Consider the following 44,934-nt stretch of genomic DNA (forward strand, 5'->3'; position numbering starts at 1 on the left):
CACCACCCGGCCCCGCACACCCCGGCAGCCGGGCGGCAGCCGGGCGGCAGCCGGATGTCACCCCCCCGATTTTCGGCCCCCAACCGGCGTTAACCCCCTCGCACGCCTGAGCAACCTGACTTAAACATCCGCCCATGCACGCCCTGCCCGCCCCCATCGCAAAGTGGTTCGCCACCCGCGGCTGGTCGCCCCATCCGCATCAGGCCGACATGCTCGCACGCGCCGGCGACCCGGCCACGCTTCTCATTGCGCCCACCGGTGGCGGCAAGACTCTCGCTGGCTTCCTGCCCACGCTGGCGGAACTCGCCCAAGCACCGCACAAGGGCTTGCACACGCTCTATATTTCCCCGCTCAAGGCGCTCGCCGCCGACATCAAGCGTAACCTTCTGGGCCCGGTCGAGGAGATGCGCTTGGCCGTCCGCATCGACGATCGTTCCGGCGACACCACCCAGACCCGCAAGAAGGCCCAGCGCGCCGACCCGCCGCATATCCTTCTGACCACGCCCGAAAGCCTCGCATTGCTGCTCTCCTACCCCGATGCGCCACGAATTTTCCAAACTCTGCAACGGGTTATCGTCGACGAGATCCACGCGCTCGCCGAATCGAAACGCGGCGATCAGCTCTTCCTCGCCCTCTCGCGCCTGCAAGCCCTGGCCCCCGGCCTGCGCCGCGTCGGCCTCTCGGCCACGGTCGATGACCCGGCCGCGATCGCCACGCTGCTGGCCCGGCACCCCGATCCCTGCGCGATCCTGGCGGCCGATCCCGGCCCGGCGCCGCAGATCGAGATGCTCGAAACCACCGAAGCCCCGCCCTGGTCGGGCGGCGGCGCATCCTATGCCATCCCCGCCGTGCTGGACGAGGTGCGCCGCCATCGCACCACGCTCATCTTCCACAACACCCGCGCCCAGGCGGAGATTTTCTTTCACAATCTGTGGCTTGCCAATGACGAAGGGCTGCCCGTCGGCATCCATCACGGCTCGCTCGCGCGCGAAAGCCGCGAACGGGTCGAGGCGGCGATGGTGCGCGGCGATCTGCGCGCCATCGTCTGCACCGGAAGCCTTGATCTCGGGCTCGACTGGGGCGATGTCGACCTGGTGATCCAGGTGGGCGCGCCCAAGAACGTCAAGCGGCTGGTCCAGCGGATCGGGCGCGCCAACCATCGCTACAACGCGCCGTCCAAGGCGCTTCTGGTGCCTGCCAACCGTTTCGAGGTGGTCGAATGCCGCGCCGCACTCGGGGCCGCCCGCACGGGCGATCTCGACGGCGCGCCGCGTGGGCCCGGCCCGCTCGATGTGCTCTGCCAACATATCCTGATTCGTGCCTGCGCCGGTCCGTTTACCGCCGATTCACTTTTTTACGAGATCCTCACCGCCGGGCCATACGCGACTCTCTCTCGCGAAGATTTCGACGCCTGCCTCGATTTTGCCGCCACCGGCGGATACGCGCTGCGCGCCTATGACCGCTGGCAGCGATTGATGCTGCGCGACGGGCAATGGCAGCTGCGCGATCCCCGCGCCGCTTCGCGCATCCGCATGAATATCGGCACCATCCAGGACAGTGAATTGCTCAAGGTCCGACTCGGGGGCCGCGGCAAGCCGCTGGGCGAGGTCGAAGAGGGCTTCGCCGCATCGCTCAGCCCCGGCGATACCTTCCTGATCGGCGGGCGCGTCGTACGCTTTGACGGCTTGCGCGAACTCACCGTCGAGGTCTCGCCCCACACCGCCAAGTCCCCGAAGATCGCGGTGTTCTCGGGCACCAAGTTCGCCACCTCCACGCAGCTTTGCCAGCGTATCCTGGCCATGCTCGGACAGGAGGACTGGCCCGACCTGCCCGACCACACCCGTGACTGGCTGCACCTGCAACGCAAGGTCTCGCGCCTGCCCGAACCGGGCCGGCTGCTCGCTGAGAGCTTCCCGCATGACGGGCGCGAACATCTCTGCCTCTACGGCTTTTCCGGGCGCAACGCGCAGCAGACGCTGGGCCTTCTGCTGACCAAGCGGATGGAAGAGACGGGGCTTGCCCCCATGGGCTTCGTCTCTACCGATTACGCCACGCTGATCTGGGGGCTTGACCCGGTCCATGATGCCGCAGACCTTCTTGATATCAATGCCTTGCGTGACGGTCTCGACGGCTGGCTCGCGGGCAACGCGGTGATGAAACGCAGCTTTCGCGCCGTTGCCACCATCGCCGGGCTGATCGAACGCATGAGCCCCGGCGCCCGAAAATCCGGGCGGCAGGCCACGTTTTCCTCCGACATCCTCTATGACACGCTGCTGAAATACGACCCCGATCACCTGCTGATGCGCGTCACGCGGGCCGAGGCAATGCGCGGCCTCGTCGATTTCGCCCGCATCGAGGAACTCGCCGACCGCACCCGGGGCCGCATCGACACGCTGCGCCTGCCCCGCGTCACCCCGCTCGCGGCACCGCTCCTGCTCGAAGCCGGGCGCGTGCCCGTCAGCGGCAGCGCCGACGAGCGCCTGCTGGCCGAGGAAACCGCCCGCCTCATGAAACAGGCAGGTCTCGATCAGAACGGCAAAATCCCCTTGTAGATCCGTCGCGAAACCCGCACCAAAACCGTATGAACGCCCATGCCTTCACCCTTGCCGGCGCCGAGTTGCAGGCCCGCGGTTCCGGCGCGCTTTTCTGGCCCGCGCAGAATCTCTTGTGCGTCTCCGACCTGCACCTTGGCAAATCCGAACGCATGGCGCGCCGCGTCGGCGCCACCCTGCCCCCCTATGACACCGCCGAAACACTGGCCCGGCTCGATGCGGATCTTGCCGAAACCCGCGCCGAAACCGTCATCTGCCTTGGCGACAGCTTCGATGACCGAGACGCCGCCCACGCCCTGCCCAATGCCGAAAAGATATGGATTTCAAGGCTCCAGGCCGGGCGCCGCTGGGTCTGGATCGCGGGCAACCACGATCCCGGCCCGCTCGACCTCGGTGGTGCGCATCTCGCCGAACTGCCGCGCGGCCCGCTCACCTTTCGCCATGTCGCCCGGCCCGGCCAGGCGGGCGAGGTCTCGGGCCATTACCACCCCAAGGCCCGGATCACCCTGCGCGGGCGCACGATCTCGCGCCCCTGTTTCCTGATCGACGACGCCCGCGTGATCCTGCCCGCCTATGGCACCTACACCGGCGGGTTGCGCAGCAGCTCAGAGGCGCTGGCGGCACTCATGCGCCCCGGGGCCGTCGCCATCCTCACCGGCCCGTCACCACGTCCGGTGCCGATGCCACGCTAAAGCGTTCCGCCCTATGCATGCCCCGCGAACAAGGCGGAACGCGTCAGGGAATGTCGATTCCCGCCGCCTCCAGCGCCGGGCGATACCTGCGGGTCAACGGCACCTGATCGCCATTGCACAGCACGACCTGCCATTTCGCAGCACCTGCCCGCTCCACCCGCTCGATCGCCTCGCGTGCAATCCAATGCGAGCGATGGGTGCTGTAGCCCTCGATCGGCTCCATCTCGCGAATCGCGTCGCTCAACCGCATGCGCAGCATTTCGGTGCCCTCCGTCGTGACCACCTCGACATGATGGTCCTGCGCCGAGAGCCGCAGGATCGGGCCGCGCCTTTCGCGCGGCAGGCGCTCGGCAAGCCGGGGCAGCATCTCCTCGTCAGGGCACAGGGCCGGCTCGATCCGCACCGCCCGCCGAAAGCCCAGCAGAACCAGGCTGATTGCCAGGACATGCCACGCGACTGTCACGACCGAAGGTGGCCCCATCACCCCGGCGCCCGGCATCTTCGGCGCGAGCCAATGCACCATCAGGGTAATCACCGGCACGATCACCACCAGATGAACCGCTTCCAGAAGCCATGTGCGCCCGGTCGGGACGAGCGACTCTATCCACACCCGTATCCCCCGCCCCACCGCGATCGAAAGCCCGACGAAGACCATCCAGAACATCGCACGCTGAGAAAGGGTCATCGCCTCATAGGTGCCGAACGGCCCGGCCAGTGTTGCGACTACACCGATCACCATCCACATGAGCAGGCTGACCGGAGAACAAATCCGTGAAATGAAATTGCGCACTTGAACCCGATTGAACCAATACCGTCGTTTCAGGCACGCCTCTCATGTCGCGCCCGAACGGGGATGTAGCGCAGGCAGCCGGGTCTGCACAACCCCACGGTGATGCGACTTCACGTCTCTCCACCAATGGCCGGTTCACGTGAGCTCAGGCGGTCAGGCCCTCGGGCTCGGACAGCCCGTGCATCCGGCAACAGGCGGTCACGGTATTGGCCAGCAGACAGGCAATGGTCATCGGTCCGACACCGCCCGGAACCGGCGTAATGGCCCCGGCTACCTCGGCGCAGCTTTCGAAGTGGCAGTCGCCCACGAGCCGGGTCCTGACGCTGCCGTCGTCGTTCCGGCCCTTTTCCGGCGCGTCGACCCGGTTGATGCCGACATCGATCACCGTCGCGCCGGGCCTGATCCAGTCGCCCGTCACCATCTCGGGCCGGCCCACCGCCGCCACCACGATATCGGCACGCCGCGTGACCTCCTCGATCTCCTTCGTGCGGCTATGCGCGATCGTCACCGTGCAGCTGTCGCGCAACAAGAGCTGCGCCATCGGCTTGCCGACGATATTGCTGCGCCCGACCACCACCGCGTTCATCCCCGACAGGCTGCCATGGTGGTCACGCAACATCATCAGGCAACCCAGCGGCGTGCAGGGCACCATCGCCTTCTGCCCCGTCGCCAGCAGGCCGACATTCGAGATGTGAAACCCGTCCACGTCCTTTTCCGGCGCGATCGCGTTGATCACCAGATCCTCGTCGAGATGCGCCGGAAGCGGCAACTGCACGAGGATCCCATGCACCGCCGGATCGGCATTCAGTTGCACGATCAGGTCCAGCAACTCGCCTTCGCCGGTGCTCGCATCAAGCCGATGTTCATAGGAGTTCATCCCCGTCTCGACCGTCTGCTTGCCCTTCGAGCGCACATAGACCTGGCTGGCCGGGTCTTCCCCCACCAGGACCACCGCCAGCCCCGGGGTCACCCCGTGCACCTGCTTGAGATTCGCCACGTGGCCCGCCACCTTCTCGCGCACCACGCCCGCGAATGCCTTGCCGTCAATGATCTGCGCGCCCATGGCCCTGCCCTTTCATCTTGCCCCAAATACTCCCGCCGGAGGCCCGGCCAGGCCCGGCTCGATGCCGGGTCTGGCCGTTTTCCAGCCTCAGAACAAGCCCTCGATCTGCCCCATGTCATTGAGCCCGATCTCCAGCGCCGCGGGTTTGCGCGGCAGGCCCGGCATGGTCATGATCTCGCCGCAGATCACCACCACGAACCCGGCCCCAGCCGACAGGCGCACCTCGCGCACCGGCACGCTGTGCCCGGTGGGCGCGCCGCGCAGGTTGGGATCGGTCGAGAAACTGTACTGCGTCTTGGCCATGCAGACCGGCAGGTGGCCGAACCCCGCGTCCTCCCACTGTTTAAGCTGGTCGCGGATCTTCTTGTCGGCCAGAACCTCGTCGGCGCGATAGATCGCCGTGGCGATACGCTCGATCTTCTCGAAAAGGCCCATGTCGTCACGGTAAAGCGGTGCGAACTGGCTCACGCCGCTCTCGGCGATCTCGGCCACGCGGGTGGCCAGCTCCTCGGTGCCTTCCGACCCCTTGGCCCAATGCTGGCACAGGATCGCCTCCGCGCCTTGCGTGGCCACGTAATCCTTGACCGCCTGCACCTCGGCATCGGTGTCGGTGACGAAATGGTTGATCGCCACCACCACCGGCACGCCGAACTGCTTGAGATTGCCGATATGGCGCCCGAGGTTGGCACAGCCCTCGTTGACCGCGTCCACGTTTTCCTCTCCCAGGTCGGCCTTGGCCACGCCGCCATTCATCTTCATCGCCCGCACCGTGGCGACAAGCACCACGCAATCGGGCGCCAGCCCCGCCTTGCGGCACTTGATGTTCATGAATTTCTCGGCCCCTAGGTCCGCGCCGAACCCGGCTTCCGTCACCACGAAATCGGCCAGCTTGAGCGCCGTCCTGGTGGCAATGACCGAGTTGCAGCCATGCGCGATATTGGCGAACGGCCCGCCGTGCACGAAAGCGGGGTTGTTCTCCAGAGTCTGCACCAGGTTGGGCTGCATCGCATCCTTCAGGAGTACCGTCATCGCCCCGTCCGCCCCGATATCGCGGCAATAGATCGGCTCGCGCTCGCGGGTATAGGCGACGATGATATCGCCCAACCGCTTTTCCAAATCGTCGAGATCGCGCGCAAGGCACAGGATCGCCATGACCTCGCTGGCCACGGTGATGTCGAACCCGGTCTGGCGCGAGAACCCGTTCGGCACGCCGCCCAGCCCCACCACGACATCGCGCAGCGCCCGGTCGTTCATGTCCATCACCCGGCGCCAGACGATCCGGCGCTCGTCAATGCCAAGCTCGTTGCCCCAGTAGATATGGTTGTCGATCATCGCCGACAGAAGGTTATGCGCGCTGGTGATCGCGTGGAAATCGCCGGTGAAATGCAGGTTCATCTCTTCCATCGGCACGACCTGCGCATAACCGCCGCCCGCGGCGCCCCCCTTCATGCCAAAGCACGGCCCGAGGCTCGCCTCGCGGATACAGATCGCCGCCTTCCTGCCAATCCGGTTGAGCCCGTCGCCAAGGCCCACGGTGGTCGTGGTCTTGCCCTCGCCCGCGGGCGTCGGGTTGATCGCGGTCACGAGGATCAGCTTGCCATTCGCATTGCCCTCGACGCTGTTGATGAACTCCTGGCTGACCTTGGCCTTGTCATGCCCATAGGGCAGCAGGTGATCGGCATCTATGCCGAGCTTGGCACCGATCTCCTGGATCGGGCGCTTGCTGGCGTCGCGGGCGATCTCGATGTCGGATTTATGGCTCATGGGGCGCGGACCTCTCTGATGGCGCTTCGTATGCGTGTCTGGTTTCGCTCTTACGCGTCCAATCCCCGCAATGGCTGCGCGAATCCGACATAATCGCCCCCGCTTGCGTCGGTCTTGCCCGGGGGTCGTTTCCGATCGGAAAATACCCCCCTACCCGCGCCTTGCAACCTCCAGATGCTCCCACGTCCGCTGATCGGGCACGTGCAACCGCATCGCGTCGCCAAGCCGAAGCGCACCGGGCCGCTCGACCCATGCGGTGACACCGCGCCGCCCCTCGGCCGCCCGCTTGAACGCCCGTCCGAACCCGGGATGCACCGCCTCGATTTCCTTTGCAGGCAACTGGCAGGGCCGGTTCTCCATATCCACGACCAAGGTCGCCCCACCCGGCGCCTGCAAGCGTGACGACGGCGGCAGGTAGGTGAAATCCGGCAACCCGCGCAGCACCAGCGACGCCCCGAGGAGCCCCGGATCAAGCCGATCCAGCCCCATCTCGGCGGCAACCGCCTCTAGCTCCTCCTGCGACAAGACCGAAAGCTGGCGCACATTGGCGATCTCGGTGCCCCTGGGATGCTGATCCAGCACGCGCGAACACGACGCGCGCGTCACCCCGCCATGCGCCTCGCCCTTGATGCCACCCCAATCGAGCGCCACCGCCTCCAACGGCTCCGCCGCCAGCGCCGCGTCGCGATCCGCAACCCGACCCAGCCACATCACCTCACCGAAAAACTCCGTCGCCTTCAATGCCGGCATCGCGCGCCCTCCTTCGACCCGGCCATACCCTGCGACGCGCGCCGCGCCGGCACAACCGCGAACCTGTTTCTTCCTGGCCTGAAATTCACCGCCCGGTCATCACCGCTCGGTCAGTTTCAACTCGATCCGCCGGTTCTGCGCCCGCGCCTCGGGATTGTCGCCCGGGGCCACGGGCTGGAACTCGCCGAACCCGTTGGCCGACAACCGGAACGGCGGCACGCCCAGCTCATCGGCCATGTAACGCACCACCGAGAGCGCCCGCGCCTGGCTCAGCTCCCAGTTGTCCTCGAACTCCGCACCGGATATGACCGGCACGTTGTCGGTATGCCCGTCGACCTGGATCACCCAGTCGATCTCCTCCGGAATATCCACCGCCACCTCGGTCAGCAGACCGGCAACGCGCGCGATCTGGGCCTCCCCTTCCTCCGACAAATCCGCACTGCCGGGCGCGAACAGCACTTCGGAGGAGAACACGAACCGGTCGCCTTCGATCCGCACACCCTCTCGCCCTGCAAGGATTGCGCGCATCCGGCCGAAGAACTCGCTGCGGTATTGCTCCAGGTCCTGCTTCTCGGCCTCAAGCCGGGCCTTTTCCTCGGCCAGCCGCCGCGCCTCGGCCTCTTCCAGCTCGCGCCGCTTGCGCTCTTCCGCCGCCGCCCGCGCCAGTGCCGCGTTGAGATCGCGGCCAAGCGTCTGAACCTCGACATTCGCCGCCGCCTCACGCTCCTTGTAATCGTCCAGCAGCGCCTGAAGCGATCCCAGTTGCGAGCGCAGCGCCGCAACCTGCTGGTTCAAGAGCGCCTGCCGCCGCTCTGCCTCGGCCGCCTTTTCCTCTTCCCCGGCCAGTTCGCGCCGCGCCGCGGACAGAAGGGCCGCACGCTCCTCCACTTCGCTCATCGCCTCCTCGGCCTCCTGTTCCGCGGCCCGTTTCGCGGCCAGCGCCCGCGCGAGTTGCCGGCGAATATCCTCGCGGTCGCTCATCGCCTCCTCGGTCGACTCCTTTTCCGCCAGTGCAGCTGCCAGCCGCCGCCGCAGATCGCCGATTTCGCCCTGTGCCGCCTCGGCGTCCTGTTCCGCCTCGGCTGCCTGCTTGGCCAGCTGCGCCTCCGCCGCTTCGAGCCGCTCGGCCAGATCGGCGCGCGTGGCCTCGCTCTCTTCGCGCCCCTCGCGGGCCTCGGCCAGTGCTGCCTGCGCGGCGGCCAACCGCTCCTCGAAACTGCGCCGCTCCTCCGCCTGCCCCTCGCGGGCCTCAGCCAGCGCGGCCTCCGCTGCCGCCAGCCGCGCCTCGAGCCCCGCGCGCTCGGCGTCAAGCTCGGCCTCGAGCCCCTCGGCCGCGTCGCGGCTGCGCGCCAATGCCGACTCGAGCGTGGCAACCTGTGCCGCCAGCGACGCCGCGGCACCGCCACGATCATCCGCCTCGGCCTGCGCTTCGGCCAACGCCGCCTCGGCCTTGGCCAGCCGCTCGGCCCAGCTTTCCTCGCGCGCGGACAGTTGCGTTTCCAGCTGCGCGGCCTGCGCCTGTGTGTCCACCAGTGCCGCCTCGAGCGTGGCCAGCCGCGCCTCCAGCGTGCCCGCCCGGCCGCGTGCGCTCTCCGCCTCGGCCAGCGCCTCCGCCAGCGCCGCTTCGAGCGAGTCGATCCGGTCCGCCTGCTGCGCCGCCTCTTGCTGGGCGTCCGACAACGCCTGCTGGCGGTCCTCCCCGGCCAGCAATGCCGTTGCCAGCGCCATTTCGAGTTCGTCGATCCGAACCGCCCGCTGCGACGCTTCCTCTTCCACTTCCGAAAGCTCTGCCTGCGTCTGCTCACCCTCCAGAAGCGCCGCGGCGAGCCGCGCCTCGAGCGCCTCGCTCGTCTCCTCCGCCGCCGCGAGAAGTGTCAGCGTCTCTTCTGCGCGCCGACGCTGTTCTTCCAGCGCCAGGGTCATCGCGGTCAGTTCCGTGTCGGCATTCTCCAACCGCTCGCGCAACGCCTCTGCCGCTGCCGCCTCGGCCAGCCGCGCCTCCTCTTCCTCGCTCAACCGCTGTTCAAGCTCGTCCCTCTCGGCCACGAGCCCCGCTTGCGCGCTTTCCAGATCGGCCTTTTCGCTGCGCAGCGAATCAACCAATGCCTCGAGCGCCTCGCGCCGCGCCGCGGCAAGGCGCGCGGCCTCCTCTCCGGCGTCGATCTCCTCGCGCGCCTGCGCCAGTGCAAGGTTGAGCGCCTCGCGCTCGCTCACGAGCTCGGCCTCGCGATCCTCCAGCCCGGAAATCCTTTCCCGGTCCTCGGCCTGTTCCGCCAGAAGCCCCGCCACCTGTTCCTCGAATGTTGCGATCCGCCCCCGCGCGGTCTCAAGCTCTCCCTGCGCGGTCTCAAGCTCCGCCCCCAGAGCCGAACGCTCGGCCCTGAGCCGCTCGATCACCGTGGCCTGCCGCTCGGCCTCGGCCTCGGCGGTCTCGATCGTGTTGGACAATTCGCTTTCAAGCTCGGCCGCGCGGCGCTGTTCGACGCCCAGCGCCTGCGCCAGCGCCGTCACCTCGGCCGACAGCGTATCGAGTTCGGTTTCCTGCCCGCTGATCGTCTCGCGCAGCACGAACTGCACCAGCATGAAGATGGTCAGCACGAACATCAAAACCAGCAAGAGGCCGGTCATCGCATCGACGAAGCCAGGCCAGATCGAGGCCTGGAACCGCTGCCCTGTGCGCCGCGACAGCGCCATGGCCTACTCCTCTCCCTCCCGGTCGCGCTTCTGCTCGGGCGCCAGCTTCAACGTGCGCACCGGTCGCGTTCCCCGCCGCTCCAGGACCCGCACAAGCGCGTTGATGTCGTTGCGCAGCTCGGTCATGGTCTCGTGGCGCCCGGCGCTGATCTCTTCGAGAATGCGCAGCATCTGCACGTCGATCGACCTGAGCCGCATCCGGCTCTCCGCGTCGATCCCGCCTGCCTCCTGTTGCGGGCGGTTCTGCATTTCGTAAAGTATCGCCTCCTGCCCCTCGGCCACGCGCATCAACGCCGTATGCACCGGGTTCTGGTCGCTCATCCGATAGGTCATCCGCTCGATCGCATCGGCCAGCGTGCCCAGCTTCTCGTCCACCATCGCCCGGCTCATGTCGGACTGGGCGAACATCTGCTGCATCTCTTCCATCTGCTCGGCCATGTGATCCACGAGCCCGGCCAGAACCGCCTGTTCACCGCCATCCCCGTCCTGGTCGCCACTGGCAAACCCCAGCCGGGTGATCGACGACAACCATTCCTCCAACTCGCGGTAGAACCGGTTCTGCCCATGCCCGGCGAACAGCTCCAGCAGGCCCACGATCAACGAGCCTGCCAACCCCAGAAGCGACGAGGCAAAGGCCACCCCCATGCCCCCCAGCTGGGTCTCGAGCCCGCCCATCAACCGGTTGAACACCTCGACGCCCTGCTCGCCCTCCTCCGGGGCAAGGCTGCGAATGGTGTCCACCACCGCCGGCACGGTCGTGGCCAGACCATAGAACGTTCCCAGAAGGCCAAGGAAAATCAGCATGTTGACGATATAGCGCGTGATCTCGCGCTCTTCGTCGATGCGCTGCGCCACCGAATCGAGGATCGACCGGGCCGAGGACGAACTGATCTGCATCCGCTGGCCCCGCCCCCGCAAAAGCGTCGCCAGCGGCGCCAGAAGCTGCGGGGCGCGCACCCCGTCGACCTCGGCCTGCCCGCTGGCAAAGGACTCGATCCAGCGCACCGACCGCGACATCTGGAACACCTGCCAGAAACAGGCCAGCACACCGATGACGAATACGAAGAAGATGAACCCGTTGAGATAGGGGTTGGCGGTAAAGACCGGCATCACCCTTGGCAGGGCGAAAAAGATCCCCACCCCGGCCAAGCCCAGCACGACCAGCATCATCACGATCTGGCGCACAGGGTGGGAAAACTGCGGCTCGGCCTCGCGGTCCGGCTGGTCCATCTGGACGGTTCCTGACACGTTGTTTCGTTGAGCGCCAATGATAGGGGTTCACCACGCCCAAGCCAAGGAATATTGATGTTTCAGTGCGGCTTGTCTGCCGTTCCTCACGGCACCTGGTGATAATTGCGAACCCGCCGCGCCAGCCATTGAAGATCGGGGTCGTGAATGCCCATCTCGTCGAGATGCATCACCGTGTTGACCAGGTATTCATCGTTGGGTCCCATGCCCCCCTCGGCCCCCGCGATGATCCGCGCCTGCTCCTCCAGATCGAGCCCGCCGCAATACTGCCCATGCGCGGCATCGACCACGTAGCACAGTGCCTCGACCTCGCCGCCATCCTCCAGCATGACCGGCAGGCGCCGCTCCAGATAGGCCGCGGACACCAGTTCGCGTTCGCGCAGGTAATCCAGCGTCGCGTCCTCGTGCCCCGGCTCCACCCGCAGCGCGATCCCGTCGCACCACGCCCTTTCGGTCGCATCGAGCGCCAGCACGAGCCCCGGACGTTCAGGCGTTCCGCGATGATGGATCGAGCGCATGCAGAACGTGCGCGCATAGCCCGTCAGCCGCGCCTGTCGCCGCTCGGCCAGCGGGAAACCCGGCTTCCACATCAATGATCCGTATCCGAACACCCACATGCTCTGGCCCTTTCTTCTGCGGGGCAGTAAACAGCACGTCGCGGCTCGGACAACAAGGGGGCGACGCGTGAAACGTCTGTTGATATTCATCATCGTCGCCGGGCTGGGCTGGTCGGGCTATTGGTATGCCGCCATGACCGGCACCCGCAGCGGCTTCGAGACATGGTTCGAGGCACGCCGCGCCGAGGGCTGGCAGGCCGATTACACCGATCTCGCGATCCGCGGCTTTCCCAACCGGGTCGATGCCACCTTCGAGAACCCTGCGCTGGCCGATCCCGACAGCGGGCTCGCGTGGTCGGCCCCGTTCTTCCAGATCTTCGCGCTCACCTACCGGCCCAACCATGTCATCGCCGCCTGGCCCGAGACCCAGCGCCTCTCGACCCCGCTGGCCCATTACGACATCACCAGCAAGGACATGCGCGCCAGCCTGGTGACCGAGGCCGCGCCTTCTCTGCCACTGGAACGGATGAACCTTGTCGCCGGTGCCATGGCGATCACCACAAACACGGGTGCGGTCTCCACGCTCGACGGAGTGCAGGCCGCAGTGAACCGGCTGCCCGGCGCCACCTCGGCCTATCGCTTCGCAATCAACGCCGACGGCCTCACCCCCGACCTCCCCGACCGGGTCAATCTGCAAGCCGTGCCACGACGCCTCGACGCGCTGCGCGCCGATATCGAAGTGGAGTTCGATGCAGCCTGGGATCTCTCGGCGCTGTCCGAGGCCCGCCCCCAGCCCCGGCGCGTCCGGCTCAGGCTGGCCGAGGCGCGCTGGGGCCAGCTTGAACTCAAGCTCGCCGGAACGCTCGATGTGGACCGTGGCGGACGGCCTTTCGGCCAACTCACCGTCAAGGCACAGAACTGGCGCGACATCCTCATGCTCGCCCGCGACATGGGCTGGATCGGATCGGGCTGGAGCGAACGCCTCGAACAAGGGCTGTCCCTCGCGGCACAGCTTTCCGGCAATCCCGAAACCCTCGACATCCCGCTCGACTTCGCCAATGGCCGCGTCTCGCTCGGCCCGGTCCCGCTCGGCCCCGCCCCGGTGCTGCGTCTCAGGTAAGGATTGGCGCCGCGCTGGCGCGCGTCGCTCAGTGGCGGGGGCCTCGCTGCGCTCGGCCCCCGCCACATAGTTCACCTGGGTTCATTCACACTCGCCGCTGCGCCATTGGCAAGCCCGGGCCAATGAGTATTTTTGCCAAGAAAGAACACATGCACGCCCATGCTCTTTCTTGGTAAAAAATACTCGAATTTCCAACCGGGACAATTTTCCCGGGGCGTGTCGCCGAGCGGTGCATTGATCAATTTTTCCTTGACCGATGCCGCGGCGCGGCGGTGCATGCCCGGCAGCCGGGGCGCAGCCGAAGATCACCCCCCTTGTTCGCGACACATGGTGACGCGTTAACTACGGGGCGCGGTGCGACAACATGCCATTAACGGCAGTATGTCCCCGAGCGATAGCGCGCCGTGTCGAAATGGAAATGATCGCGGTGATAGCGGTCGGCCTCGGGGCCGAGGACGGTCCCAAAGGGGCCACAGGCGCGCGCATGCATCTGCTTGAGCGCACGTCCGCGCCAGCCCTGGCTCCAGTGGTTCAAAACATTGATTTCGCGCCCGTTTTTCAACTTCACGCCCGCCACGTCAATGGCCCGCCCCTTGCCATGTTCCGAGATTTTCGTCCCGGTCTTGCCGTTGCGCGTCCGGCAGGCATAATGCGCCGCGACCCGAATTTCCGCTGCACCGCCGCCACGCTTGCCGATGGCGGGTTTCATCCCCGATTCCACCCATGTCTTCAAGGCCTTGGCCGTGGTGCAATCGACCACCGCCCGCTGGCTCAGCGTGACACCGGCCACCGAACGCAACCTTACCGCATCCTTAACCCCGCATCCGCCAATCTTGCCCGGCACACGCCCCACCGTCTCGCCCTGAATTGCCGGATCGCCACACACCATGCCACGTCGAATCGCCCGCTGACGCTTGGACGCGAAAAGCCGCACCCCCTCGCCACGCGGCTTCGGACGCAACACGCGCCCAAGGCCCCGCTGCCTCTGCGGTTCGGCCCTGGCCGCCGGTATATCGCCCTCGACACGCGCCACCGGGCGCTGTGATGATTCGGGCGCATTGGCACATGCGCCTAAAGGCGAAACGATAGAAACAAGTATTATCAATAGCTTGCTGTTCATCTTGGCTTCACCCTGCCGAAATCGGGTGCATCCGTGTCCTGCCCTGCCTCGATGATCCCGCGCCGGATCGAGCGGGTGTGGCTGAAATAGTCGAACAATTGCTCTCCGTCGCCCGTGCGGATCGCACGTTGCAATGCGAACAATTCCTCGGTGAAGCGCCCGAGGATTTCCAGCGTCGCTTCCTTGTTGTTGAGAAACACGTCGCGCCACATGGTCGGGTCCGACGCCGCGATCCGGGTGAAATCGCGAAACCCCGCGGCCGAGAACTTGATCACCTCCTGCTCGCTCACCCGTCGGAAATCGTCGGCCACACCGACCATCGTATAGGCGATAAGGTGGGGAATATGGCTCACGATGGCGCAAAGCAGGTCGTGATGTTCGACCTCCATCACCTCGGTATTGGCTCCCAGCATCCGCCACAACGCCGCCACCCGCTCGACCGCCTGCGCGTCGGTTCCCTCGCCCGGCACGATCAGGCACCAGCGGTTGTCGAAGAGTTCGGCAAAGCCCGAGCGCGGTCCCGAATGTTCGGTCCCCGCCATCGGGTGCGTCGGAACAAAATGAACGTTTTCAGGAAGATGCGGCGCCACCGCTTCGACCACCGCGGCCTTGACCGAGCCCACGTCAGACACCGTGGTCCCGGGTTTCAAGACCGGTGCAATCTCGCGCGCAACCGCGCCCATCACCCCCACAGGCACGCACAGCACGACCAGATCGGCATCGCGCGCGGCCTCGGCGGCACTGTCGCACACCCGGTCGACAAGGCCGATCTCGCGCGCGATCTTTCGCGTCTCGGCGCTTCGGGCATGGCCGGTGATCTCGCCCTCGTAACCGGCCCGGCGCAACGCAAGGCTCATCGACCCGGCGATCAGGCCCAGCCCGATCAGGGCAATACGCGCGTAGGGCTCGGCCATCATTGCCCCTCCCGCCAGCGTTGCAGCACGGCGATCACGCGGCCTGTCTGCGCCGCATCGCCCACGGTGATGCGCAACCCCTCTGGAATACCGTATCCTGTCACCCGCCGCACGATGATCCCGTCCCGTTGCAACGCCGCATCCGCCGCTCCCGCCTGGCCTTCGTCGGCAAAACGGGCAAGCACGAAATTGGCGTGGCTATCATCGCAGGCAATGTCCATCTCCCGCAACGCCCCGGTCAATCTCACCCGCTGTTCGGCGTTGAGCGCGGCACAGCGCGCAACCCAGTCGCGATCACGAACCGCCGCCTCGGCCGCGGCCAGTTGCAGCACCGAAAGGTTGAACGGCTGGCGGATGCGGGTCATCACGTCGATCATCGCACGCGGGCCGAAGCCCCAGCCGACACGCAGCCCGCCCAGCCCGTAAATCTTGGAAAATGTGCGTGTCATCAACACGTTGGGCAGACGTTCCGCAAGTGCTGCACCGCCATCATAGCCTTCGGCATACTCGGTATAGGCCCCGTCGATCACGAGGATCACATGGCCCGGCAGCGCCTCGGCCAGCCGTTCGATCTCCCCTTGCGGCAGCATCGTGCCGGTCGGATTTCCCGGGTTGGCGATCAGCACCAGCCGCGTCCGCCCGGTCACCGCCGCCAGGATCGCGTCCACGTCCACCACGCGCTCCACCTCCGCCACGCAGACCGGTGTCGCCCCGGCCATATGCGCCAGGATCGGGTACATCGAGAACCCGTGCTCGGTGTGGATGATCTCGTCTCCCGGGCCGCTGAAGGTCTGCGTCACGAATTGCAGCACCTCGTCCGACCCGACCCCGCAGATGATACGCTCGGGATCGAGCCCATGGACCGCGCCGATCGCCGCGCGCAGGTCCGCATGATCGGTCGGCGGGTAAAGATGCACATCCGCCGACGCACTGGCCAGCGCCTCGCGCGCCACCGGCGGCGATCCGAGCGGGTTCTCGTTCGACGACAGCTTGAGAACCTCGTCATGTCCGGCCAGGCGCGACTTGCCACCGACATAAAGGTCGATCTCCATGATACCCGGTTGGGGTTCGATCTTGTGCATCGCGGTCTCCTCGGGGTGTTGATAACGGTCCGACGCGATCCGATCCAGACGGAAAGGCGCCGCGCCGGCATGGACCGGGCATAAAAAAGGGCCGCGTCGGCATCCCGTCGCGACCCTTCCGATCCTGTTGCGAAGCGGCTTAGTTCTTCGCGTAGAATTCGACGACGAGGTTCGGTTCCATCATCACCGGATAGGGCACATCACCCAGCGACGGCGTGCGCACGAAGGTCGCGGTCAGCTTGGAATGGTCCGCGTCGATGTAATCGGGAACGTCACGTTCTGGCAATTGGGTCGCCTCAAGGATGACGGCCATCTGCTTGGACTTGTCACGCACCTCGATCACGTCGCCCTCGGACACGCGGTAGGAGGGGATGTTGACCCGCTTGCCATTGACCAGAACATGGCCGTGGTTCACGAACTGGCGGGCGGCAAAGACGGTCGGCACGAACTTGGCGCGATACACGACCGCGTCGAGACGGCGCTCCAGCAGGCCGATCAGGTGCTCACCGGTGTCGCCCTTGACCCGCTCGGCCTCGGCATAGATGCGGCGGAACTGCTTTTCGGTCAGGTCGCCATAGTAGCCCTTGAGTTTCTGCTTGGCGCGCAGCTGGATTCCGAAATCGCTGAGCTTGCCCTTGCGGCGCTGGCCATGCTGTCCGGGGCCGTATTCGCGGCGGTTGACGGGGGATTTCGGGCGGCCCCAGATGTTTTCGCCCATCCGGCGGTCGATCTTGTACTTGGCAGTCGTGCGTTTGGTCACGGCTGGTCTCCTTCTGATGCGTGGCCCCACGGGCCACTATGAAGGGCGTTGTCCTCTGGTCTTACCCGGTTGCCCGGCGCCCGACAGGCGTCCCCTTGCGGGGGCCACCAACACCAATGAAGCCGCGCTTATAGATCAGCGCAGGCGCGTGTCAACCGGAAAGGCAACCCCAAGCGTACGGATCAGGCCGCCTCGTGCATGAGGATCGCCGCTTCGGATTCGGACAGGTTGCGCCTTGCGTAGTCGCCATAGGAATGCGGGCTGTATTCAAAACCCGGGAACATACCCAGCAACCGCTCGCGATCCTGCGCCCCCAGGGTCGAGATGGCAGTGTTGGCCGGATGAAAGCTCTCGGTTTCCACGCCATTGGCCCAAACCACCTGATGCGCGGGCAACAAGAGATGCACATATGTGACCTCGCGCAACTGGTTGTCCCTGACGATATCGCGCCCGTTGATCATGTCCTTGGCGCGCACCAGCACCTCGTCGGTGTTGAAGAGCGCCCGCGCCACGTCACCCTTGACCACCATGCGGTGCTCGGGGCTCACGACCACCTCCTCGTCAGGACGCCCGACTCCCAGCGCGCCGGCCCGGATGCGCACCGGCCTGAGCCGAGGCATCGCGAACAATCGCGCACCGGTCATCCGGCGCGACCCTATCCAAAGGATGTCCTGCGCCCCGTTGTCCTTGGTCTGCACCCGGTCACCCTCGCGCAGGTCTTCCACACGCCTCGGCCCGTCAGGGGTTTCGATCCGTGTGCCGGGGGTGAAGCAGATCACGCCCCCCGCATCCGGCCCCGCCGGATCATGCACCGGCCCCTCATGGCTTTGATGAACCACCCACAATTCCCGGCCACGCGGCGGCATTTCGTTGAAAAACATCAAGAGCGGCGGCTGCCCCGGCGCCACATCGATCAGGGTAACGGTATAACTGCGTGCGCCATCCGTCACGACGAAATTGTTGTCCATCAGCGGCCCGTCCAATGCGACATCGTCCAGTCGCACCTTGTCGTTCACCGCCACGCCCACAAGCCGCTGCACCATTCGCGCCGCACGCTTGCGGATATTCACTTCCCCGTCCGCCTGTTCCAGCCGCAAAAGCTCACCCGGGCCATCCACGCGCACCGTTTCTCCGCGCCAGAGCCAAGTCGCACCGACACCCAGCGCATGAACCGGCGCCGCGCCCAATCCGTCCACTTCCGTCTGCGACCAGGAGATGACGAACGTGCCACGAAAGCCCGTTCCCATGCCTGATAACCTGCCTTGTCTTTTTTATTGCCCCGACGGTAGCAGAGGCGATTCGCACGGCCAACCCATCACGCCGGATTTTGCCGCGAAACTGTTGCTAAAAATCCTGATGTTTCACATAAGCAACGGTCGGTAAGGACCAGATTTGCCGTCAAAATCTGAACTTCAACATGGCCGAACCCAAAAGCTGCGGCTCGCTTTGACCCACGACTTCCTCGCTCAGCCATGTCAGCCCGTAGAACCCGCTCGCACCCCCGCGCGCGCCCTGCCAGTGAAACCCAGCGCGCAGGCGTGTGCGTTCGCGTTCGGGGCGAAAGCCGGGTTCCGGCAGAAACAGGCTCTTTTCGACCCGCGCAATGTCGCCCCCCAAGACAACGCTCACCCCGCCCGTGCTGCCCCCGGTCACGCGATACCGGTGCCCGGAAACGTGATCGCGTGCCAGCAACTCGCCCGCACCTCCGATCCGCCCCAGGTTCAGATCCGCGCCCGCGCGCAAGAGGGTCTCCACGCCCCAACGCGCCTCCACAAAGGGGCGCAGTTCGGCGGCGGGTGCCAGTTGAAACGAACGCCCTGCCTCTACGACCAGGCGGGGATGCAGCCCGTTACCGATCTGGCCCGCACGCACCGCCGCCGAGGGCCCGTTGATTCCGAGCGCATCATGAATGGACGTCTGAACATCGTCGAGCTGCGTCTGCGGCCCGGTCATGACCAGATCGACTCCCGCCGCGACGTCCGTGCTGCCACGCCGGAAATGGCTATGAACCCCCAGTGCCAGCGCACCGGCAAAAGGCCGGTCGATCCGGCCGGGCGGGCTGTTGAGGTATTCCGGCGTAATGATCTCAAGCCCCATTCTGAGCTCGATCACATCACCAAGGCGCTCTGGAAGCCGCCCCCGCCATTCGGGCCCCCAGACAAGGCTCGCGACATGCGAGGCGCTGCGCCAGCGGTCACGCCCATCTACCAGCACGTCATTGGACGTCAGGTGGCCAAAACCAAGCCGCACCCGCTCACCGGCCTGCGCCGATGCGCCACCAGACAGCAAGACCGCCACGACCAGAAAGACAACACCGATGCGCGAACCGGACAAGCCCCGCATCAGATCCGCATCCGCGGCACGTCGTGGGGATCAAGCCTGAGCTCGATCAGCAATGGCCCATCCCGGCTCTCGATCGCCTCGATCGCGGCGTCCAGCTCCTCGGCCGATTGCACGTAAACCCCCTGTCCGCCCAACGCGGTCGCCACCTCGGCAAAACACGGCCAGTCAAATTGCGAAAGCCCAGGGTCCATACGCTTGTCGAGAAACTGGATATGTTCGGCCCCATAGGCCGAGTCGTTGCACAGGATCACGATGAGATCCTGCTTCAATCGCACGGCGGTGTTGAACTCGTTGACCCCACCCATCATGAAACCACCATCCCCGGTGAACAGCACAACCGGACGGTCAGGGGCGGCGATGCTGGCCCCGATCGCCTCCTGGAGTCCGATCCCGATCGAGCCGAAATTCGTGGTGGCAATGAAGCTCTTCGGATCGGGCGCCGAGATACGGCACCAGACCTCGGTCATGAAGCGCCCGCCATCGGTGGTCAGGACGCGATCCTTTGGCAAAGCCTCTTCCAGGCGGTCCAGCGCATACACGTAATTGACATAGCCCGGCTTGGCCTTCTCGGCCTGTCCCGGCGGGTGCGCGGTCAGCGTTTCGCGATCCAACTCCTCGGTGAAGCCGCTGGGCGCAATCTCGGCCTCGTCCAGCCAGTAAATGATGTTTTCGGCGGTCAGCCGCGCATCTGCCGCCAGCGCCGCGTCGGGGTGGTAGTTGAAGCTGATCTGGGCCGGGTCCTCGTTGATCTGGATCACCCGCTTGCCCTTCATCAGCTTGCCCTGATCGGTGGTAAAGGCATGCAGGCTGGCGCCAAAGGCGACGACGCAATCGGCCTTGTCGATCACCTCATAGGCGGCCGGGGTGCTGAGCGTGCCGAAGATATCCATGTTATAGGGGTGATCATTGAACAACCCCTTGGCCTTTAATGTCGTGGCCAGCGGCGCCTGCAACCTGTCGGCCAGCCGGATCAGGCTGTCACGGGCACCCGTGGCCCCCGCCCCGGCAAGGATAACCGGCCGACGTGCCGAGGCGATCATGCCAATCGCCTGATCCACCCCGTCACCCTCGGGCACGTAGGCGGGCGTCTCGAACACCTGGAACACCTTCTTTTCATGCACGGTTTCCAACCACATGAAATCGGCCGGCATGTTGAGAACGATGGGCCGTTTCTCGATCTTCGCGCGGTAAAAGGCATGAGCGATGTCATATGATGCCGTCTCGGGCGCACGCATCTGCTCGAACCCGGCCCCCGTCACCTTGACCAGTTCGCGCTGATCGATGCTTTGCAGGTGCTGCGGGTTCATCACCGGCGTATCCCCGGCCAGCAGAATCATGGGCACATGCCCGCGCGCGCCCTCCGCAAGGGCAGTCGTGCAATTGGTCAATGCAGGGCCATGCGTTACCGTCGCCACCCCCACGCGCCCCGCGACATGCGAATAGGCCAGCGCCATCAGAACCGAACTGCCCTCATAGGCAACCGGCACGAAGGTGCCACCACAATGGCGCACGAAATGATCGACCATGAAGAGATTGGCATCCCCCATCAGGCCGAACATGGTATCCACGCCCTGGTCCAGCACCGAACGCGCGATCGACTGATAGGTATAGTCCTTGCTCTCCGACATATTTCCGTGGTCCCTTCCCGTTCGCAACTGTCATGGCACGATCCGGCACGGGGCAAGCGCCCGACATGCCGTGGCTGGTCGGCATTAGACCACGTCGGACCGCCGCCGCCAAGCCGCGCGGTCCTTCCCAATCGCGCCTACATCGCCCGGGTCACGCCGCCATCCACGCGCAGGCTCTGCCCCGTGATATAGCTGCTGTCGTCGGTCAGCAGGAACGCCGCCGCCTTGGCCTGCTCCTCGGCCCGCGCCAATCTGCCCAGCGCCGACATATCGGCATATTTCTGCGGCAGGTCGCGGCTGTCGGTAAAGCCCGGCAAGAGGCAATTCATTCGGATATTCACAGGCCCGTAACGATCCGAGTAAAGCTTGGCAAAGCTCGACACGCCCACGCGGTACACGCTCGAGGTCGGAAAGATCAGCGACGGCTCGAAGGCCGAAAAGGTAGTGATGTTCACGATCGACCCGCCGCCCTGTGCCTCCATCACCGGGGTGAGCAACTTGGCCATCCGGATCACCGGCTTGAGGACCATCTCATGCGCCCGGTCCCAGTCCTCCTCGGCAATCTCCAGCAGATCGCCCTTGGGCGGCCCGCCCACATGGATCAAACAGGCATCGATCCGGCCATGGCTCTGCATCGCGAGATCGAAGATTGCCTGCGTATCCTCGGCATTTTCGGCGCTGCCGCGATGTGCAACACCGCCGAGTTCCTCGGCCAACCTCTCGCAGCTTTCCGATGGCGACATCAGCGCAAGGCGATAGCCCCGGCTATGCATCTCGCGCGCGGTCGCGGCCCCCATGCCGCGGCCACCGCCGATGATCAGGCAGGTTTTCTCGCTCACGTCTCGTTCCTCCTGTTGCCCTGTTCGTCCACATCTATGCCGAAACACTTCGGCACCACCATCAAAGCCAACAGGCTCGGACCCGAAACCACCCGAACCGTGGCGCTATGGCCCTTGTCAATGTCCCATTGCTGGAGCACCTCTCTGGGCGTCGGGATCGTAGCTCAGTTTGGAGAGCACGTCTTTCGCAATGACGAGGCCAGGGGGTCGATCCCTCCTGCCTCCACCACCATCTTCCGTCACGCCACATCCGGCCTTCGGGTCACTCCGCTTCCGTCACCGTCAACCCCAGCGACCGCCAGGATTGCATGCCACCGCGATAGTAATGGATTTTCTCGGCCGGAAACCCTGCCTCGATCATCCGCCGTGCGGCGGTGGGTGACTGGCCACACCAGGGGCCGTTGCAATAGAGCGCGACCGATTTCACATCCGGGCCATCACAGATGAACCCGTCGAAATCCGGCTCGCAACCCAGTTCATGCAGGCGGTCGGCGGCTTCGGTATAGGGCACGTTCACCGCACCGGGGATCGCGCCACCGCGAAAATCGGGCGGCACCCGGCCGTCGATCACCACCACCTCGGGATCGTTCAGAAACTCCAGCATTTCCAGTTCGCCAATCGGCGTCACACCGGGTGCGGGCACCATCGGCTGGATACAGAAATCCGGGCAGGGCCGCGACGTCATGGAAAAATCGCCCGTCAGCCGGTTGTCATTATCCTGAATCCGGCTGATCTCTACCGGACCCTCGGGTGTCTCGACTGTGACCGACATCATGCCTGGCGCGATATTCACAGGTTCCTGCGCCGCAACGGGTGTCGCCAACAGCGCCACGATCATGGCAAGTTTCTTCATCCGACTACCTCTCCCTTAACCTAACTTCTGAACTTGAACCAAGCTCACGTTCGCACCCTGACGATGCGGGGCCAGATCCCCCTGTCCGAGGTCAGCGCAGCACATGCACCGAGCATTGCGCGTGCCGCACCACCCGCGCCGCGGTCGACCCCAACAAGTAGTCCGAAAACTCGGGTCTATGCGAGGCCATGACGATACAGTCTATGCCCTTCTCATCGGCATAATCGAGGATCGTGCGTGCCGAATGACCTGCGACCACCACGGGCGTCACGTCTGCAGCGCTTTCCAACTCGGCCTTGAGCCCCGTCTCGACTTCTTCCTGCATCTTCTGCATTTGCCCCTCGGGCATCTGAGACTGGACATAGCCCGGCATCTGCTCGACGACGGTCAGTGCGGTGATCTTTGCACCGTCCGCCGCCAATGCGCGCGCCACGTTCAGCGCCGCCTCGGTACTGGGGTCATGATCGGCCGCAATTGGCACCAGAATATTCTTGTACATCTCTTCATCTCCTTTTTGGTATCTCGCATTATTTGGCCAATGATCAACGCAGCACATGCACCGAACAGCCCGCGTGGCGCACCACCTGCGCTGCGGTCGAACCCAGAAAATAATCCTGCAACCCGGGGCGGTGGGACGCAAGAATGATGCAATCGACCCCGTTTTTGCCGGCCCAGTCAAGGATCGAACGGCCCGAGTGGCCCTCGATGACGACCGCCCGGGCATTCTCGATACCCTCGGCCATCTGCTCAAGCTCGGCCTGAACCGCGCGGCTCGCTTCGTCGACATATTCCTGAGACATATACGAGACCGCATAACTCGGGATATGCTCGACCACGTGCAAGAGCGCGATCTGCGCGCCTTCTCCCGCCAGTACCCGGGCGACGTCTATGGACTTGTCGACATCCCGCTCCGCCTCGAACGATACCGGAACCAGAATATTTGTATACATGTCAGCCCTCCCTCGCTGGCCCTGCATCATCCTGCGCCATCCCAGGACACGGCACATTGATTCAAATCATGAACCTCGCCGTGCCGGGTCATCGGATTCAATCAAAACACTCCACGACGTCATACATCACAGGTTCGAAGGTCTTGCACAATTCGTTGATCTTGCGATTGCGTTCGCGCATCTCTTCGGTGCGCAGCATCGCCAGGAAGTCCTCGCGCCGCTCCCACTGCGAGTAGTTTGCGATCCGCGTCTGCGCATCGTTGATATGCAGCCCCGCAGCGATGAAGCCGGGCTGTTTCGAAATGAACGCGGCATAGGCATCCTTGAGCGCATCCATCAGATCCTGCGCCGTGCCAGGGGTCATCTCGAAGGTGGTGATGACGGTTTGGTAACTGTTGTCCTTGGCGATCTTGGGCATGTTTGTCTCCCTCTGGCTTGCCACTTCATGGCCTCGCTCCGGATACTCGCGACGAGCCTAGCAGCCCGCAGGCGAAAAACGAAAGCCGAATCTGGTTAACCCTCTGTTTACCAAGGTTACCCGATAGTGACCTTCGAATCCGGAGGCAGCCCATGATCCGCGCCCTCGCCTGTCTGCTTGTTGCCTTTCTCGCCGCAACGCCTGCCCTTGCCGGGGCATGGCCCCGCGCCAAGGGCGAGGTATTCCTGGCGGCGGCAACCCGTGTCGCAGCCACCCGTTTCGAAGGCCCCTACTCGGTCTATTCCACGGCATATCTCGAATATGGCCTCAACGATCGCCTCACCCTCGGCCTCGACATCGGGCATGGCATATCGGGCGCGACCAAAACGATCGCCTTCTTGCAGCATCCACTGCCCATCGGGTCCGACAGGCACCGCTTCGCCACGCAGATCGGGCTCGGGCAGGTCTCTGGCAAAGCCACGCTGCGCCCCGGGGTCTCCTATGGCCTGGGCTTTGTCCATCCGCGAGGAACAGGCTGGTTCGCCATCGACAGCGTCGCCGAGATCCGGCTCGCCTCGGGGCGCACCGACTACAAGTCCGACATAACGCTTGGCCTGTCCCACGGTGATCGCATGAAAAGCATCTTTCAGGTTCAGACCGGGCTGTCGCATGGCGATCCGTCCTTCATTCGGCTTGCTCCTTCGGTGGCGATCCGGACCGGCGCGCGCAGCCACCTCGAACTTGGCATGACCCGCGGGCTCGTGGGAGATGTCCAGACCGGGTTCAAGATCGGGTTCTGGCGGGCATTCTGACTGTTTCCGAACGCGCGACCAGAATTGCGAAAGGGGCGCCCGCACGGACGCCCCACATGACCCCATGAAACCGTGCTCAGAGCACTTCGTCCATCCTGAGCCTGAGCGTTACCTCGCCACGTACCGCCTGATCGAAAACCAGCTCAACCCGGTCATTGTCCGGCCCGCGCTTTAGGTTGGCATAGGGCTGTTCATGCCGCGCGACATTGGCACTGTTGCGCAGCGCCCCGATCGGCTGAACCGATTCAAGCGTGCGCGTATAGCCGCCGAACGGCAGAGACGGCGCTCCCTCGATCACCCAGGTCCGCGCCTCGGTCGACTGGACATGCTTGATTACCCGCGGGTTTTCCGTGGCAATATCAATCAGGTTGTACATGTTCGCATTGAAGGTGATGTTCTTCATGCGGTCATAGTCGAAATCGGCAAAGCTGGTATCCACCCGCTCGACCCGCTCGATAGTGCCACCTATGGTGCGGAAATGATTGCCGCTCACCGTCATCCCGTTGATGAAATGCCCCTCGCCGCGCGGCTTGGCCACGATGAAGCTGAACCACGGCGCGACATGGCTGCACAGGAAATAATTGTCGGAAATCGTGAGCGCGCTGAACGACAGTTCCGACGAGAATTCCGGCTCGTTGTCATATTCGTTGGTCCACTCGATGAAGCAATTGTCGATGTAGTTGCCATCAAGCACCGAGCGCGTATTGGTTCCGGCAAAGACGATTCCCGCCGTCCGGATGCCGTTCGACGCGCCGTCGCCCTGAAAGAAATGATTGCCACTCACGATGGTCCCGCTCCCGCCCAGGATCGCGAAATGGCGAAACTTCGATGCCCGGTTGTTGCGCAGCTTCACATCGTTGCCATTGGTGTTGAGCACGATCGACACCCGGTCCTGGCTGAGCGTCCCGCCCTCGTCCGAGATGAACTGGCAGCGGTCGATCAACATCCCCTGGCACCCCTCGCCATGGCTCGAGATGCACCGGTCCCTGGGCCGCGTCACAAAGCAATCGCGCAGCTGAAAGATCAGTCCCGTCGGCGCAAGCAGGATGCCGCTCGCCACGCCCGAACATTGAAACTCCACATCCGAGATAGAGAATTTCGACAGGTGCTCGAAACCGCTGAAATCGAGGATGTACTTGAACCGCCGGAAGGTGAAATTCTGTGTCCCCTCCGCATCATAGAGCTCTTGGCTCAACGTGATCTCCTGGGTCGCCACGTTCTTGGCACGTACATAGACCTCGCGCCCGACGCCATTGCCTTCGACAAGCGATCCAACCGGGATATTCGCCACGTTGACCACCCCGGTCAATGTCGTGCCATTGCTGGCTGAATAGGTCGCCTGACTGGTCACCACATCGGTATCCCAGGCCGAGCCGGCCGCAGCGTCAAACTGTCCATTGCGAATGTGGCGGCGCTGGGCATAGGAATCGCGGTTGGCCACCGCCGCCTGCATGTCGATGGGCTCGGTCACGGTGACCCGCCGCCCGCCCATGTCGAGCCCCTCGTGATCGGAATTGTTCAGCAACGCCTGGAATGCCTTCTTGAAAGCCAACTCCTCGTTACCGAAAGCGTCGATGTAACTCGGCAGATCGAAATCCTTGGTCAACGACAGGATCGCCGCATCGGGCATGTCCACCGTGCCTTCGAACTGGACCCGGCTTTCAAAGGTCATGCTGTCACCGAGGAAATACGCGCCCTTGGAAACCAGCACCCGGCGCCCGTTCGCCGCCGCGTCCGCTGCCTCGAAAGCGGGCAGATCGTCGGTCTCCCCGTCACCCAGCGCCCCGTAATCGCGCACATCGACCCAGGGCATCATCTCGCGCAGGAAAACCCGGGTGACATCTTCGATCACGATATCGTCGATCCGCACCACACCGCCATTCGACCCGGTCAGATCGAGCCCGAAATGACCATAGAGCGGCGCAGCCCCCCAGACCATGTCGACCCCGGTGCGCTGTCCCGCACCGATGATCGCACTGACTTCGACGACTTCGCCATATTGGGTCAGCGTCACGCTCGGGCCGGTCTCGGTCAGGCCCGGCACATGCGCGCCCCCCGCGCCGCCCGCCCATGCCGCGATGCGCACATTCGGCAGGTTGCCACTGATCGCCTTGACCCGCGCCCTCACCCGCAGATAGCACCCGGGCAATAGCGGCGTCTCGCCCATGTAACGCAGTCGCTGAACGCTTTCGGCCTTCTGCAGTTCCAGGCATCCGCCGAAATCCTGATCCGCAGGCACGAAGGCGGCGTTCGCCGCGTTGTCATAGGTGTCCGACCCCGGGGTTCCATCGCCGCTCGACCAAACGTCGAGCCCACCCGCAAAGGCCGGCGGCATCAGGACCACGCCATCGGTAATCGCCTTGTTCATCCCGTTTCCTTTCCGCAATCCGTGCCAGTGGCCCGGACGATCCATCTGTCTCGAAACTCACGCCCCGGAACGCAGGGCGACCCGGGCAGGAAAGGGGAATACCAACAGGGTGTTAATCATACCTGAGACCACCGTGACGGAGCCCGCCACCGCACCGCGCCGCCGCGACAGGGCGCACGCCACGTTAACGTGTTGCGGTTAATCATTTGGAAAGCATCCCCCGGCAGCCGGGTGGCAGCCGGGCGGCAGCCGGATGTCACCCCCCCGGGAAACGCCGAAAGCCGGGCGTTAAACCCGGCTTTCGAAATGGTTAAGATTGGTTCGGGTCAGGCGCTCAACCGGTCCTTGATCCTCGACCCGACGGCGCCAAAGTCCATCTGTCCGGCATATTTCTGCTTGAGCAGCCCCATAACCTTGCCCATGTCACGGATCGAGTTCGCCTCGGTCTCGGCGATGGCGTTCTCGATCGCCACATCGATCTCGGCTTTTCCCAGCTGCCTGGGTAGAAACTCCTCGATTACCGCCACCTCGGCGCGCTCCCGCTCGGCCAGGTCGAGCCGCCCGCCCTCTTCATAGGCGCGCGCGCTCTCATGTCGCTGCTTGAGCATTTTTCCAAGTATCGCAAGCACTTCCGCGTCGCCAACCCCGGCCTCGTTGCCCTCGCCCCGGGCCGCGATATCGCGGTCCTTGATCGCGGCATTGATCAGGCGCAGCGTCGAAAGACGATCGACCGCCTTGTCCTTCATCGCCTGTTTAAGGGCGGTGTTGACCCGCTCTCGCATGTCCATCTCTAAGGCCATCCCCATGGTTGCCGTAAACGGGGGACAATAACCATTCAAACTGCACGTGACAACCGCCCCGCATCTGCCGCCGTGGCCGGCAGACCACCCCTTGACCACCGCAAGCCCCGACACTAGTTTCCTCGAAGTTTTCCCCCTTGAACCTGCGGAGAGACGCGCATGGCGCTTGACACCCCACCCCGCCCGACCGCCTGCCTCGCCCTCGCCGACGGCACCGTGTTCTACGGCCATGGCTTCGGCGCGACGGGGGAAACCACGGCCGAGTTGTGCTTCAACACTGCGATGACCGGCTATCAGGAAATCATGACCGACCCATCCTATGCCGGGCAGGTCGTGACCTTCACCTTTCCCCATATCGGCAATGTCGGCGTCAATGTCGAGGATGACGAAACCGCCGATCCGGTGGCCGAAGGGATGGTCGTCAAATGGGATCCAACCCAGCCAAGCAACTGGCGGGCCACGGAAACCCTCGCCAATTGGCTTGCCTCGCGCGGGCGTATCGCGATTGGTGGCGTCGATACGCGCCGCCTCACTCGCGCCATCCGCCAGCAAGGCGCGCCACATGTGGCGCTGGCCCACGATCCGCAGGGTGATTTCGACATTGCGGCACTGGTGGCACGGGCGCGCGGTTTCTCCGGGCTGGTGGGGCTTGACCTCGCCCGCGATGTGACCTGCGCGCAAAGCTACCGCTGGGATGAAATGCGGTGGGCCTGGCCCGAGGGTTATACACGGCAGGCCGAACCCCGGTTCAAGGTGGTCGCCATCGACTATGGCGCCAAGCGCAATATCCTGCGCTGCCTGGCCTCGGTCGAGTGCGATGTCACCGTGCTGCCCGCCACCGCCACTGCGGACGATGTGCAGGCCCATGCGCCCGACGGGCTGTTCCTGTCGAACGGTCCGGGCGATCCGGCCGCAACCGGCGCCTATGCCGTGCCGATGATCCGCGAGATCCTGGACAAAAGCGACATGCCCGTGTTCGGCATCTGCCTTGGCCACCAGATGCTCGCGCTGGCCCTCGGGGCCAGGACCGTCAAGATGAACCACGGTCACCACGGGGCAAACCACCCCGTCAAGGACCTCGAAACCGGCAAGGTCGAGATCACCTCGATGAACCACGGATTTGCCGTGGACAGCCAATCCCTGCCCGAGGGCGTTCTGGAAACCCATGTTTCACTTTTCGATGGTAGCAATTGCGGCATCCGCCTTTCCGACCGCCCGGTCTATTCGGTTCAATACCACCCCGAAGCCTCCCCCGGCCCACAAGACAGCTTCTATCTTTTCGAGAGATTTGCCGAAGCGATGGGGAAACGGGTCCAGACGGTCGAATGACATCGTTTTTGTCAATCTTCCGGTCACAGCCGTTAACCAAAGTTAACCATTTAATGCCAATGAGGCGTTGAATTTTCTCGTATTTTCAGGACGATTTAACTCAAAATTAACCCCCATTAAGTGATCCTTTCCCGGCGGGAGCGCCCCAAGGCGCCCAAGGGGAAGGACTTGCCATGCACCACGCCCGGTCATTTTCCGGTAACAGCCACAGTGCCGAAGATCTGGGGCGCTTCCTGCAAAAGGCCGGTCTCGTCTCAGCCACCGACTTGCTGGCGGCAAGAAATATCAGGGCACAGTTCGGCACATCGCTCGATCATATCCTGATCTCCGAGGGTCTGATCGGTGCCGACACAATGGCCTGCGCGCTGGCCCGGTTCCACGGCCTTCCCCGCATCGACCTTGAGGCCAGCCCACCCGACCCCGCGATTGCAGGTCTCATCGACCTGCGCCTTTGCCTCAACCACAGCCTCCTGCCCTGGCGCATGAATGGCAACACCCTGCGCATCGCCGCATCCCGGATCGAGGATTTTGCCCATGTCCTGGCGATCCTCGGAGACGACGCCCCCCATGCCGAAATGGTGCTCGCCACATCCTCCGAGATCCAGGCCGCGCTCGCCCGGCTTCATCGCGACACCCTCACGGCCAGGGCGTCGGCACGCGTGCCACTTCGGGAGAGCTGCAGGGGCTGGGGCCAGGCCGGCTGGATGCGCCTTGCGGTCACGCTCGGCGGCCTTGCTGTTCTGCTGGCGCTGGCATTCGCCTTTCCCACGCATGTCTTCGCCCTGCTCGCGGGATGGGTCGCGCTGACCTTGCTCGTCGCGGCCGGGCTTAGGCTCACCTCCTATGTCGCGCACATGTCTCGCCCCCCAGAGCCTGTCCCTCCGCCGATTGACCCAAGCGAAACCCAGCTTCCCAAGGTCTCGGTGCTGGTGCCGCTTTTCAAGGAAACCGAGATCGCACAGGCCCTGGTGCGGCGGCTCGGGCAGTTAACCTATCCGAAATCCCTGCTCGATATCGTGCTCGTGCTGGAAGAAAACGACACCCTGACGCGCAATACCATCGCGAACTGCAACCTGCCCACCTGGATGCGCGTCGTCGAAGTCCCGGAAGGACAGCCCAAGACGAAACCACGCGCCATGAATTATGCGCTCGATTTCTGCGATGGCGACATTATCGGCATATGGGATGCCGAAGACGATCCCGACCCCGACCAGATCGACCGCGTTGTCGAACGGTTCTTTCACGTTGACGAAGATGTCGTCTGTCTCCAAGGCGTCCTCGACTATTACAACAGCCGTCAGAACTGGCTGGCGCGGTGCTTTACTGTCGAATATGCCGCCTGGTTTCGGTTGATGTTGCCCGGAATGTCACGACTCGGCCTCGCCATTCCGCTTGGCGGCACCACGCTATGGTTTCGCCGCGACGTACTCGAGGAACTGGGCGGGTGGGATGCGCATAACGTCACCGAAGACGCCGACCTCGGGTTTCGTCTCGCAAGGCATGGCTATCGAACCGAGGTGATCAACACCACCACCGGGGAAGAAGCCAATTGCCGTCTATGGCCCTGGGTGCGTCAAAGGTCGCGGTGGCTCAAGGGGTACATGGTCACTTATCTGGTTCATATGCGTGATCCGATCAGCTTCTACCGGCAAATGGGACATTTGAAATTCTGGGGGTTTCAGGCGCATTTCATAACGGCCTTGTCACAATTCGTACTCGCGCCGTTCCTGTGGTCATTCTGGCTGGTTCTGCTCGGGCTTCCGCATCCACTTGATCCCATCCTGCCTCGCGGCGTCCTGGTGAATCTCGGCGTCCTGTTTCTGATGATCGAGGCTCTTACCGTGTTGATCAATGCAACAGCCGTGTCAGGCCCCCGCCATCGACACCTTCTTCCTTGGGTGCCAACACTGCATTTCTATTTCCCGCTTGGCGCTATTGCGGCCTACAAGGCACTATATGAACTGGTTTTTCGCCCCTTTTTCTGGGATAAAACCCAGCATGGCCATTCCTTGAAAACACCCGAAATCGCGCCCCATTCATCCGTCGAGGGCACATGCATCAAGCTTGAGACGGGTCATGAAAGCCCTTGAAATGTGATCCTTCAAGGCCGCCTGTGCGGCATCTTCGTCTCGCTCCTCGATCGCGCGCACGATCATGTCATGTTCGGCCAATGCCGTCTCGCCCCGGCCTTCGACCGCAAGGGAGGTCGTCTCCATAAGGGCCATCGACTGATGGACAAGCGTCAATTGCTGCATGAGAAACCGGTTGTGGGAGGCCAGATGAAGCTGGCGATGAAACCGCCGGTTGGCTCGCGCGAGCGCAGACGGATCATCCACCAGATGGCGGTCATTCTCGACCATATCGCGCAGCACCCGCGTTTCCTCTTCTGTCGCATGTTTCGCTGCCAGCCGCGCCGCAAGCCCCTCCAGTTCCGCGCGCACCACGTAAAGCTCGGCCATCTGGTTGTGATCAAGCGATGCAATGATCAGGCTTCGCCCGTCTCGCGTCAGCAATTGCTGGGTTTCGAGCCTTTGCAATGCCTCGCGTATCGGAGTCCTCGATACCCCAAAACGTTCTGCAAGATCGCTCTCGACAAGCCGGTCTCCGGGTCGGAATTCACCAAGATCAATCGCCTCCAGAATAAGGGAATAGGCATCGCGCTGTGCAGTTTTCGCCTCTTTCATCCCGTTCCTTTCGCGAGTGCACCGAAAACCGGATTAGAACGTCAAAAACGCATGGCTTCAACCCTCACGTCACTTGCATGGCTATCGCGCGTGGAATAAGCCTTGGGGATGCCGCGTGATCTCTTTGCTCACATCACCCATTGGGTCTTCGATCTCGACAACACGCTTTACCCGCCAGGGGTACGGCTTTTTGACCAGATCGAGCTGCGAATGACGAATTTCGTGATGGAGACGCTTGGAGTCGACCGATCCCAGGCCGACCACCTGCGCATTACATATTGGCGCGAATACGGCACCACACTCGCAGGGTTGATGCAGGAACATGGTATCGACCCAAACCCCTACCTGACAGAGGTGCATGAGATCTCGCTCGAAGCTCTTGCGCCGGATCGCGAACTGCGAGAGCGGATCGACGCCCTTCCCGGGCGCAAGATCGTTTACACCAACGGCTCGGCCCCCTACGCCGAACGCGTGATCGACGCGCGCGGCCTCAAGGGCGCGTTTGATGCTGTTTACGGCGTCGAACATGCCGGGTTTCATCCGAAACCCGATCAGCGCGCTTTCGAACGTATCTTCTCGGCCGACAGGCTCGATACTCTCAAAGCAGCGATGTTCGAAGACGATGCTCGGAATCTTGTCGTACCACATGCTCTTGGAATGCGCACGGTGCATGTCGCCCCGACCCCACATAGTGCTGCGCATGTCCAGCATCACACGGATGATCTTGCAGGATTTCTCGCGCGTCTGGTCAACTGATGGGCGCACATGTTTCAATCGGTCACAACGTCGCGCTGCGTCAATCCGCGTGTGGCAACCAGAGGTCAAACCACTAGAAGATCCTGTGCTCGAACCAAGGAGATGCGCGCATGGCGGACGATAACGGCCAAGACAAATTGCACACCCCACCAGACGACAACGGTGACGAGGCGGCCCTGGCCAGGAAAATAATCCTCGTTCTCGTCGTCATTCTTGTAATTTGGGGCGCTGCGATCTTCACATGGGGCATACCGGGCCTGTACATACCGGCGCTGGCCAGCGTGCCCCTGATCTATCTGGTCCTGATAATCGTAGCCAAAGGGTGACCGAAGCACACGCAGAGGGTCGCTTGGAAACAGGCCAACCCGTCCGCTAGCCATGGCACAGGAGGTGCGGCGGCATGTCAGAATTCGCTTTCGACATTCTTGTCTCGGGGGGCGGTGTCGCGGGGCTGACTGCCGCGGCGGTCTTCGGCAGTGCCGGCCTTTCCGTTCTGTGCGTCGATCCCGATCCACCAGTCACTGAACGTGACGCCAAGGGATCGGATCTGCGGACGACGGCCTTTCTACAACCCGCCCGGCAGCTACTTGAATTTGCAGGGCTTTGGTCCAAGCTCGCGCCCCACGCGGCACCGCTCCAAATTATGCGGATCGTGGATGCGGGCGGCCCGGAGCCAGAACCTCGGCTCACAAAGGACTTCGACGCAGGCGATATCTCGGATCTTCCGTTCGGGTGGAACCTGCCCAATTGGCTTTTGCGCCGAGAGATGGTCGCGCGGCTTGACGAGTTGCCGAATGTCGAGTTCCGTCCCGGCACCGGCTTCACCTCGCTGTTCACGCGCGAAGCCGGGGCCCGGGTCGGGTTGAGCGATGGCAGCCGTATCCAGGTCCGGCTGGTCATCGCAGCGGACGGGCGCAATTCACCGGTGCGCAAGGCCTGCGAAATACCGGTGAAAACAACGCGCTACGGACAAAAGGCGCTGGCTTTCGCGGTTACGCATCCGATCCCGCACAACAATGTCTCCACCGAGATTCATCGCTCGGGTGGGCCTTTCACGCTGGTCCCACTGCCCGATTACCAAGGGTTGCCCTCCGCCGCTGTCGTGTGGATGGAGCGGGGGCCCGAGGTCGCGCGGCTTGCCGGGTTGAAGACGCCAGCCTTCGAGGCGGCGATGAGCGCACGGTCTTGTGGGCTTTTCGGGCCATTGACGCTGGCTTCGCGGCGGACGGTGTGGCCGATCATCAGCCAGATCGCGGAGCGCATGTATGGCGAACGGGTGGCGCTAATCGCCGAGGCCGCCCATGTCGTGCCGCCCATCGGCGCCCAAGGGCTCAACATGTCGTTGAGTGATTTGCGATGCCTATTAGATCTTGCGCAATCTGCCCCCGATCGGCTTGGAGGCAAGGAGATGCTCGAAACTTATCATCGTCGCCGGCACTCCGAGGTCATGGCCCGAGTCGCCGGGGTCGACCTGTTGAATCGCGCGTCGATGATCGAAAGCCAACCCATGCGCGACCTGCGGGCGGCGGGCTTGGGCGCGATCTATTCACTGGCACCGGTGCGCAAGGCGATGATGCAGCTTGGGCTGGGTGCGCGCGGGTAGGAGTCGTCATCCGATCGGTCCTTCGAGCCTTTCTTCCGACAAAAGCACATTGGCTTCGACCCCGCCCGCACCGGGAAGCGTCATGATGCGGCGGCGCAGGATGCGCTCGAAATCAGGGATGTCTCGGGCGACGACGCGCAGCCGGTAATCGTAGAGACCCAGCACATGCTCGACCGTCTGCACCTCGGGAATGGCCGAGACGGCGCGTTCGAAATCCTCAAGACTGACCCGCCCCTTGGTCGCCAGTTTCACGCCCAGAAACACCGTGACTCCAAAGCCCAACTTCTCGCGATCAAGCACGAGGCGACGTTTTCGAATCACACCTGATTCCATCAATCGCTTGATTCGGCGCCATGTCTGAGGCTGCGAAAGACCGATTCGTTTGCCAATGACACCGGCACTGAGGCGGGCATCGGTGGCGAGATGGCGCAGGATGGCGCGGTCGGTGTCGTCAAGCACGATCATACCGGCAGAACCTCGTCAGCCTTGATCCGGGCGACATGCATCAACGCCTCGATATCGGCGATATGCGGCAGCGTCAGAATGCGGTCGCGATAGACCTGCTGATAATGCGGCATGTCGCGGGCGACAACCGAGAGCCTCGTGTCAACCCGGCCAAGAAACGTTTGTATTTCAAGGACTTCAGGGACCAATCGTGCCGCAGAGAGAAATTCGTCAAAGGCGCGCGATTGTGTCTTGTCGAGCGTGATACGCAAGGACACCTCAACCGAATAGCCCAGCGCCTGCCAGTCGATGACGATCTCCTGGCCCAGAATGATGCCTTTTTCCTCCATCCGCTCAAGCCGCCGCCAGCAGTTCGACGCCGTCAATCCGCAGAGTTCGGCGAGGTGGGTGGTGGGGGAGTCGGGGGCGGCCTGGAGGTGGCGGAGGATGCGGCGGTCGGTGTCGTCGAGCATTGAAACTCACTATTTCCCATAATTCATGAATTGATATTTTGTTCTTTGCCCGGTTCGAGCAATTTAAGCAAGATATCACGCATGTGACGCCCTATGATGCCAATCAGTGGTGGCGGCCTCAGCATCGCCCCGAAGGATCAACACAGACTGAAAGGAACGCACCGATGCGCGTCTATTACGATCGCGATTGCGATATCAACCTGATCAAGGACAAGAAGGTCGCTATCCTCGGCTATGGCAGCCAGGGCCACGCCCATGCGCTCAACCTGCGCGACAGTGGCGTCAAGAACGTCGTGGTGGCCCTGCGCGAAGGCAGCGCCAGCGCCCAGAAGGCCGAGGGCGAGGGCCTCAAGGTCATGGGCATCGCCGAAGCGGCGGCCTGGTGCGACCTGATCATGTTCACCATGCCCGACGAGTTGCAGGCCGAGACCTACCGCAAATACGTGCATGACAACCTGCGCGAAGGCGCCGCGATTGCCTTTGCCCATGGCCTCAACGTGCATTTCGGCCTGATCGAGCCGAAACCCGGCGTCGATGTCCTCATGATGGCGCCCAAGGGGCCGGGCCACACGGTGCGCGGCGAATACGTCAAGGGCGGCGGCGTGCCCTGCCTTGTCGCGGTCAACAACGACGCGACCGGCAAGGCGCTGGAAATCGGCCTGTCCTACTGCTCGGCCATCGGTGGTGGCCGTTCGGGAGTCATCGAAACCAGTTTCCGCGAAGAGTGCGAAACCGACCTGTTTGGCGAGCAAACGGTCCTGTGCGGCGGGTTGGTCGAACTGATCCGCATGGGGTTCGAGACGCTGGTCGAAGCCGGCTATGCGCCGGAAATGGCCTATTTCGAGTGCCTGCACGAAGTGAAGCTGATCGTCGACCTGATCTACGAAGGCGGCATCGCCAACATGAACTATTCGATCTCCAACACGGCCGAATATGGCGAATATGTCAGCGGCCCACGCATCCTGCCCTATGACGAGACCAAGGCGCGGATGAAGGAGGTTCTGAACGACATCCAGAGCGGCAGGTTCGTGCGTGATTTCATGACCGAGAATGCCGTTGGCCAACCCTTCTTCAAGGGCACGCGCCGGATCAACGACGCGCACCAGATCGAGGAAGTCGGCGAGAAACTGCGCGGCATGATGCCCTGGATCTCGGCCGGCAAGATGGTCGACAAGTCGAAGAACTGAGGCGCGATCTAGGGGCCTGAGACGCCCCTGAGACCACGATTCGCAGAAACGCGGCACAGACAGCCCCCGGCCCGTTGGTCGGGGGCTTCTTGGTGCAAAACCGGCGTTTCGGAGGCGAAAATTAACCCTTTGGTGATGAAAAATCCATGCGCCGTAGGGGATCATCGTGCGCCAGCAACGGACAAGCCATTGTTTTCATTCACTCGGGGCATGCGTAGCGGCCCTGAGCAGGGCAAACATGCAAGCAACGGTTAAGACCGGGGTGGGGGGTGACATTCGGCTGCCGCCCGGCTGCCACCCGGCTGCCGGGGGATGCGCATCGGGGTCCGTGCGCTATGTAACTCTTTGTAAAGCAGCAGATGGTCAAGGGTAGGAACGCCCATGGCAGGGCATGCGCCGGCGCGGGCGGGGATACTCACTCGGCTGCAAGCGGACCCGCGAGCGTTTCAGGTTTCGACGGAATCGAAACGCTCTAGAGCGTCGCCTCGACCGCCGCGACCACCTGATCGACGGTCGCGTTGAGCAGTGTTTCGTCCTCGCACTCGGCCATGACCCGGATGAGCGGTTCGGTTCCCGATTTGCGGATCAGAAGCCGCCCCCGGACCCCGAGCCGCGCCTCGGCATCGGAAATGGCTTTCTGCACGCTGTCCTCGGTGAGCGGCAACTGGCCGGGCTTGAACCGCACGTTCTTGAGAAGCTGCGGCACCTTTTCGAAATTCTTCACCAGGTCCGAGGCACGATGCCCGGTGCGCACCATCTCGGCCAGGAATTGCAGCCCCGCCATCAACCCGTCACCCGTTGTGGCGTAGTCGGTCATCACGATATGGCCCGATTGCTCGCCGCCGAGGTTGAAGCCACCCGCGCGCATCCGCTCGACCACGTAGCGATCGCCGACCGCGGTGCGTTCGATCCGCAGCCCACGGTCGGCAAGAAACCGTTCAAGCCCGAGATTGGACATCACCGTGGCGACCAGCGCCCCGCCCTTGAGCCGCCCCTCCTCGGCCCAGCGGGCGGCAAGAAGCGCCATGATCTGGTCACCGTCGGCCGGGGCGCCGGTTTCGTCGATCAGGATGACCCGGTCGGCGTCGCCATCGAGGCAGATGCCCAGGTCTGCACCGTGCGAGATCACGGTTTCAGAGGCGATGCGCGGCTTGGTCGAGCCGCAATCCTGGTTGATGTTGAACCCGTCGGGGGAAACACCGATGGGGATGACCTCGGCGCCCAGTTCCCAGAGCACCTCGGGCGCGGTGCGGTGGGCGGCACCGTTGGCGCAATCGACCACCACCTTGATCCCGTCGAGGCGCTGGCCCGCGGGAAAGGTGGATTTCACCCGCTCGGCATAGCGGAAGCGGCCGTCGTCGATCCGCTTGGCGCGGCCGATATTGCGGGCCTGCACCGGCTCGACACCTTTTTCAATGAGCGCCTCGATCTCGGTCTCGGCCTCGTCTGACAGCTTGAACCCGTCGGGGCCGAAGAACTTGATCCCGTTATCGACGGCCGGGTTGTGCGAGGCCGAGATCATCACGCCCAGATCGGCACGCATCGAGTGGGTCAGAAGGCCGACGGCGGGGGTGGGCACGGGGCCGAGGAGCAGCACGTTCATCCCGGTCGAGGTCAGCCCGGCAGTAAGCGCGCTCTCGAACATGTAGCCCGAAAGCCGCGTATCCTTGCCGATCACGACGCGGTGGGCGACGGATTTGTCCTGCCGGAAATAGCGGCCCACGGCGGCCCCGATCCTGAGCGCCATTTCGGCGGTCATGGGATGGGTGTTGGCGGTGCCGCGCACGCCGTCGGTGCCGAAAAGCTTGCGTGTCATGGTTGTCCTTGCGTGACGGCGCGCCAGAGGGCCAGCGCCTGTGCGGTTTCGCTTACATCATGAACGCGCAGGATTTGCACCCCCTGCGCAACGGCGGCCAGTGCCACGGCGATCGAGCCGGGGGCGCGGTCGGCGGCCTCGGGCGCACGGCCCAGGCGGCCGATGAACCCCTTGCGCGAGGCACCGAGCAGGATCGGGCAACCCAGCCCGTGAAAGAGCGAGATGCCGTTCAGAAGCGCGAGGTTATGCTCCAGCGCCTTGCCGAAACCGATGCCCGGATCGACGATGATACGGTCACGCGGGATGCCCAACCCTTCGAGCGCCCCGACCCGATCCGAGAGCCAGTCATAGACATCGAGCAACACGTCGTCATAGCGCGGATCGTCCTGCATGGTCTCGGGGTCGCCCTGCGCATGCATGATGCAGACCGGCAGGCCCTGCGCGGCGCAGAACGGCGCCAGCAGCGGATCGAAGGTGAGGCCAGCCACGTCGTTGACGAGCGCAGCCCCCGCGGCATGGGCGGCGCGGGCCACGGTTTCCTTTCGGGTGTCGATCGAGATGGGCGTCGTGATCTGGGAGGCAACAGCGCGGATCACCGGTTCGGTACGCGAGATCTCCACCGCGACGGGGATCTCCCTGGCGCCCGGGCGGGTGCTTTCGCCGCCGATGTCGAGAATGTCGGCCCCCGCTTCGGCCATCCCGAGCGCGTGGCGCAGCGCGGGCGCGAATCCGTCGAAGGCGCCACCGTCGGAAAAGCTGTCGGGGGTCACGTTGAGGATACCCATGAGGCGCGGGGTGTCCATGGACAGCCCGCAGATCGGCCGACGCGGCGCCGTGAGCCGGGCGCGCATGTCATCACCGAGCGTAGAGGCGGGCCGGATCTCGGACGGTCCGTCGCGGTGCAGCGCCTCGACATGGGTGAACCAGCAGACCCCGCCCGCAAGGGGCAGCGCATCATCGGGCCGCGCCGGACCGGTCTGGACGAGGGGGCGGAAATAGGCGTTCATGGCAACGAAATGCGCGATTGCAGCACGATTGGCAAGCTTCAGAGCCGCGTCGCATCCGCGGGCACGCTCCGACCGGGCAGGTCGGCAGGCGTTTCCGGCAGGGATTCGCCGATGGCGAGAAACGCGGCCGCCTCCATCGTGCGCGCGAACCATAGGGCCAGCGCCACCGCGTCGCCGCCCTTGGCCGAAGGACCGTCAACCGCGTCGAGCACGATCTTGGAGGGGGCCCAGACGCTGATCTGGCCCTGCTTCATCGCCCAGTCGAGCTCGGTCCGGGTTTCGACCACGACGCAGCGCGGATCGCGCGCGGCCAGCACCCAGGCATTCTGTTCGATGGCCAGCAGGTCGATGCGCCGTTGGGTCATCGCGTGGCCGGTCCGGGGGATGGCGGAGTCGGACGGGCCAACGCAAAGCAGCACCGGGTGTTCGCCTGCTTCAAGCTGGTCAAGCCATGCGGAGAGATGCGGCGCGGCGATGGCCGCATTCGACAGGAACACGACCTGCGGATGCGGCCGATCCCCCGGTTCGGGCGGGGCCGTGAACAGGGCCGGGTCGCCCTTCGAGCGCACGATCTCGACGCCAAGCGCGCCGGGGCCGCGGTCCAGTTTCTCGACACGGACAAAGACGCGCTCGGCCTGCGGTTCGAACAGGATGCGCTCGGCAATGCGTTCGGCCAGCGTTTCGAGCAGGTTGAGCCGTTCAGCGGCCAGTTCGGTGGCAATTGCCTCGGTCACCTTGTCATAGCTCAGGATGCGATCGACATCATCGTCGATCAGGCTGTCGAGCGGGCAGACCTCGACCACGATGTTGAACTGCACGCGCTGGGTCTTGCCGCGCTCGGACTGGAAAGCGCCGATTTCGACTTCGACCACGTGATCGCGCAGCGAGATCCGGTCATGCGGTTGGGCACCGCCGGTGGCCCGGGACCGCGCGTCGGGATGGGCGAAGGCGAGTTTGATTTCGTTGCTCATGGCCTGGGCCCTCCGGGGCGGCGGCTTGGGGTTCGGGTATCGGAGGCCAGTCTAGCCGTGCCCGGCGCGCATAACAGGGTGAGGCGCGGCAAGAAACCCGCGATTTGCGGCATGCCAGCGACGATCCCGAAGCTGCGGCGATCCGATGTCCGGGGGGCCGGTGACGCAAGCGATCAGTTTTGCGAAAGGCGTGTCGGCTGGCGATAGAAGTGATGAAACCCGATCGTGGCCGTGCGCGGAAACGTACGCGCCCAGCGCGGATTGACAGCCTTGGTGTGATAGTGGGTCGCCCCCTTTGTCAGCACACGCGGCGCACCATCGACCATCGCCTTGGCGATCTTCCCGACACGGTTGAATGCGCCCGGCTCGTTGATCACCTCTTTCTTGCCGTCGCAGGTATAGGAGAACTGGCAGGCATGTTTGCGGCCCGTGCCCTGTCCGATCACGTTACAGATCGTGTCGGGGTAATCCGGGTTGTCGACACGGTTCATGATCACCTCGGCCACCGCGAACTGGCCCTTGACGGTCTCGCCGCGGGCTTCGAAGTAGAGCGCCTCGGCCAGGCATTGCCATTCCGGTCCACCCTTCACACGCGGCTGCGAGGCGAGCCAGTCGGTGGAGTAGAGCGGCAAATCGTTGGAAACGGGATCGAGCAGCGCCCTTGCCTGATCCGAGGTAAGCGACGCGAGGGCGCGCTTTTCCTTGGTCAAAAGCTGTTTGACCGTGGTGTCGGCAACAGCGGGTGCAGCGGCGAACAACGCCACGAAAAAGGCAGGCAGAAAAGACATTTCGGACATCCCCAGGTGGCAAACTTGAACAAGCACATGAACTTGGATTCGTAACCGACGGTTATTTAGTCAAGTTTTGCCCGAACGTCCAGTTTGGTCACTTTTCGCGACGTGGCGCAGTGTTGCCAAACTGTCCCACCTGTTATGGGCACCTGCACGATATTGCCGACGATGGGGCGCCTGCTACCCGATCTTGTCGCGCACGGCGATCTGTGCCGCGGCAAGCCGAGCGACAGGCACCCGGAACGGAGAGCAGGAAACATAGTCGAATCCGGCCGCGCGGCAGAAGTCTATTGATTCGGGGCTGCCACCATGTTCGCCGCAGATCGAGAGCACCAGGTCGGGATGCGCCGCGCGGCCGCGTTCGGCGGCAAGGCGCAGAAGTTCCCCCACGCCCTCCTGATCGAGGGTGTGAAACGGGTCCTCGGGAAAGACACCCTGTTGCACATAGGTCGACATGAACCGGCCCGCGTCATCGCGCGACAGCCCATAGGTCATCTGGGTCAGATCGTTGGTGCCGAAGCTGAGAAAGGCGCAATGCGGCGCGATATCGCCCGCGCGCAACGCCGCGCGGGGCGTTTCGACCATGACCCCGATGCGATAGTCGAAATCCTGCCCGGTCTCGTTGCGCACCGCGGCCGCGATGGCGTCGATATGGGTCTTGACCAGCTCGACCTCGCGCTTGGCGGAAACCAGCGGGATCATGATCTCCGGCACCACCGGGGCGCCGTCGCGGCTCGCCTCGATCGTAGCTTCGAAGATGGCGCGGGCCTGCATGTCGTAGATCTCGGGCACGGTGATCCCGAGGCGCACGCCGCGCATGCCCAGCATGGGGTTGTATTCGCCCAGCGCCTCGACCCGGCGGGTCACATCCGACAGCGGCAGGTCGAGCGCATCGGCCAGTTCACGGTGGCCGGCACGATCATGCGGCAGGAATTCATGCAGCGGCGGGTCAAGCAGGCGGATGCAGACCGGCTGCCCCTGCATGATGTGAAAGAGTTCGGTGAAATCGGCGCGTTGCATCGGCAAGAGCCGTTCCAGCGCCGCGCGCCTGTCCTGCGCGGTGTTGGCAAAGATCATCTCGCGCATCACGATCAGGCGGTCGGTCTCGAAGAACATGTGCTCGGTCCGGCACAGCCCGATCCCTTCGGCCTTGAAATTGCGCGCGGTGAGCGCGTCGGCGGGGGTGTCGGCATTGGCACGCACGGCGATGTCGCGCTCGGCATCGGCCCATCCCATGAGCGTCTGGAACGTGTCGTCCTGCGCCGATTCCAGGAGCGGCGCAGCCCCGGCAAGGATCTCTCCCGAGGTGCCGTCGACGGTGATCACGTCGCCCGCGCGCAAAACGCGCCCATCCGGGGCGGTGAGCGTTTTCTTGCGCAGGTGAAAGCGCAATTCCGATGCGCCGACGACACAGGGCAGGCCCAGCCCGCGCCCGATCACCGCCGCATGTGACGTCATGCCCCCGCGTTCGGTCAGCACCGCGACGGCGGCATGCATGCCGCGGATGTCCTCGGGCGAGGTTTCGCGGCGCACGAGGATGCAAGGCTCATCGCGCGAGGCGCTGGCCTGGGCCTCGGAGGCGGAAAAGACGATCCGGCCGGTCGCGGCCCCCGGGCTGGCCGCGATTCCGCGGGCCAGACGATCGCGCGGCGCGTTGGGATCGACCTGCCGGTGCAGAAGCTCGCTCAACATGCGCGGATCGACACGCATCAACGCCTCTTGCGGCGGGATGATCCCGTCCTCGGCCAGTTGCACGGCGATGCGCACGGCGGCACGGGTCGAACGCGGCACGCGCACCCCGTCGAGCAGCCAGACCTTGCCGTTCTCGATGGTGAACTCGGCCTGCATCTCGGCGCGCAGCTTGACGCGCATGAGCTTGGTATATTCGATCAGGTCGGCAAACGCGTCCGGCGCCAGTTCCTCGAGCGAGGGTCCGCGCGGGTCGCGTTCGAGATAGAGTGACGCCTCGCCCTCGAGCGCGTCGCGGCCCTGGCTTTGCGAGAGGTAACGACCGGTGATCTGGGGCAGGCCAGTTGCGCTGCTGACAAGCTGGATCACGCCCGAGCCGGATTCGCCCTGCCCCACGCCAAGGACCATTTCCTGCACCACGAGGCCCAGCCCCGCATCAACGGGCGCGCCCTTGGCCTGGCGCAGGAGCCGCGCGGTCGTGCCCTCCCAGGCGCGGGCCATGGAGCGAAGGACGGCGGCAAGCTGGACCGACGCGTCCTGGGGAAACGCCTCTTCGGCCTCGTCCTCATAGGCATCCAGCGCCTCGGCGAGCCCCTCGGAGCCGGTCTGGGTGATGCTTTCGAACGTATCGGGATCGAGGCGTGCGACATGGATTGCATAGGCCTGCACGAAGCGCAGATAGAGCGTGGCCGCGGCCTCGCGACCCAGGCGCTCGGCGAAATCGGCATGGACCGCATCGTTCATGCCGATATTGAGCACCGCGCCCGGCCCGCCCCAATCGGGGTCTTCCGACGAGGGGCGCACGCACAGGAGGGCGGTGTCGCCGAACGGAGCGAGCAATTCGTCCATCTCGGGCATCTGCCCCGCGGCGATCCGGTGGACCGCGTCGAAGGAGAGCGCAACGGTGCGCGGCACCGGCAGATCGAGCCGCACCAGGCGTTGCAGGCATTTCGCCCGCCCGCCATGGGTTGCCGTCGCGACCGGTGCGGTGGGGGTGATCAGGGTTATATGGGAGTCGTCCTGCTGCAACGCGGCATCCTTTGCTTTGGGGCGCAGAATACGCGCACATGATGGTCAGGCAAGCAAAAGCTTGAACCCCGCCGCGGTCGCGCCCATGCTCGGGCACAGCAATCAGCGAGTGAGGAAGGAAACAGGAATGGGCATGGTTCACGTCTTCGCGGTCATCACCGCCAAACCCGGGCAGCGCGACGCGGTGCTGGAAAAGTTCCGCGCCAACGTGCCGGCGGTCGAGGCCGAGGACGGCTGCATCGAGTATCGCGCGGTGGTGGATGCCGAGGATGCCGGAGGCTTCCAGGCGCCGCTTGGCCCCGACACGTTCGCGGTGGTCGAGAAATGGGAAAACATGGTGGCGCTGCAGGCCCATGCGGCAGCCCCGCACATGAAAGCCTATGGCGCGGCGGTGAAGGACATGCTGGCCGACCGGGCGGTTCACGTCCTGCGCGACGCCTGAGCCGACCGCGCGGAGGCGAGGGCGACGGGGGCCAGCCCCCGCGGCGCAAAACGCGGTGCGTTTTGCCGCCTACCCCCGGAGTATTTGGGGCAAGATGAAGCCCGGGGAAGCTGTCAGCCCTGGATGCGGGTGAGATCGGCGACCGAGAGGCAGAGCGTGCGGATGCGGCTCAGCAGGTTGAGGCGGTTGCGGCGCAGCACATCGTTCTCGTCATTGACCTGCACCGCCTCGAAAAACGCGTCCGTGGGCGCGCGCAGCCGGGCCATGGCGGCCATGGCGGCGGCGAAATCCTCGGATTTCAAGGCCGCGGCGATCTCGGGCTCGGCATTGTCGAGCGCGGCGAAGAGGGTTTTTTCCTCTTGCGTATCGGCGAATTTCACATCCGCGCCAAAGGAATATTCCACCCCGTCCTTTTCCTCGGCCTGGGTGAGAATGTTGTTGGCGCGCTTGAAGCCCTGAAGCAGGTTGTCGCCATCGTCGGTCTTGAGGAAATCGGCCAGCGCCTCGGCGCGTTTCACCAGAAGGGTGAGATCGTCATTGCCCTCCATGGCAAGGCAGGCGTCGATCACGTCATGGCGGATGCCCTCGTCGCGCAG

At 64.2% G+C, this 44,934-nt stretch carries 42 protein-coding genes; 11 read left to right on the forward strand and 31 right to left on the reverse strand.

The window, feature by feature from the left end; genetic code table 11:
- Positions 1 to 134: 134 nt before the first annotated feature.
- Together ACESL9_RS06580 and pdeM are read left to right on the forward strand one after the other, a co-directional pair.
- Positions 135 to 2,552 carry a ligase-associated DNA damage response DEXH box helicase gene (locus ACESL9_RS06580; protein ID WP_372614191.1) on the forward strand — a complete coding sequence of 806 codons (2,418 nt, stop codon included), beginning with the start codon at positions 135 to 137 and terminating at the stop codon, positions 2,550 to 2,552.
- 29 nt (positions 2,553 to 2,581) lie between these two features.
- Positions 2,582 to 3,244, forward strand: coding sequence for a ligase-associated DNA damage response endonuclease PdeM (pdeM, locus tag ACESL9_RS06585; RefSeq protein WP_372614192.1), 663 nt, complete (start codon positions 2,582 to 2,584; stop codon positions 3,242 to 3,244).
- A 43-nt stretch (positions 3,245 to 3,287) separates the two neighbouring features.
- On the opposite strand, the gene ACESL9_RS06590 is transcribed toward pdeM, so the two are convergent.
- The 7 genes from ACESL9_RS06590 to ACESL9_RS06620 form a co-directional block, all read right to left on the reverse strand.
- Complete coding sequence (locus tag ACESL9_RS06590; protein WP_372614194.1) at positions 3,288 to 3,989, reverse strand: LytTR family DNA-binding domain-containing protein; 702 nt, start codon at positions 3,987 to 3,989, stop codon at positions 3,288 to 3,290.
- 190 nt (positions 3,990 to 4,179) lie between these two features.
- Positions 4,180 to 5,097, reverse strand: coding sequence for a bifunctional methylenetetrahydrofolate dehydrogenase/methenyltetrahydrofolate cyclohydrolase FolD (gene folD, locus ACESL9_RS06595; protein ID WP_372614196.1), 918 nt, complete (start codon positions 5,095 to 5,097; stop codon positions 4,180 to 4,182).
- 87 nt (positions 5,098 to 5,184) lie between these two features.
- Positions 5,185 to 6,861, reverse strand: a complete 1,677-nt coding sequence (locus ACESL9_RS06600; protein ID WP_372614198.1) for a formate--tetrahydrofolate ligase — start codon at positions 6,859 to 6,861, stop codon at positions 5,185 to 5,187.
- Positions 6,862 to 7,011: 150 nt separating this feature from the next.
- Positions 7,012 to 7,611 (reverse strand): MOSC domain-containing protein, encoded by a 600-nt coding sequence (locus ACESL9_RS06605; protein WP_372614200.1) that lies wholly within the window; start codon positions 7,609 to 7,611, stop codon positions 7,012 to 7,014.
- A 99-nt stretch (positions 7,612 to 7,710) separates the two neighbouring features.
- Positions 7,711 to 10,305, reverse strand: a complete 2,595-nt coding sequence (locus ACESL9_RS06610; protein ID WP_372674629.1) for a peptidoglycan -binding protein — start codon at positions 10,303 to 10,305, stop codon at positions 7,711 to 7,713.
- Positions 10,306 to 10,308: 3 nt separating this feature from the next.
- Complete coding sequence (locus tag ACESL9_RS06615) at positions 10,309 to 11,535, reverse strand: biopolymer transporter ExbB (RefSeq protein ID WP_372614204.1); 1,227 nt, start codon at positions 11,533 to 11,535, stop codon at positions 10,309 to 10,311.
- Between the two features lie 104 nt (positions 11,536 to 11,639).
- Entirely contained in the window at positions 11,640 to 12,170 is a 531-nt protein-coding gene (locus tag ACESL9_RS06620) for a gamma-glutamylcyclotransferase (RefSeq protein WP_372614206.1), read from the reverse strand.
- 67 nt (positions 12,171 to 12,237) lie between these two features.
- On the opposite strand from ACESL9_RS06620, the gene ACESL9_RS06625 reads away from it, so the two are divergent.
- Positions 12,238 to 13,230, forward strand: coding sequence for a DUF2125 domain-containing protein (locus tag ACESL9_RS06625; RefSeq protein WP_372614208.1), 993 nt, complete (start codon positions 12,238 to 12,240; stop codon positions 13,228 to 13,230).
- A gap of 71 nt (positions 13,231 to 13,301) precedes the next feature.
- On the opposite strand, the gene ACESL9_RS06630 is transcribed toward ACESL9_RS06625, so the two are convergent.
- The 13 genes from ACESL9_RS06630 to ACESL9_RS06690 form a co-directional block, all read right to left on the reverse strand.
- Positions 13,302 to 13,508 carry a hypothetical protein gene (locus ACESL9_RS06630; protein ID WP_372614210.1) on the reverse strand — a complete coding sequence of 69 codons (207 nt, stop codon included), beginning with the start codon at positions 13,506 to 13,508 and terminating at the stop codon, positions 13,302 to 13,304.
- A gap of 92 nt (positions 13,509 to 13,600) precedes the next feature.
- Positions 13,601 to 14,194: an extensin family protein gene (locus ACESL9_RS06635; RefSeq protein WP_372614212.1), complete on the reverse strand. Its 594-nt coding sequence runs from the start codon at positions 14,192 to 14,194 to the stop codon at positions 13,601 to 13,603.
- Between the two features lie 152 nt (positions 14,195 to 14,346).
- Positions 14,347 to 15,264 (reverse strand): prephenate/arogenate dehydrogenase family protein, encoded by a 918-nt coding sequence (locus tag ACESL9_RS06640; protein WP_372614214.1) that lies wholly within the window; start codon positions 15,262 to 15,264, stop codon positions 14,347 to 14,349.
- On the reverse strand, positions 15,264 to 16,346 hold the full coding sequence (hisC, locus tag ACESL9_RS06645; RefSeq protein WP_372614216.1) for a histidinol-phosphate transaminase: 1,083 nt from the start codon (positions 16,344 to 16,346) through the stop codon (positions 15,264 to 15,266). Before hisC ends, ACESL9_RS06640 begins: the two co-directional genes overlap by 1 nt.
- 139 nt (positions 16,347 to 16,485) lie before the next feature.
- Positions 16,486 to 17,106, reverse strand: coding sequence for a 30S ribosomal protein S4 (gene rpsD, locus ACESL9_RS06650; RefSeq protein WP_372614218.1), 621 nt, complete (start codon positions 17,104 to 17,106; stop codon positions 16,486 to 16,488).
- Positions 17,107 to 17,288: 182 nt separating this feature from the next.
- Complete coding sequence (locus tag ACESL9_RS06655; protein ID WP_372614220.1) at positions 17,289 to 18,353, reverse strand: Hint domain-containing protein; 1,065 nt, start codon at positions 18,351 to 18,353, stop codon at positions 17,289 to 17,291.
- Between the two features lie 151 nt (positions 18,354 to 18,504).
- The gene (locus ACESL9_RS06660; RefSeq protein WP_372614222.1) at positions 18,505 to 19,449 is read right to left on the reverse strand and encodes a lipid A-modifier LpxR family protein; all 945 of its coding nucleotides are present in this window, start codon (positions 19,447 to 19,449) and stop codon (positions 18,505 to 18,507) included.
- Positions 19,449 to 21,077 carry a thiamine pyrophosphate-binding protein gene (locus tag ACESL9_RS06665; protein ID WP_372614224.1) on the reverse strand — a complete coding sequence of 543 codons (1,629 nt, stop codon included), beginning with the start codon at positions 21,075 to 21,077 and terminating at the stop codon, positions 19,449 to 19,451. Before ACESL9_RS06665 ends, ACESL9_RS06660 begins: the two co-directional genes overlap by 1 nt.
- A 137-nt stretch (positions 21,078 to 21,214) precedes the next feature.
- Positions 21,215 to 21,916 carry an SDR family oxidoreductase gene (locus ACESL9_RS06670; RefSeq protein ID WP_372614226.1) on the reverse strand — a complete coding sequence of 234 codons (702 nt, stop codon included), beginning with the start codon at positions 21,914 to 21,916 and terminating at the stop codon, positions 21,215 to 21,217.
- A 262-nt stretch (positions 21,917 to 22,178) separates the two neighbouring features.
- Positions 22,179 to 22,769, reverse strand: coding sequence for a rhodanese-like domain-containing protein (locus ACESL9_RS06675; RefSeq protein ID WP_372614228.1), 591 nt, complete (start codon positions 22,767 to 22,769; stop codon positions 22,179 to 22,181).
- 91 nt (positions 22,770 to 22,860) lie between these two features.
- Complete coding sequence (locus ACESL9_RS06680) at positions 22,861 to 23,268, reverse strand: universal stress protein (protein WP_372614230.1); 408 nt, start codon at positions 23,266 to 23,268, stop codon at positions 22,861 to 22,863.
- A gap of 43 nt (positions 23,269 to 23,311) precedes the next feature.
- Positions 23,312 to 23,719 carry a universal stress protein gene (locus ACESL9_RS06685; protein WP_372614232.1) on the reverse strand — a complete coding sequence of 136 codons (408 nt, stop codon included), beginning with the start codon at positions 23,717 to 23,719 and terminating at the stop codon, positions 23,312 to 23,314.
- A gap of 97 nt (positions 23,720 to 23,816) precedes the next feature.
- Positions 23,817 to 24,137, reverse strand: coding sequence for an antibiotic biosynthesis monooxygenase family protein (locus tag ACESL9_RS06690; RefSeq protein ID WP_372614234.1), 321 nt, complete (start codon positions 24,135 to 24,137; stop codon positions 23,817 to 23,819).
- Between the two features lie 152 nt (positions 24,138 to 24,289).
- Between ACESL9_RS06690 and ACESL9_RS06695 the strand changes: the two genes are divergently transcribed.
- Positions 24,290 to 24,949, forward strand: a complete 660-nt coding sequence (locus tag ACESL9_RS06695; RefSeq protein ID WP_372614236.1) for a hypothetical protein — start codon at positions 24,290 to 24,292, stop codon at positions 24,947 to 24,949.
- A gap of 76 nt (positions 24,950 to 25,025) precedes the next feature.
- Here ACESL9_RS06695 and ACESL9_RS06700 read toward each other — a convergent pair whose 3' ends face one another.
- Positions 25,026 to 27,317 carry a right-handed parallel beta-helix repeat-containing protein gene (locus tag ACESL9_RS06700; RefSeq protein WP_372614238.1) on the reverse strand — a complete coding sequence of 764 codons (2,292 nt, stop codon included), beginning with the start codon at positions 27,315 to 27,317 and terminating at the stop codon, positions 25,026 to 25,028.
- Between the two features lie 326 nt (positions 27,318 to 27,643).
- On the reverse strand, positions 27,644 to 28,105 hold the full coding sequence (locus tag ACESL9_RS06705; protein ID WP_372614271.1) for a GatB/YqeY domain-containing protein: 462 nt from the start codon (positions 28,103 to 28,105) through the stop codon (positions 27,644 to 27,646).
- Between the two features lie 171 nt (positions 28,106 to 28,276).
- Between ACESL9_RS06705 and carA the strand changes: the two genes are divergently transcribed.
- Together carA and ACESL9_RS06715 are read left to right on the forward strand one after the other, a co-directional pair.
- Positions 28,277 to 29,446 (forward strand): glutamine-hydrolyzing carbamoyl-phosphate synthase small subunit, encoded by a 1,170-nt coding sequence (carA, locus tag ACESL9_RS06710; RefSeq protein ID WP_372614240.1) that lies wholly within the window; start codon positions 28,277 to 28,279, stop codon positions 29,444 to 29,446.
- 173 nt (positions 29,447 to 29,619) lie between these two features.
- Positions 29,620 to 31,536, forward strand: coding sequence for a glycosyltransferase (locus ACESL9_RS06715; protein WP_372614242.1), 1,917 nt, complete (start codon positions 29,620 to 29,622; stop codon positions 31,534 to 31,536).
- Here ACESL9_RS06715 and ACESL9_RS06720 read toward each other — a convergent pair.
- Positions 31,483 to 32,130: a GntR family transcriptional regulator gene (locus tag ACESL9_RS06720; protein WP_372614244.1), complete on the reverse strand. Its 648-nt coding sequence runs from the start codon at positions 32,128 to 32,130 to the stop codon at positions 31,483 to 31,485. The two genes, ACESL9_RS06715 and ACESL9_RS06720, sit on opposite strands and share 54 nt — an antisense overlap.
- A 108-nt stretch (positions 32,131 to 32,238) precedes the next feature.
- On the opposite strand from ACESL9_RS06720, the gene ACESL9_RS06725 reads away from it, so the two are divergent.
- The 3 genes from ACESL9_RS06725 to ACESL9_RS06735 all read left to right on the forward strand — a co-directional run bounded on the left by ACESL9_RS06725 (position 32,239) and on the right by ACESL9_RS06735 (position 34,489).
- On the forward strand, positions 32,239 to 32,886 hold the full coding sequence (locus ACESL9_RS06725) for a pyrimidine 5'-nucleotidase (protein ID WP_372674630.1): 648 nt from the start codon (positions 32,239 to 32,241) through the stop codon (positions 32,884 to 32,886).
- A 110-nt stretch (positions 32,887 to 32,996) separates the two neighbouring features.
- Positions 32,997 to 33,212 carry a hypothetical protein gene (locus ACESL9_RS06730; protein ID WP_372614248.1) on the forward strand — a complete coding sequence of 72 codons (216 nt, stop codon included), beginning with the start codon at positions 32,997 to 32,999 and terminating at the stop codon, positions 33,210 to 33,212.
- 74 nt (positions 33,213 to 33,286) lie between these two features.
- Entirely contained in the window at positions 33,287 to 34,489 is a 1,203-nt protein-coding gene (locus ACESL9_RS06735; protein WP_372614250.1) for a UbiH/UbiF family hydroxylase, read from the forward strand.
- A 6-nt stretch (positions 34,490 to 34,495) separates the two neighbouring features.
- On the opposite strand, the gene ACESL9_RS06740 is transcribed toward ACESL9_RS06735, so the two are convergent.
- Complete coding sequence (locus tag ACESL9_RS06740) at positions 34,496 to 34,954, reverse strand: Lrp/AsnC family transcriptional regulator (RefSeq protein ID WP_372674631.1); 459 nt, start codon at positions 34,952 to 34,954, stop codon at positions 34,496 to 34,498.
- Complete coding sequence (locus ACESL9_RS06745; RefSeq protein ID WP_372614254.1) at positions 34,951 to 35,406, reverse strand: Lrp/AsnC family transcriptional regulator; 456 nt, start codon at positions 35,404 to 35,406, stop codon at positions 34,951 to 34,953. Before ACESL9_RS06745 ends, ACESL9_RS06740 begins: the two co-directional genes overlap by 4 nt.
- A 164-nt stretch (positions 35,407 to 35,570) precedes the next feature.
- On the opposite strand from ACESL9_RS06745, the gene ilvC reads away from it, so the two are divergent.
- Positions 35,571 to 36,593 carry a ketol-acid reductoisomerase gene (gene ilvC / locus ACESL9_RS06750; protein WP_372614255.1) on the forward strand — a complete coding sequence of 341 codons (1,023 nt, stop codon included), beginning with the start codon at positions 35,571 to 35,573 and terminating at the stop codon, positions 36,591 to 36,593.
- Positions 36,594 to 37,065: 472 nt separating this feature from the next.
- On the opposite strand, the gene glmM is transcribed toward ilvC, so the two are convergent.
- From glmM to ppdK, 5 genes are all read right to left on the reverse strand, one after another.
- Positions 37,066 to 38,409: a phosphoglucosamine mutase gene (glmM, locus tag ACESL9_RS06755; RefSeq protein WP_372614257.1), complete on the reverse strand. Its 1,344-nt coding sequence runs from the start codon at positions 38,407 to 38,409 to the stop codon at positions 37,066 to 37,068.
- On the reverse strand, positions 38,406 to 39,416 hold the full coding sequence (gene folP / locus ACESL9_RS06760; protein ID WP_372614259.1) for a dihydropteroate synthase: 1,011 nt from the start codon (positions 39,414 to 39,416) through the stop codon (positions 38,406 to 38,408). The genes glmM and folP overlap by 4 nt, the downstream gene beginning before the upstream one ends.
- Before the next feature lie 38 nt (positions 39,417 to 39,454).
- Positions 39,455 to 40,387, reverse strand: coding sequence for a dihydroneopterin aldolase (locus ACESL9_RS06765; protein ID WP_372614261.1), 933 nt, complete (start codon positions 40,385 to 40,387; stop codon positions 39,455 to 39,457).
- 173 nt (positions 40,388 to 40,560) lie between these two features.
- Complete coding sequence (locus ACESL9_RS06770; RefSeq protein WP_372614263.1) at positions 40,561 to 41,175, reverse strand: cell wall hydrolase; 615 nt, start codon at positions 41,173 to 41,175, stop codon at positions 40,561 to 40,563.
- A gap of 183 nt (positions 41,176 to 41,358) precedes the next feature.
- Positions 41,359 to 43,896, reverse strand: a complete 2,538-nt coding sequence (gene ppdK / locus ACESL9_RS06775; RefSeq protein ID WP_372614265.1) for a pyruvate, phosphate dikinase — start codon at positions 43,894 to 43,896, stop codon at positions 41,359 to 41,361.
- Positions 43,897 to 44,023: 127 nt separating this feature from the next.
- On the opposite strand from ppdK, the gene ACESL9_RS06780 reads away from it, so the two are divergent.
- Positions 44,024 to 44,338, forward strand: a complete 315-nt coding sequence (locus ACESL9_RS06780) for a putative quinol monooxygenase (protein ID WP_372614267.1) — start codon at positions 44,024 to 44,026, stop codon at positions 44,336 to 44,338.
- A 113-nt stretch (positions 44,339 to 44,451) separates the two neighbouring features.
- Here the strand turns inward: ACESL9_RS06780 and ACESL9_RS06785 are convergent.
- The coding region (locus ACESL9_RS06785) for a DALR anticodon-binding domain-containing protein (RefSeq protein ID WP_372614269.1) at positions 44,452 to 44,934 on the reverse strand (483 nt) is incomplete at its 5' end.

The sequence above is a fragment of the Aquicoccus sp. genome (genome assembly GCF_041686535.1).
In the GTDB taxonomy this organism is placed as follows: domain Bacteria; phylum Pseudomonadota; class Alphaproteobacteria; order Rhodobacterales; family Rhodobacteraceae; genus Aquicoccus.

What these genes read in the sequence shown, in the direction of transcription:
- ACESL9_RS06610 (WP_372674629.1), bottom strand. Translation starts at nt 10,305, where the DNA reads ATGGCGCTGTCGCGGCGCACAGGGCAGCGGTTCCAGGCCTCGATCTGG.
- ACESL9_RS06655 (WP_372614220.1), bottom strand. Translation starts at nt 18,353, where the DNA reads ATGGGAACGGGCTTTCGTGGCACGTTCGTCATCTCCTGGTCGCAGACG.
- folP (WP_372614259.1), bottom strand. Translation starts at nt 39,416, where the DNA reads ATGAACGCCTATTTCCGCCCCCTCGTCCAGACCGGTCCGGCGCGGCCC.
- ACESL9_RS06780 (WP_372614267.1), top strand. Translation starts at nt 44,024, where the DNA reads ATGGGCATGGTTCACGTCTTCGCGGTCATCACCGCCAAACCCGGGCAG.
- ACESL9_RS06695 (WP_372614236.1), top strand. Translation starts at nt 24,290, where the DNA reads ATGATCCGCGCCCTCGCCTGTCTGCTTGTTGCCTTTCTCGCCGCAACG.
- folD (WP_372614196.1), bottom strand. Translation starts at nt 5,097, where the DNA reads ATGGGCGCGCAGATCATTGACGGCAAGGCATTCGCGGGCGTGGTGCGC.
- pdeM (WP_372614192.1), top strand. Translation starts at nt 2,582, where the DNA reads ATGAACGCCCATGCCTTCACCCTTGCCGGCGCCGAGTTGCAGGCCCGC.
- ACESL9_RS06685 (WP_372614232.1), bottom strand. Translation starts at nt 23,719, where the DNA reads ATGTATACAAATATTCTGGTTCCGGTATCGTTCGAGGCGGAGCGGGAT.
- ACESL9_RS06590 (WP_372614194.1), bottom strand. Translation starts at nt 3,989, where the DNA reads ATGTGGATGGTGATCGGTGTAGTCGCAACACTGGCCGGGCCGTTCGGC.
- ACESL9_RS06730 (WP_372614248.1), top strand. Translation starts at nt 32,997, where the DNA reads ATGGCGGACGATAACGGCCAAGACAAATTGCACACCCCACCAGACGAC.
- ACESL9_RS06600 (WP_372614198.1), bottom strand. Translation starts at nt 6,861, where the DNA reads ATGAGCCATAAATCCGACATCGAGATCGCCCGCGACGCCAGCAAGCGC.
- ACESL9_RS06640 (WP_372614214.1), bottom strand. Translation starts at nt 15,264, where the DNA reads ATGGCCGAGCCCTACGCGCGTATTGCCCTGATCGGGCTGGGCCTGATC.
- hisC (WP_372614216.1), bottom strand. Translation starts at nt 16,346, where the DNA reads ATGCACAAGATCGAACCCCAACCGGGTATCATGGAGATCGACCTTTAT.
- ACESL9_RS06720 (WP_372614244.1), bottom strand. Translation starts at nt 32,130, where the DNA reads ATGAAAGAGGCGAAAACTGCACAGCGCGATGCCTATTCCCTTATTCTG.
- ACESL9_RS06725 (WP_372674630.1), top strand. Translation starts at nt 32,239, where the DNA reads ATGCCGCGTGATCTCTTTGCTCACATCACCCATTGGGTCTTCGATCTC.
- ACESL9_RS06580 (WP_372614191.1), top strand. Translation starts at nt 135, where the DNA reads ATGCACGCCCTGCCCGCCCCCATCGCAAAGTGGTTCGCCACCCGCGGC.
- ACESL9_RS06660 (WP_372614222.1), bottom strand. Translation starts at nt 19,449, where the DNA reads ATGCGGGGCTTGTCCGGTTCGCGCATCGGTGTTGTCTTTCTGGTCGTG.
- ACESL9_RS06745 (WP_372614254.1), bottom strand. Translation starts at nt 35,406, where the DNA reads ATGCTCGACGACACCGACCGCCGCATCCTCCGCCACCTCCAGGCCGCC.
- ACESL9_RS06700 (WP_372614238.1), bottom strand. Translation starts at nt 27,317, where the DNA reads ATGAACAAGGCGATTACCGATGGCGTGGTCCTGATGCCGCCGGCCTTT.
- glmM (WP_372614257.1), bottom strand. Translation starts at nt 38,409, where the DNA reads ATGACACGCAAGCTTTTCGGCACCGACGGCGTGCGCGGCACCGCCAAC.
- ACESL9_RS06735 (WP_372614250.1), top strand. Translation starts at nt 33,287, where the DNA reads ATGTCAGAATTCGCTTTCGACATTCTTGTCTCGGGGGGCGGTGTCGCG.
- ACESL9_RS06690 (WP_372614234.1), bottom strand. Translation starts at nt 24,137, where the DNA reads ATGCCCAAGATCGCCAAGGACAACAGTTACCAAACCGTCATCACCACC.
- ACESL9_RS06715 (WP_372614242.1), top strand. Translation starts at nt 29,620, where the DNA reads ATGCACCACGCCCGGTCATTTTCCGGTAACAGCCACAGTGCCGAAGAT.
- ACESL9_RS06680 (WP_372614230.1), bottom strand. Translation starts at nt 23,268, where the DNA reads ATGTACAAGAATATTCTGGTGCCAATTGCGGCCGATCATGACCCCAGT.
- ACESL9_RS06630 (WP_372614210.1), bottom strand. Translation starts at nt 13,508, where the DNA reads ATGCACCGCCGCGCCGCGGCATCGGTCAAGGAAAAATTGATCAATGCA.
- ACESL9_RS06765 (WP_372614261.1), bottom strand. Translation starts at nt 40,387, where the DNA reads ATGAGCAACGAAATCAAACTCGCCTTCGCCCATCCCGACGCGCGGTCC.
- ACESL9_RS06675 (WP_372614228.1), bottom strand. Translation starts at nt 22,769, where the DNA reads ATGAAGAAACTTGCCATGATCGTGGCGCTGTTGGCGACACCCGTTGCG.
- ACESL9_RS06740 (WP_372674631.1), bottom strand. Translation starts at nt 34,954, where the DNA reads ATGATCGTGCTTGACGACACCGACCGCGCCATCCTGCGCCATCTCGCC.
- ACESL9_RS06615 (WP_372614204.1), bottom strand. Translation starts at nt 11,535, where the DNA reads ATGGACCAGCCGGACCGCGAGGCCGAGCCGCAGTTTTCCCACCCTGTG.
- ACESL9_RS06705 (WP_372614271.1), bottom strand. Translation starts at nt 28,105, where the DNA reads ATGGACATGCGAGAGCGGGTCAACACCGCCCTTAAACAGGCGATGAAG.
- ACESL9_RS06665 (WP_372614224.1), bottom strand. Translation starts at nt 21,077, where the DNA reads ATGTCGGAGAGCAAGGACTATACCTATCAGTCGATCGCGCGTTCGGTG.
- carA (WP_372614240.1), top strand. Translation starts at nt 28,277, where the DNA reads ATGGCGCTTGACACCCCACCCCGCCCGACCGCCTGCCTCGCCCTCGCC.
- ACESL9_RS06620 (WP_372614206.1), bottom strand. Translation starts at nt 12,170, where the DNA reads ATGTGGGTGTTCGGATACGGATCATTGATGTGGAAGCCGGGTTTCCCG.
- ACESL9_RS06770 (WP_372614263.1), bottom strand. Translation starts at nt 41,175, where the DNA reads ATGTCTTTTCTGCCTGCCTTTTTCGTGGCGTTGTTCGCCGCTGCACCC.
- ACESL9_RS06605 (WP_372614200.1), bottom strand. Translation starts at nt 7,611, where the DNA reads ATGCCGGCATTGAAGGCGACGGAGTTTTTCGGTGAGGTGATGTGGCTG.
- ilvC (WP_372614255.1), top strand. Translation starts at nt 35,571, where the DNA reads ATGCGCGTCTATTACGATCGCGATTGCGATATCAACCTGATCAAGGAC.